The organism is Micrococcus sp. PSi08 (assembly GCF_054960655.1).
In genome coordinates this window covers 1-53,857 of the sequence record NZ_JBHNYP010000019.1, presented here as the reverse complement: position 1 = coordinate 53,857, position 53,857 = coordinate 1, and the positions used below count along the sequence as shown (strand labels likewise).

Here is a 53,857-nt window from a genome sequence, read left to right as displayed (position 1 = left end):
CGGCTGCATCGAGCTGCTGCCGGCAGCCGAGGATCGCGGCACGTCACCGCCCTTCCCTCGACACCACCACGGGCGCGCCGGCCCGCGCTCGCGGATGGTGTTGTGCGCGCGCCGGTGTATGTGTATGGTTGGACACGTCGCGGGGGGCATGAGGCCCCCGGCACCCCTTCCAAGGAGGCTCCCGTGAGCATCGTCAAGAACCCCACCACCACGATCCGATCCCTGCGCCAGGCCCTCCACGCGGCCCTGGCCCCGCTGGGCTGGGCCAGCGACCACGCCCGCGTGAACGGGCGCGTCTGGTTCGAGCTGACCGAGGCCGGCTACCGCCTCACCGTCTCTCGGCCCCGGGAGTGGGCGCGCGCCTACGCTCCCTGCGAGCCGGTCACCCACGGGCAGGGCATGGCTCCGGTGGCCCTGTCCTTCCCGGACGCCCTGAACCTGAGCGAGGAGCTGCACTCGAACCGCCTGCCCGGCACCTACCCGGTGCACCTGGACACGCGCGCCGGATGCCTGTTCATGGAGGTGCAGGCCCCGGACAGCACCGGCCCCTTCTACCGCTCCCCCCACACCCGCGTCTATCGCACCGCCAGCCCCGCCGGGGCCAGCGCCCCCGAGGGCCCGTTCCCCCTGCCGCAGGCGGACCAGCTGATCCCCTCTCCGGTCCCCACGCACGCGGGCACCCTCGCGTCCCTGCTGGGCGCGCGCGCCCGCCTGAACTCCAGCCCCCGCCTCTACACCGTCCCCGGCCGGCCGACCCTGACGGACTGGAGCATCGGCGACTGGGCCCACGGGCGGCTCTACACGCCCCCGCGCCACCGCACCCGCCCGCGCGACCTGGCCGACGAGCACGCCGGACTCGCCGCCCGACACGACGCCGCCGTCCTCTACCTGCCCTGATCCCCACCGCACCCCCGGCCCGGCCGTGCGCCCCGCGCTCGCGGTCGGGCCAGGGCGGGGCGGGGACGTGTCGCGGAGATGAGCTGCCGGCTGCATCGAGCTGCCGGCGGCTGCCGTGGACCGCGACACGTCCCCGCCCTGACCGCGTCCCGGGCCCCCTGCCCCCCACCGCCCGCGTCGGGAGGGAGGACCCGTTCTCCCCCGAGCGGATCGACTCCGCTCTGGCGAGCCTGCCCGACGTCGACGGCGTCCCGGCCCTGAGCGTGCTGTGGCACGCCGGCCAGCAGGGCACCGCCGAGGACGTCGCCCATGCTCTGCTGGAGCGGCGCGCGGCCCTAGAGACCGAGCGGGCCCAGCAGTCCGCGGCCGCCCGCGCGGCCCGCGAGCAGGGGCAGCAGACGGCTCGCGCGCAGGCTCTCCACGACGCCCGCGACGCCGCCACCCGCTCCCACTGACCGCACACGCGCCGCGCTCGCGGATAGTGTTGTGCGCCGGCCGTTATATGTGTATGGTTGGACACGTCGCAGGGGGCACGAGGCCCCCCGCACCCCGAGGCCAAGGAGGCCCCCTGATGTCCCAGCTGCTCTACCGCCCCGCCACCCTCGCCCGCGCGCTCTACGTCGGTTCCCAGGCCGCCCGCGCGGCCGCCACGGACACGGACCCCGACGCCGGCGGCGTGGGCCTGGTCCTCCAGCCTGACGGCTCCCTGCGGATCTACTCCGCGGCAGGGGAGAGCTTCTCCCGCGCCTACGCCGACCCGGCCCCGCGCACGGACACCGGCGACGAGGCCCTGCTCGCAGTGCTCTCGCTCCACGGCACCCAGACCCTGCTGGCCCGCCTGGCCGAACTCGACGACACCTACGAGACCGTGGAGCTGCGCACCGACGCCGTCGGCATCTACCTGGTGCGCGACCTCTGGGTGATCTTCGCTTCCGCCAGCAACAAGGCCGACACGCTCTCCCCGGTGGACACGCTCGCCGTTCGTCCGCGCGACATGGCCGGCCCGGTGCCCCCGAGCACCCCGGACGGCGCCGTCCCCGGCCCCTTGTGGGGGCTCCACGCCGGCCTGTGCCTGGACCTGCTCACGGGCGGGCCGGCCATGGGCCCCGAGGACAGCCTCGACGCCTGGGCCGTCCGCGAGCGCGACGATCTGCTGGCCTGGCACCTGGGCGACTGGGCGCTGGGCCGCACGCACGCCGCCCACGTGAGCCCGCGCGGCTGACCGGCACCCGTCCCCGCCGGCCTCGCGCCGGCGGGGACGGGGGGGACGTGTCGCGGAGACGAGCTGCCGGCTCCATGGAGCTGCCGCCGGCCGCCGGGGACCGCGACACGTCCCCGCCCGCTCCGCGTCACCACCAGGGGCGCGCCGATCCGCGCTCGCGGATGATGTTGTGCAGGCGCCGTTGCATGTGTATGGTTGGACACGTCGCAGGGGGCATGAGGCCCCCAGCACCCCTTCCAAGGAGGAGCCCCATGGGCATCATCACCACCGCCGACCACCTGTACCGAGCCCTGGACCTGGCCGCCTGGCCCACCCGCCTGCCCGCCACCCACACCCCCGGCACCCCGACGCCCGCGGTGATCCTGCGCGCCCGCCAGCAGTGCCTGGAGCTGACCGGCTCCGATGGCACCCACACCTCCCGCGCCGGCGCCCGCGCCCTCGACGTCAGCACCGGCCCCCTCGAGTCTGGGGCCATGCTGCGCGCCGACCAGGCCCACCACCTCATCAAGACCCTGCGCGCCCTGCCCGAGCGCACCCTGCACCCGGTGGCCGTGGAGGCCGACGACGATCTGGTCTACCTCCACCTGGCCGACTCGACCCTGCGCCTACCCAACATCGCCGCCACCGTCCGCCCGCCCGTGGTGGACCCCGCGCTGATCGACCCGGACGTGCTGATCACCTGCCGATGCCTGGACACCCACGTCCCCGCCGGAGTCCTCGCCGAGCTGACCCGCACCGCCCACCGTCACCGCCGCCTCGGTCCCCTGCGCCTGCTCGCCGGCGGCCGCCCCGGCTACCTCGGATGGGACCTCAGCGGCTGGGCCCACGGCATGATGCGCCAGGACCCCGCCGAGGCCGTCAGCACCCACCAGCCCCCCTTCCATCTGCCCGAGTCCATCCTGAACCCCGCCCGCTGACCCCTGCCCGCCCGCGAGCGCGGGGCCCACCCTGGCCCCGCGCTCGCGGCACGCCGGGGACGTGTCGCGGAGATGCGGGGCCGGCTGCATCCGTGGCACAGCCGGCGGCTGATGCGATGCAGGGTGTTGCACATCCGACCGCGTATGTGTATGGTTAGACACATCAGCAGGGATCACCCGGATCCCCGCACCCCATAGAAGGGACAGCCATCATGGCCAATGCAATCCTGATCACCCCCACCGGCGACGTCACCGAGGAGCAGGTCAACGGCCTGGAGGACTTCCAGCAGCACGTCGGCGGCTACGTGGAGGCCCTGTCCTCCGACGATGGCGACCACACCATCTGGCTCAACGAGGAGGGCAAGATCGCCGGCCTGCCGGTCAACTCCAAGGGTCACCGGATCGTCCACGAGCTGACCATCCTCGCCCCGGACGACGTCATCGTCGGCCCGGTGCTGATCACCGGCGACCTGGCCGACGACGGGGAGACCTACCTGCCCCCCACCAAGGCTCTGCGCGAGCGGCTCGGCCTCGACGACTGAGCCCCGCGGGCGGGCGGGCCCCGCGGCCCGCCCGCCCCGGCCGCGCCGGGGCCACCCACGAATCCCACGCCCCTGTTGCGCGATCCCTCTTACGCGTGTATGGTTATACACATCAGCAGGGGTTATCCGGACCCCCGCACCCCTGACGAAAGGGACTCCGATGACCAAGGCCACGATGATCCACCCCGACGGCACCACCGCCGACGTCGAGCTCCACACCATCCCCGCTGACATCGACCGCCTGCTGGGCGCCACCGCTGAGGTCTACAACCCCGGCGACTACGACGGCATGGACGGCGACTGGTCGCTCTGGGCCGACGCCCGCCACAGTTCCTCCCGCCCGTTCAACTCCACGGCCACCGAGATGATCCACGACGCCGGCTTCGACGCCCGCGAGATCATCACCGGCCCCGTCCTGGTGATCCGCTGAGCCTCCCCCGCCCTCCCGCCACACCGGCGGGAGGGCGGGCAGGATGACCATCACGACCTCCACGCCCCCAGGAGACCCCATGCCCCTGAACGCCCTCTCCCGCATCCTGATCACCCCCCACGGCTCCGAGGAGTCCTTCGAGGGCACCGTCGGCGGCCTGATCCGCCACGTCCGCCACGCCGACCCGTCCGCGATCACCGCGCTGGAGCAGTCCCTGCACCGCGCTTGCCGCCTCCCCGACACCGGCGACGTCCGCGAGGCGAGCCTGGAGCACAACCTCGCGGTCCTCACCGCGGCCGACCTCGAGCGCTTGGAGCCCGGGGCCACCATCACCATCCTGGACGCCTGATCCGCCCCGCACCGAAGGAGACCCCCCTGATGCGCACCCGCCCCCTGATCCTGCTCCCCCTGGCCCTGGCCGGCCTCGCCCTCCAGGGGTGCACCGCCACACCTGCTCCTGCCCCGTCGACGAGCGCGAGCGCGGCCCCCACGGCAGCCGCGAGCAGCACCACGGCACCCACTGCGGCCGCCAGCTCGGCCACCCCCACGACACGTCCCTCCAGCTCGGCCCCCGCCAAGCCCGTGGACGTGCAGATCCGCATCCAGTGGATCCCCCGCGACGGCACCACCACCACGGCAGCCCGCGGCGGCGTGAACCTCTTCGTGGGCGGCACCGGCGCGGACACCCACACCAAAGAGACCATCCCCGCCGAGCCCGCCGGCACCACCCCCCTGACCCTGCGCACCCAGGCCAAGCCCGGTGAAAAGATCCAGGTGATCGCCAACGTCCCGCAGCTGCCCGCCGCCGGCGACCTGCACTGCGAGATCATCGCCGACGGCACCACCGCCCCCCTGGACGCCCAGACCGGCGACCCCAAGGGCATGCCCATGGTCCAGTGCGAGGCCACCGTCCCCGAGCCCACCAGCTGAGCATCCCGCGGACACCGCGACACGTCCCCGCATCACCTCCACGACACCCGCAGCTGTCACGAGCACTGGATGGTGTCTAGGAAGGACCGGGACCAGCCCAGATCCCTACGACAGCTCAACCCAGGAGCCGTGAATGCCCCTGGGAGTCTGGCTCATCCCTGCGCGGGCGGAGCTTCCGACGGGCTCACCGACTTTGACGACGTGCCCGTGGGCTCATCCCTGCGTGCGCGGGGCTTCCACGATCGCGGAGCGTTTCGTGGAGAAGATGGGTGGCTCATCCCTGCGTGCGCGGGGCTTCCTCGGCAAGCAGCTCGTCCACAGCAGCAGCGTCGGGCTCATCCCTGCGTGCGCGGGGCTTCCTCTACCCTGCCGTCCTCGAACAGCGTCAGGACGGGCTCATCCCTGCGTGCGCGGGGCTTCCATGGCTCGCATGCTTGCTGACGGCAAGACCAAGGGCTCATCCCTGCGTGCGCGGGGCTTCCACCCTCAGTCAGTCAGTCAGTCCGTCAGTCAGGGGCTCATCCCTGCGTGCGCGGAGCTTCCACGGGCAAGCTGGCGATGGACTGGGAGTCCGCGGGCTCATCCCTGCGTGCGCGGGGCTTCCACTACCTGGCCAGGGCGGATGCTCCGCGCTCTGCGCTTTCCCCTTCGGTTGAGGGGGGTTGGGATGACCAGCCAGTTGCCCGGCTGGACATGCCCACACCCTGGGGTGCGGGCTTGACGCTTCCACGCCCCTGCCTCGCGGCCCCGCCAGATGGCGGGCCCGAGACAGCAGCTCCACGTCCGTTTCGACTCTCCCGACGGCCTCGGGCGAGCTCGACCCCTGCTCCACGCTCCTCCTGCACAGCCCACGCCCGGATGTTGATCGCGGCGTTCACGTCGCGGTCGATCACCAGGTGGCAGGCCTCGCACTCGAAGGTCCGCTCGGCCAGGGACAGCGTGGATTTGACTGTCCCGCAGCGCGAGCACGCCTTCGAGGAGGGCGCGAATCGGTCGATCATCTTCACCTGGGACCCTGCCCAGGAGGTCTTGTAGTCCAGCTGCCGGCGCAGCATCCCCAGCCCGGCATCCAGGATCGCCCGGTTCAACCCGGACTTGGCGGCCACGTTCCTACCCGGCGCCTCGAGCGTCCCGCGGGCCGAACGGGTCATCCCCGCCACGTTCAGGTCCTCCAGGGCGACCACCGCGAAGTCCGTCGCCAGTCTCGTGGACACCTGATGCAGCAGCCCCGCCCGACGTAGGGCGATCCCGTGCTGGAGTGCCGCGATCTGCCGGCGCACGCGCTCGCGGCGGTTCGAGCCGGGCTGGGTGCGGGCGTGGGCACGCTGGAGGCGGGTTAGGCGGGCGGCCTGGCGGGCACCGGGGCGGCCGTTGTCGATGACCTCGCCGGTGGAGAGGGCGGCCAGGTGCTTGACGCCCAGGTCCACGCCGACGGCGCCGTTGGCGCGCTGGCGACGGCTGGGCCCGGTCCGGATGGGGGTGGGGTCGGCAACGAGGATCGAGGCGTACCACCGTCCGCCGGCCTGGGAGATGGTCATGGACCGGATCTGGGCGCCGCGGCGGCAGGCGCGGACCAGGCGGCTGGTCTTGTCGTAGGTGCGGATGGTCCCCAGGGAGGCCAGGCGCAGGTGCCGGTGGTCGGTGATCACCCCGCGGCGGGGCTCGCCGCGCTTGTAGGGGGTGCCCGCGGCGCCGATGACCTCGGGGGCGGGGATGGTGAAGCTGTCCCGGGACCGGCCCTTCTTCTTGAACCGCGGCAGGCCGACGCGCGCGCCGGCGCGCGTGCCGGAGGCGGAGGCCATCCAGTTCTCGGTGGCCTTCGCGGCGTTCTGGAGGCCGGAGACCAGGACGCGGCGGGGCACGGTGTGCATCCAGGGCTCGGCGTATCGCTCGTCGGTCCATGCTTCGGCCGGGTCGGCGCCGGCGGCGATCGCGGCGGCGGCCTCACGGTGGCGGCGGATCAGCGGGGTCAGGTGGGCCGTGGAGTACGACTGGTAGCTGGCCACGCGGAGGGTGGGGTCGGCGGCGCGCTCGGCCTTCATGCGCGCGGCCAGCTCGGGGCCGGCCAGCCCGGTCTCGGCCAGCTCGGTGCGACGGGCGGCACCGGCGGCCAGGGCGGCCCGGTTGTGGGCGGTGAGCATGTTGTAGGCGACGCGCGCGGCGCCGGCGTACTGGGCCAGCAGGGTGGCCTGGGCGGGGTTGGGGTCCAGGCGGTGCTTGAACGCGCGCAGCCTCGGGGCCAGGTCGGTACCCGTGGTAGTCGTCATCGCTCACACCTCCTCCTGCGCCAGCATCGTCCATCCGTTCAGGGGCATGGTCACCCACCCCCCGGACACGTTACGGCCTCGCTCACCCAGCCGGGCAGGAGGCCAACACCCTGCGCATCGCCGCGCGCTCGCGCTCGGTGACGCTCAGCCCCCACTTGGCCTTCACCACCACCTGGTGCTCCACGAGCTCACATCGGCCCGCAACGGTGTCCGGCAGCCAGTCCGCCGCGGTCGCATCCGACTTCGAGTTGTTCGCCGGCCCATCCACGGCCAGCAGATTCGCCGGGTCGTTGGCGAACGCCGTGCGCTGGGACTCGTCCCACGCCCACGCCCCGGAGGCCCAGGCATCGGCAAGGGAGACCGTGTGGTCGATCTGCACGGCCTGGGAGTCCTGGGAGGAGAAGGGGATCGTAGCGCCGCTGTAGGGGTCCACGAGCTGGCCGGAGAGCACCTTGCACCCCTGCGTGCCGGGCTTGATCTGCACCTGTGTCAGGTCGCGCCGCAGCACGTCGTTGCGGGTGTCACAGCCGTTGCGGTCCACGTCCGCCCAGCGCTGGCCGAACGCGTCTCGCGTGTAGGCGCTGGCCGGTGCCGCGGAGGTCAGGGCCAGCTGCTCGAGCTGGCCCCCGACCGGGCCGGCCGCCGGCGTCGGGGACGTGTCGCCGAGTGAGGGCAGCTCCACTCCGCTGGGCAGCGCCACCTTGGGAAGCTTCACCTCTGGCACCTGGACCCCCTGCACATGTCCACCCCCGACGGCGCCAGCCACACCCAGAGCGGCCACCACGGCGACGACGCTCGAGACCCATCGACGCACGCTCACGAGCCCGCCCCCTCACGCTCCTGCGGAGTGGGCACAGCCTCGATCACGGCGTGCAGCCCATGGCTCACCCGCAGCCGGCGCGCGGCCTCGGCGGTGGCCGCCCGGTGCAGCTCCACGGGAATCACCGCGATGCCATCACCCATGTCCGGCTCCTCCATCTCCGGCAACCACCTGTAGAAGGAACCGCGGGAAGCGTAGGTCAACATCAGCGCGGCACCGGCCTGCTCATGCACGCGCAAGGTCTCGGCGATCAGCTCCTCCACGAGGCGCTCGCGGTAGTCCTCCAGGCGGGTCATGGCCGAGTCGATCCAGGACCAGTCCCGCGGCGGGTTCTTGCCGAACTCCCAGCGGGTGATGCTCTTCTCCGCGACACCCAGGGTGTCGGCGAGGGCGTCGCGGGACAGACCGAGGGCCTCTCGGCGGCACTTCAGCTCGATAGCGTTCATGGCTCAGCCCTCCGCCTTCTGGTCGGCCGGCTCGTCCTGGTCGGTCACGCCGTACTCCTGACGCAGGGCCTCCTCCTCGAGGCGCAGGCGGGTGATGGCCTTCATCAGGGGCTCGCGACGGGTGTGCAGCTCGTTGTTGGCGGCGTCCTCCCAACTGTCCAGGGTCCAGCCGGCGCCCTGGATCTTGCTGACCATGACGGCATCGGGGGCGCGCAGGTCGTTCTTGATGCGGGTCCAGGTGGAGGGCGAGGTGAAGCCGGCTTGCCGAGCCATCTCGTTGACGGAGTAGTAGAAGGTGGTCATGGGTGTGCTCTCTCAATCTGGAGGCGACAGAATCACCTCACGTAGGTCTAGCAATACACGTCAAACCATACGCGTCATTCCATACACCCGCAACCCCTATCCACAACCCTCCCCCCGTCACCACTGCCCCTGCTACGGTTTACACAGGTCGAACGTGAGCCCATCCCGTAGGGCCTGCGACTTAGAAGCCCTCCTGGCCATCCCCCCTCCGCGCCGGGAGGGCTTCGCTCTGCCTGGCGCCCAGAAGGGACATCACGGCCGCGCGACGGCCTTATCCACGGTGAAGGACACCCGCGGATCGGAGGAGCCATGAGCATCGAGGTCGAGCACCTGGAGGCCGCCCTGGCCGAGGCCAGCGAGGTGGTGACAGACAGCGAGCGCGCGCATGCGAGCACCGCAGCCTGTCATTGGTGGCACTGCTGCCAGGTGCTGCGGCGGTTCATCGACACCCCGGACGCCTTCCCGCCGGCGGCGCTGGTCGCCTAGACTGGACCCCAGAAGCGCCCCGCTTTCCCGTTGATCTGACAGTCGCAGGAACCTCGCGGGGCGCTTTCGCGCGTCCAGAGCTTATTGCCCTCCACTTGCCAGCCCACCTAGTATGTTGACGTCAGATCAACGTAAGGGTGGAGGTGTCCCTGATGATCCAGGTGTCCTGGCAAGGGCGGATGACCACGTCCCTGCCGAGCACAGATTCCGAGGTGGCCCGCTGGGTCGCCCACGACCGCCCCGAGATGGTGCGCGCCCAGACCGCCGACGGCACCGCCTACCGGCCCGACGCCGCTCAGGTCCTCGCGTTCATGCAAGCCCAGGCCCACCTGGCCCAGATGCTGCGCTTCCAGTACGCCGCCGCCCACGGGCTGGTGCCCGCGCACGCAGGCGCCGTGCTGACCGCGCCCTAGTCCCGCCACTTCTGCGGAATGGCATCCACCATCATCTCTCGAAAGGTCTCGGGAGCGTCTGCCTGGCCCCTCATGGTTGCCTTGTCCTGCACTACCACCGCGACGAGCAGAAACAACGGAGTGAGAGTACTGAGGATGTAGCCCGGAGCAGACCACATCTCCGCCGCAAGGCCCATCACCAGTAGCCACAGAGACCCGTAAAGGATCGTCGCCCATGCGGACCACGGAAACCGCTTCCATCCCGTAGGGCGAAGACTCGCCAGCACCCGCAAGCTGGTTGCCGCCAAGACCGCAAGGACAGCAGACTCCTTTACCCATGCAGGCTCGTCGGCGGTCGCGCCAGCCGCCGCCAGCAGAGCACCCCCCGCCGTTATCACGGAGGCCAACAACGTGATAACCGCCGCTCTGTATCTCCCCTTCCTCGCCCACTTCTCTTGCAGCTCCTTCGCACGAGCAGCCACCACATCATCGGGCAGTGGGTCAGCGGGCCGTGGTGCTCGATCTTGGGCAACCACAGCGCGGAAAGCAGCTACCACCCCGCACACCCCCAGCACCCAATCGACCACGTTCAGCGATCCACTCCTGCGCCCCGGTGCGCGCGACATCCTCAGCACCCCCTCTCGAGGACGCGGGCGTGTAGGGGCGTCTGCCCGGGATCCAGCACCGCGTGTTCAAGACCCGTGCTCTCGGTCATGGTCGTTCTCCGTTCAGGTAGTTCGGCGCCGTCTCAGTCGTCCTCGCCGTGCAGGTAAAAGCGCAACACGCCCACGATTCGCTTGTGGATCTCAGGGGTGGCCGTGACAGACATGGGTACGAACACAAGTCCTCGAGCCAGCCCCCGGGTGGACCAACGCCCACACCCGCAGCCGTCAACGGCCAGGGGATGGGCGCCATTGCGGCCGCGCAGCCTCAGTACCGGGTCACCTTCAGAGTGGTGTTCGCGCAGGAGGCGGCCTTCTTCACCAAGAACGCCTTCTCCGTGGCGTCAGCCTTCAACCCCCAGCGGATCTTCACCGCGGTCCAGTCCGCGATGTACTGGCACTGGTTCTTCGGCGGCAGCCACTGCTCCGGACCGCGGGCCTGCTTGGCAGAGTTCAACGCCGAGGTCTGCGCGCTCAGCGACCGGGCATCCCCCAAGTCGTTGTAGAACGCCACCCGCTTGGCCTTGGTCCAGTACCGAGCTCCCGAGCCCCACGCCTCATGCACGGGCACCATGTGATCGATCTGCACCGTCGAAGCAGACGTGTGCGTACGCAGATCCCAGCTGCTCACCCACTTGCCCGTGGCCACCGTGCACTTACGGGCCGTCGTGAACTTCGGGGTGGTCTTGGACTCTGCGATCAACACCTCCGCCCGCGTGTTCTGGCAGTCCCTGTTCGCATCCTTCCAGTCCCCGAACTGGGCAGCCCGGTCATAGCCGGCATTGTTCTCCGCCGCCACCGGCAACGACGCCACAGCCGTGCGCAACGGGGCCGAATACGTAGTGCCGGCCGCCGCCGGGCCCGCACCCCCCAGGACAGCGGTGGCGACGAAAACAGCAGCAGTGGCCAGAGAAGCCAGAGAGCGTCGTGACATGGGCGAGTTCCTTGCTCGAGTGGATGACGCGATGCGAAATCGCATCGCAGCTGATCCTAAGCTCGCGCGAAGCCCCTGCTCGGCACGAGATCCCCGGTCCCTAGGATGGGCAGGATCAGCGCGGACAGCGCCCCATGCCACTCGGCCCAAAGAAAGAACACCCGTGTCTCGACTGACTGACCTGCTCGCCCAGGCCCGCAAGACCGACCCACAGCTGGCCACAGACCTGGAAGCTGAGTTCCGCCAGCTCACCCGACACAACCAGTTTGGTCTCGTGTTTGAGCGCCACCAGCCCGAGGCCGTCGAGCTGCCCGGCCGACCCGTACGCCGCGGAGACACCGTCCGCGTGCTGCCCCCGCGGGGGACCCTCACCATCGGGGACACCCGTCACTGGGTCGTCACCGACCTCGAACGCACCCCAGATGGCAAGCAAGCCCACCTGACCGAAGCAGACGTCGACCCCGAGGTCCGCGAGCCGGCCACCTCAACAGCAGCAATCGAGGACCTGGTGGTCGTCGCCCGCTTCGAGGACCCGATCTACCCGGGCCTGGTCGAGACAGGCCGCGTCGAAAACGGTGGGGACAAGCCGTTCCACACGGTCATCAACGCCGAGAACTTCCACGCCCTCGCGATGCTCACATACACCCACCGCCACAAGGTGGACTGCGTCTACATTGACCCGCCCTACAACACCGGGGCGAAGGACTGGAAGTACAACAATGACTACGTCGCCTCCGATGACGACTACCGCCACTCGAAGTGGCTGTCCTTCATGGAACGCCGCCTCCAGGTTGCCCGTGAACTCCTCAATCCTGAGGACTCCGTCCTAATCGTCACCATCGACGAGAAGGAGTATCTCCGCCTGGGAATGCTCCTCGAGCAGACGTTCCCCGACGCTCGTATCCAGATGGTCTCAAGTGTCATCAACCCCAAGGGGGTTGCACGAGGAAAGGCGTTTCGTCGCACGGACGAATACATCTATTTCGTCATGCTGGGCGAGTCAGGGCCCGCACGTCTGCCCCTTGGTCCAGGGTGGCAGGCTGGCGCCATCGCCGCCTCGACCTCGAAACCCGAGGGGCCGGGATGGACTTCCCTCATGCGTCGCGGATCGCACTCGGCCAGGTCCGACCGGCCGGGTCTCTACTATCCGATTTTCGTCGACCCCGAAAAAATGCAAGTCGTCGCAGCGGGGGACCCGATTCCCTTGGGAGAACGAACTGTTGCCGCCAGACCGGGCCTAACAACCGTTCTTCCTATTCGGACCGATCAGTCCGAGGGAAACTGGCAGTGCAGTGGGCCGGAACTCATGCGCCGCCTAGACGAGGGACGTGTGCGAGTGGGACGTGAGACCCACTACGGGTACGTCATCAACTACCTCCCCGAAGGGGCTTGGAAAGAAGTCTGCTCTCCTGCTTTCGAGATCACCGGCCGCGCTCCAGACGGCTCAGTGGAGGCTGTGCGCATTGACGCAGACAGCGGTCTTCAACTTGCGCCAACCCAGTGGAAGATCGAGGGACACAACGCTTCCGAGCATGGTTCGTCCCTCCTGCGTCGCCTTATGCCGGGTCGCAAGTTTCCGTTCCCAAAGGCGCTCTATGCCGTCGAGGACACTCTTCGCTTCTTCGTGAAGGACAAGCCCAACGCCGTCATCCTCGACTTCTTCTCGGGCTCTGGCACGACGGCGCACGCGGTCATGCGCTTGAACAAGCAGGACGGCGGTCATCGTCAGTGCATCAGCGTGACGAACAACGAGGTGTCCGCTGAGGAGCAGAAGGGTCTACGCGCGAAGGGGCTTCGTCCCGGTGACGCGGAGTGGGAGCAGTGGGGCATCTGCGACTACGTCACCAAACCCCGCGTCACTGCGGCCATCACGGGGAAGACCCCTGACGGGGACCCGATCAAGGGCGAGTACAAGTTCACTGACGAGTTCCCCATGGCCGACGGCTTCGAGGAGAACGCGGCGTTCTTCACGCTGACCTATGAGGCGCCCCGGCAGGTCCGCCGCAACCGTGCCTTCGCCCGGATTGCGCCGATGCTCTGGCTCAAGGCTGGCTCTCGCGGTCGCATCATCTCCAGCCTTCCAGAACGGGGCTGGGATGTGGCTCAGACCTACGGGGTACTCGAGGACATGGACCACGCCCCCGAGTTCTTGGCCGCCCTGGAGGCTGACCCCCAGGTAGGGATGGCGTTCATCGTGACCGACTCCGAGGTGGCCTTCCAGTCCGTGGCCCGACAGCTGCCCGAACACACCACCGCGGTGCGCCTGTACGAGTCCTACCTGCACAACTTCCAGATCAACCGGAGGGCCTGACCCCCATGCGTTACACCCTCAAGGACTACCAGGCCCAGGCTGTCGAGCAGGTCCTGAACCGGCTGCATCGAGCCAGGAAGAACTACCAGGACGACGGCGTCCTGTCCCAGTTCTCCCTGGCCGCGGCCACCGGGGCCGGCAAGACGGTGATGGCCGCGGCCATCATCGAGGCCCTGTTCTTCGGTTCCGACCAGTACACCGAGGACATCGCCCCCGACCCCGGGGCCACCGTGCTCTGGTTCTCCGACGACCCGGACCTGAATGATCAGTCCCGCGCCCGGATCCATGCCGCATCCTCCGAGCTAGACGGTCGGCTGCGCACCGTGGAGAACTCCTTCGCCGAGACCACCTTCGCCCCCGGCCAGGTGTACTTCCTCAACGCCCAGAAGCTGCGCGAAGGAGCCCGCCTGGTGCGCGGGGCCCAGGACCCCACCAACGCCGCCACCCCGGTAATGGCCGCCCCCGACATGGCCCAGCGCACCATCTACGACGTCATCGCCAACACCGTGGCCACCCCCGGACGAACCCTGTACTTCATCCTGGACGAGGCACACCGGGGCATGAAGACCACCAAGAAGAACGACCAGGAGCGGGCCACCATCGTCCAGCGCCTGATCAACGGCACCGCCCTGGCCCCGGCCATGCCGATCGTGCTCGGGATCTCCGCCACCGTGGAACGCTTCACCCAGGCCATGGCCCATGCCACCGACCGGGACGCGCTCTCCCCCGTGCAGGTCGACCCCGCGCTCGTGCAGGCCTCCGGGCTACTCAAGGACGATGTGGTCCTCACCATCCCCGAGGAAGCCGGCGCCTTCGACACCACGCTGCTGCGCGAGGCCGTGGCCCGCACGAAGGCTTCCACCCGGGCCTGGGCCGCCTACGCCGCCGAGCAGGACGAACCGAACCCGGTGGTGCCGCTACTGGTCGTGCAGGTCGCCGACAAACCCAGCGACGAGCACCTCTCGCGAATCCTGGATGTCATCCACCAGGAGTGGCCCGAGCTACGGCCCCAGGACATAGCCCACGTCTTCGGCACCCACACCGACCGGCACCTGCCCGGCCAGATCGTCAACTACATCGCCCCCCAGCGAGTGCAGGAAACCACGCACATCCGGGTGCTGCTGGCCATGGAGGCGATCTCCACCGGCTGGGACTGCCCCAGGGCGGAGGTGCTGATGTCCTTCCGCACCTACAAGGACGCCACCTACGTCCACCAGCTGCTGGGCCGGATGGTCCGCACCCCCCTGGCCCGACGCATCCCGGGCAACGAGGTGCTCAACTCCATCGACTGCTTCCTGCCCCACTTCGACAAGACCACCTCCACCGCCATCGCCCAGACCTTGATGCGCGGACAGTCCGACATGGACGACACCACTTCCGACCCCGCCCGCGCATCCGCCCGGCGGGTGCTGTTCGACCCGGTCACCCTGACACCGAACCCGGCGGTGGGAGAAGACGTGTGGGCGGTGTTCGACGCCCTGCCCTCGATGACCATCCCCCGGGGAGCCACCAAACCGCTCAAGCGCCTGGACATCCTGGCCAACGCCCTCTCCCACGACGGGCTGCTGCCCGGGGCGATCAAGACCGCCGCGCACACAATGTGCAAGCTCCTGGACGGATGCAGGGTGCAGTACTCCGAGCAGATCGCCGCGGCCCGCCAGGATGTGCTCACCCTGTCGGCCCAGCGGCTGACCGGCCGGCTGGGAACCACAACCCTGAGCACCACCAGCCTGGAGCTGCTGGCCGATGACCGGGCCATCGAGGAGGCTGCGGCCGCGGCGGCCGGCACCCTCACCGGCTGGATCGCTGGGGCCTACATCGATCACATCGTCCCCGAGGACGAAGAGGATCTCGACCTGCGCGAAGGAGACACCATCATCGCCTCCCTGGCCCGCACCTCCGAGGTCGTCGCCGATCTGGAGGCCAAGGCCGACAAGCTCGTGCAGGACTGGCTGAGCCAGTACCGCGTGCAGATCAACGGCCTGACCGATGAGCGCCAGGCAGTGTATGACCGGGTGCGGGAGATGGCCCGTCGGCCTGAACGTGTGGACCTGACCCGCCCGAAGTTGGCCCAGGCCGACCAGCAGGAGCGCCTCCCTGATGGCAGCGAGCGTCCTCTGCCGACCCGCACTCTGCATTTGATGGCCGCCGAGGACGGCACCGTACCTGTGGATCTGAACGCCTGGGAGCGGCAGGTGCTGGACTCCGAGGCCGCCGAGCCCTCCTTCCGGGGCTGGTACCGCAACCCCTCCCGGGCCTCCAAGCAGTCTTTGGCGATCCCGTTCCAGGACGGCGCCGGCCAGTGGCAGGCCCTGCGCCCGGACTTCGTGTTCTTCCACGCCAACCAGGACGGCACGATCCGCGCGGACATCGTGGACCCCCACGGCACGCACCTGGCCGACGCCTTGCCCAAGCTGCGGGGCCTGGCCGAGTACGCCCAGGCCCACGGGGATGCCTTCGGCCGGATCGAGGCCGTCGCTGAGATCGACGGCCAGCTGCGGGTGCTGGACATGAAGAACGACGTCGTCCGGGCCAGCGTCCACGCAGCCCAAGACGCCGAATCCCTGTACAAGGCCGCGCCCGCTTACTGAAGCAGAAACCCAGGTGGTGTCGGCGGCCGAGGATGGGGTTCAGTCTGAGGCTTGCCGGCGCAACGAGGTGTACAGGGTCTGCCGGCTCACCCCGAACGTGCGCGCCACTTCGGCCTTCGGGATCCCCATCTGAATCATCACGCGCGCCTGCTCCACGTCCGCATCAGAGAGCTTCGGGGCCTGCACGTACTTGCCGCGGGCCTTGGCTAGGGCGATGCCCTCAGCCTGGCGCTCCTTGATCCGCCGGCGCTCGAACTCAGCGAACGCCGCCAGGATGCCCAGCATGAGCCCGTCCACCGGGGAGGTGCCGGACTTGTCCACGGTGATGCGCTCGGACACGAACTGCACCGCGCACCCCTTGTCGGTGAGCTCATCCACGATCGCGTACAGATCCCGGGTGTCCCGTCCCAGCCGGTCCATCGAGGCGACCTTCACCAGGTCCCCCTCCCGCACGTACTTCATCAGCTCGGCCAACCCGGTGCGCTTGGCGCGGGAGCTGCCGGAGATCTTGTCCTGAAAGATGCGGTCGCACTCCCCCACCGCCTCGAGCTGACGGTCCAGGTTCTGTTCCGCCGAGCTCACCCGCACGTACCCCACGGTCTGTCCAACCACGTCTTAGACCTCCCGACACTTCTGTCTAACGACCCGGTTTGAGACCGTCTTCGACGTGATGGTCTCGTGGGCGGACGGAGTGTGTAAAGGGGTATACCCGGCTTGACGCCGGGATGGGGCAATGAACACCCAGCTGGATTGTGAGGCATCCCTCTGTCGGAGCGTTGACGTTTACTTTACTAACCTGTTAGTATAGTTTCGTTGATGCGACTACAGGCAGAGGACAGGGGTACAACAGTGAACGACGTTGGATCATCGCCGCGGCGGTGGTGGCTGCTCATGACCGTGGGGGCCGGCCTGCTACTCATCACCCTCGACAATTCGATCCTCTACACCGCCTTGCCTACGTTGACCGCAGACCTCGGCGCGTCCGGATCCTCGACACTGTGGATCATCAACGCCTACCCCCTGGTCATGGCTGGCCTCCTCTTGGGAGCAGGCACACTGGGCGATCGCATCGGCCACCGCCGAATGTTCGTCGTCGGCCTGTGGATCTTCGGTGCCGCATCACTGGCAGCGGCATTCTCGCCCAACCCTGCCTTCCTGATCGGCGCCAGGGCACTCCTCGCTGTGGGGGCCGCAGCGATGATGCCCGCCACGCTTGCTCTGATCCGCCTCGCGTTCGACGATCCTCGTGAGCGCAACATCGCCATCGCCATCTGGGGGAGCCTGTCGATCGCGGGGGCAGCGCTCGGACCCATTCTCGGCGGCGCCCTTCTCGAACGGTTCTGGTGGGGATCTGTTTTCCTCATCAATGTCCCCGTTGTTGCCATCGCACTTGTGGCGACCGCAATCATCGCGCCGCACAACCATCCCGATCCGTCGAAGAAGTGGGATCTCGTCTCATCCCTCTATGCGATGGTCGGGCTGGTGGGCACCGTGCTCGTCATCAAGGAACTGGCCCATATTCCACAGAACTGGGTTCTGATCGCAGGGGCGCTGGCGTCAGCAGTCATCGGGTTCGTCCTCTTCGTGCGACGCCAGGGCCGATTGGAAGAACCACTCATCGAGTTCTCCATCTTCCGCAACCGCGCCTTCGCTGGCGGCTCTCTGGCAGCCTTCTTCGCGATGTTCACCATCGCTGGCGCCCAGCTCGCGACCACACAGCGCTTCCAGCTCGTCGAGGGCTTCACCCCCCTGCAAGCAGGCCTGCTAGTCGCAGCCAGCGCGCTTGGCGCCCTGCCCTCAGGTGTCCTAGGGGCCGCGATCCTGCACATCGTGGGCCTGCGGATCATTATCTCCGGCAGCCTCGCCATCGCCGCCCTAGGACTAGCTCTCGCCGTGCTGGCCTCTGCGAACGGATCACTACCCCTGCTGGTCGTCAGCTTCATCGTGACCGGCTTCGGCCTGGGCGGCACCTTCGCCGTCGCTTCCGCCGCCATTATGGGCAACGCGCCTCCGCGAAAGGCCGGCATGGCGGCCTCGATCGAAGAAGTCTCCTATGAGATGGGCTCCCTCTCGGCTGTAGCACTCCTCGGGAGCCTCCTGACCTTCGTCTACGCCACAGTCGTCCGACTCCCGGATGGCACTCCCGCCGCAGCGGGGGAGAGCATTGCCGATGCCCTCGGGATCGCCGACGGAGATCTCGACGTGATCGCAGCCGCCACCTCCGCCTACGACACGGCCTATTTGGTCACGATGATCGTCCTCGCTGTCATGCTGGCTAGTGGAGCCGCTCTGACCAATCGGCTGCTCCGCGCTTACGGGCGCGGCAGCGAGGCAATGGAGTACGCCGAAAACCACTGAACCAATCGGAGGGGCGCATGATGGTGCGTGAGAGCAAGAAGACCATGATCCTCGACGCCGCGATCCAAGTGATCGAGGAAGACGGGATCACAGCAGTCACGTTTGACTCTGTCGCGGCCGCTGCAGGGATCACCAGGGCCGGGATCATCTACCACTTCCCGTCACGAGACGACTTGATCGCTGCGATCCACCAGAGACTCGCTGATCGCTGGGAGCGGCAGTTAGAGATCGCCTGTGGAAAGCCGACCGCTGAGGCAACGCCGATGGAGCGCCTGACCGCCTACATACTCACTTGTTCGACAGCCGCCTCCCGCGCCGAGTTCCAGCTGATTCTCGACAGCCAGCACACCCAGCACAAGGCGATCTGGGAAGACCTCATCGACCGATGGACCGGACGTAGCGAACGAGACGAAGCTGAGCGCGACCAGATGACCTCGCTCGCCCTGCTCGCTGCTGACGGGCTCTGGGTCAACGACCTGATCGGAAGCAGGCCCATCTCACAGGACCACCGGAGTGAAACCGCAAAGCAGATCATCGCGCTACTCCAGAATGACGTCCATGAATCCGAGGCCAAGCCCAACGGGTAAGCGAGCCAGCGCGCGGTTGGAGAAGGCCGGATCGACGAATCCGTCGAGCGCGATGATGGGCAACCCTGTCAAGCAAGATCGCACCCTGGCACCTCTGTCCGGCAGCACCCAACTGGCTCTGACACATGCGCCTAGTGGGTATACCCGACTGGACGGTTTCTCAGACACACCCTAGCCGTGCGTGCGCCCGTAGGGGGCGCGCCAGGCCGATTCTTCTGCCCGAATGCGGGTGACCCACCCAGCGGGCACCCATGCCTGCAACCGTTCGGTGCTGGGCGCCTCCTCCCAGGCGATCAGCACATGGGTGCTCGACCAGCGGGCAGCCATCGCATCGACCCGTCCCCGGTCGGGGAGCATGACCCGCACGTAGGGGGCGTCCTGGTAGAGCGCGGAGTGGACCTCCTCGGGGCTGCGGAAGGCCGGCGGCTCGTAGACCGGGATCACGACGCCGCGCGCGGGCCGCGGGCGGCGTCGTGGCGGGCCTTGCGTGCCGCGCGCATGCTGGCCTTCTGGGCCGGCTGCTCGTAGAGGACGAAGGCGGCCTCCCAGAGCAGCTCGGCGACGTCGGCGATCTCCTCGGCGGCGTACTGCACGCCGACATGGATGCTGTCGTTGCCCACGAGGCGGGACTCGTGCAGGTCCTCCAGCAGCTCCGCGTCCAGCCGCGGGGTCAGGCTGTTGATCTTGGCCTTGAGGTCCCGGCCGGTGCCGCCCTGGTCCTCGACCATCTCCTCGGTGGCCGCGCGGTAGAGCACGCCAGCGGCGCGCAGAGCTCCCGCGCTCTCACACAGGCTGGCCTCCCGGTAGAGCGAGCGCATCTTCTCCGGCGCCTCCTCGGGCAGGTGGCGGACCGCGGCGAGCGGGTAGACCAGCGTGCGGGAGAGCCGGCGTGGCTCCGTGCCTTCATCCCACTGGTGCTCGGACCATGTGTCCATGACGGTGACAGGCTGCTCGCAGCGGTGGCACTGCATCACCACGATCTCTCGCGCCCCCGAGGTCGGCGGCGGAGAGTCGTTCGTCGGCGAGGGCCGGTACGGCTCCTCGTCGAGATGCGCGTACCTCGGGTAGATCTCAATGCGGGACTCAGGGTCCATGGCCGCGTAGGCCTGGCAGTGCGGGCAGACGCCGGCCATGTTCTCGAAGAGGTACTCCATGGCCGCAGTTTAGGAGCGGATCTGCGTGCCCTTCTCGCGCTGGGCCACACGGGCGCTGCGCAGGGCCCGGGGTCGCGGGGAGGTCTCGTGCTTGAAGGCCAAGTAGTCGACGACGTCGGCCTCGCACCAGAGCCGTCCGCGGGTGACCGGCTCGGGGAACTGGTGGTCGCGCTGGCGCAGGGAGCGGGCCGAGCGCTCGGCCACGCCCAGCAGCTCGTTGACCCGCGGCTCGGCGATCAGGCCGATCACGCGCGGGTCCAGGCCCGCCTCGTGCAGCTCGGTGGCCGCACTGGCCGCGCGGTTGCGCACGGCGGTGGTGGCCGTCTCGTAGGAATTGGCCCCAGCCGCGCGGGCGAGGATGTCCAGCAGTGCTGCGGGGGGCCGGTAGGGGCCCTGGTGGGCGTGGGGGTCCAGGGCCTCGCCCCACCGGCGTGCCGGCGGGGCCGGCTTCTCGTGCTGATTCATCCCCATCGGGTGCGTCCTCCTCGTCGTCCCCACCGGCGGGCGCCGGCCTCGTCCTGGGCCACGCGCTCCTCCTTGGAGCGCACGGCGTTGAAGCTGGTCACGGACAGCCCCACCAGCTGGCCCTGCGTGACGGCGTCGCGGGCGTAGCGGTCGCCCATCTGGGAGGCGATCCAGCCGCCCATGTCCCCGCCGTTGCGGTCGCGCACGTCGGAGACGACGTCGGCGGCCAGGTAGCCGCCCTTGGAGCCGACGTCGAAGGTGCGGGTGCGGCCGCCGCCGATGTCCACGGTGGCGCGGATGTGCACGCGCTTGTCCTGGTGGCGGGCGCCGCGGGCGACGTTGACGATGGACATGCGGGCCGCGTGCAGGCCGGCCCCGCGCTCGGGCGATCCGACGGTCTTGGGCAGCTGGATCCGCACGATGCGGTTGCCGTCGGGCAGGTGGGTGGTCGTGGTGGAGTGGCGGGTCAGGGAGGGCCCGCGCCGGGTGTCCTTGGGGACCACGGTGGGCTTCTTGGCACCTCGCTTGGCTCGCACGGGCACGATCTTGCCGGCGGCGTTGCGCCGACGTCGGGGTGCCTTGGAGACGGCGCCGGTCTCGTGTAGCTCGGTCAGCGCGTCCCGGTAGGACTCGCCCGAGGTCTCCCCGCGGGCGATCTTCTGCATCATGCGCGGGGAGCGGTTCATGGCCGCGCCGAGTTCGGCCCAGGTGAGTCCGTAGGCCGAGCGCACCCGGGTGACGAGCTCGGCGGGGCTCAGCTGTGCCGGGTCACTCACCGTCGGCCTCCTGCTCGTCGTCGCCGGGCAGGTAGTCCGTCCCGTCGACGGGGGCGGCCTGCATCTCGTATTCGGAGTAGGCGGCGTCCACGCCCAGGCGCGCGGCCTTGGCACGCAGCCTGTTGCGGGCGGTCTCGTCGGCGGGAATCTTCAGCGGTCCGGGGACGTAGCCCTGGAGGCGCATGCGTCCCACCCGGCCGTCATCGCCGCCGCCACGCTCCTCGGTCAGGGACCAAGCGGGGACCTCGGTGGTGTAGATCGCGTCGCCGCGCACGCCCAGCAGGGTGTGGGCCGGCACGTGCAGGGCCCCGCCCTGGAGGCCACCGGCCATGGGTCCGGAGAGCATGCGCGCCCGGGCCCGGCCCCAGACCTGCACGGCGAACTCGGGGTGGTAGTAGCGCTGAGCCTGGCCGTCGAAGCGCGGCTTGGTGGTCCAGATGAAGGCCTTGCCGTGCTGCTTGACGTCGGGGGCGTTGGCCGGGACCTCCTTGGGGTCGAAGGTGATGTGGGTCTGCACGCGCCCGCGGGCCGCGAAGTTGCCGATCGTGTTGATCAGGATCGAACGCAGTGCCGCGGAGACGGCGGTCTTGATGATCTCGTCCATCAGCGGGTCGCCGGCGACGGCGGCGCGAGCCTTGACCAGGTTGTCCTTCCAGGTGTCCAGCGGGCGTGCACGCACGCGCCGGTCGCGGTCGCGGGCGCCGGGGACATCGGTGGTGAACGCGACGGACTCGATGGGGTCCAGCTGCCAGCCGTGGCGGGCGGCGACGAAGAACTCGGCGGCGTCGATCCAGGCGCTCCCGGTGGCGCCGGGGCGGTTGGGCCAGTACCAGCCCTCGGAAGCCTTCTCGTGCTGGACGCCGATCAGGCCGATGTGGTCCCAGGTGTCGGGGACCTTGAACTGCACGTGCACGCGAGCGCGGGCGTAGGGGTTCTCCCGGAGCATGTCCGCGGTGTCGTCGCGGCGCAGCCGGTACCCGGGGCCGATGCCCAGCTCACTGCACATGGCTCCGTACATGAAGCGGCCGTCGACGTAGGCGAAGCCGTCGATCTTGGGGGTCTTCGCCGGGTCGTGCAGGGGGATGCAGTCCGGGTGAGTGTCCGAGGAGGATCCGGCCACGAGGTGCTCGACGTGGTGCTGGCCGGAGGTGCGGTGCAGCTCCTCGGCGATGTCCTCGGTCAGCGGGTACGGCTCGAGGTTCTTCGGCAGGGTCAGGGCCCAGAGGTTGGCGCCGGTGGCGGTGGGGCTGTCCATGAGCTTGGCTCCGCGGAAGTGCGCACCGATGATGCCTTCGGTGGCCTGCCAGGCCAGGCGGGCCTGATCCGGGCTCAGCGGGGCGTCGCCGAACCACCCGGAGACGAACTGCACCAGCATGCGCTTGCCGGTCTGGCGGTGCTCGAAACGGCCGGTGGCCGGGGAGCCGAGGTTGTGTCCTCCGTCGATCCAGCCGGGAGTCTGCACCAGCAGCCAGTGGCGCTTGCCCGGCGTGGCCACCGGGGTCTTGCCCGTGAAGAAGATCCGGTCCACACCGACGGCGGCCGCAGTGTCGAGCATGTCGGTGAGGTTCGGGTTCTTCCGACGGGGGCCGATCTTCGGCGGCACCGCCTGCCCGTTGTCCAACACGCCCCGGCCCGTGGTGTAGTCCGCCCACAGGTTCTTGCGGGCGGCGAGGTTGCGGTAGGCCACGGGGCGGAACGTGGTGGGGGTGTTGTCGCGCAGGCCAGCGCGCCCTCCGGGACGCTCGCGGTTGGAGTAGGCCATGGGGACCTCCGGTCGATCTGACAGTTAGGGCAACCCTACATTGCGCTAAGCCTCCTCGGTAGGGAGCAGGTCCAGCGCGTCGAGCTGGCCGGGCAGCACCGCAGGCGGGGACGTGTCGTGGAGATCGTCGGTGTCGCCGTCCGGGGTCGGTTGGCCGGCGTGGGCCAGCAGGGCGAGCTCGGCGGCCAGGGTGTGGGCGCCGCAGTGGCGGCTGCGGTGGCGGGCCAGGCGGCGACGGTCACCTGGCATGGGCCATCTCCGTCTCCAGGGAGCTGCGCCAGAGCGAGGTGTGCACCACGGTGGAGCCGGCGGCCATGGTCTGGCCCAGGTGGTGGGCGATGCCGCGGCAGGAGACGGACAGGTGGATGCCGACGGAGCGGCCCAGGCGGTGGATGCCCAGCAGGAGGTTCTCGGCGACGTCGGCCTCGTGTTCCCCGGCCGGGGCGAGGTCGGCCCAGCGCTGGCGCAGATGGGCGTAGTCGTCCAGGACGAGCACGATGGGCTGGAAGGGCTCGGGGTGCTCCTTGGCGAGGGAGGCGACCTCCACCAGGTGGTAGCGCTCGCGCATCAGCTCGCTGGCGGCACGGATGCGCTCGAGCTGGTCGCTGACGTCGGCGGTGACCACCTGCGCGTACCGATGGTCCTCGACCTTGTCCAGCTCCCCGGGCAGGCCCAGGCCCCAGGCCTGCCAGCCCACGGAGACCGCGGTCTCCATGATCCCGCGCTGGATCACGCTCTTGCCGCTGTCGCGGTCGCCGATGATCAGCAGGTGACCCTGGTGGGGGTCCCAGAGCACGTGCTCTCCGGCCTCGACGGGGCCCAGGTCGATCGTGGCCTGCATGTCGGCGGCCGGCGCGGCCTCTGGGGCCGGGGAGGCGTAGCGGTCGGGGAGGTAGCCGTGCCAGTGCTCCCCGGTGGCCTCGTCCACGGTGACCGGCGCGCTGGAGTAGCCCATCTTGCGCAGCTTCTCGACGGCCGCGGGGTCCTGGGAGACGTCGACGAGGGTGTGCGGGATCTTGTGGGCGCGCAGGTGGGCCTTCACGGTCATGCAGGGGCCGCAGCCGGGGCTGGTGTAGATCGTGTACATGGGTGCTCCTCGGTCAGGGAGATGGTCGGGGCCGTGGCCGGCCCTCACTTCCCATAAGGCCGGCATCCGGCGCTGATGTCCCTCCCCGTTCCGGGGTCAGCTTTCATGCGCCGGGTGCAGCAGCAACGCGTCGGCGGGGATCGTCGAGGTGTGCTCGAGGTGCCCGACCTCGAGGCCGGCGGCCAGCAGGGCCTGGACCGCGGGGTGGTCCTCGGCTAGGTCCTGGAGGAGGACCAGGGGGACGTGTCGCGGAGATGCGGGCGGCGCCGCTTCCTCGGCCGGCGCGGCCGGCAGCGGCGACTCCGTCGCACCATCCGCGGCGAGGGTGCCTTCTGGCTCGGCTTCTGGCGTGGGTTGTGGCGTGGAGTCCAGGCCGGCCTTCCGTTGCAGGCGGGCGAGGTCGGCGTGGCGGGCCGGGGGCAGCTTGGCGGTCTCGAGCAGCTCGAGGGCGCTGGTGAGTCCGGTGTGGTCGCCGCTGGCGAGCCAGGTGGCCACGATCAGGCCCACGCGACCGGCCTTGCCGGAGTCGTGGCCGGGGTCGCCGGGAACAGGGTGGGCCGCGGTGAGGTCGTCGAGCTGGGCGTGCTTGAGCCCGGCGGTGAGCAGGCCGGTCAGCGCACGGCGGTCGCGGGCGGAGAAGGTGCGGGGCACCTGGTCAGGATGCCAGGTAGCCCAGGACGGCGAGCAAGGCGAGCACGTGCCCGGCGACGAGGTACGGGGCCATGGGCACGCGGGTCTTGCGCTGGCCGCGCAGCAGGGCCGGGACCGCGCCGAACAGGGCGGCGAGCACGTAGCTGGCCAGGATGGCCAGCACCCAGGCACCGGGGCCGTGGACACCGGTGGCCAGGGCGGCCACGGTGACGAGCTTGACGTCGCCCATGCCGGTGCCGCCGATCAGGTGCATCACCATCAGCACGACGGCGGCGATCACGGTGACCACCAGCCCCTGGAGGGCCCAGGCGCCGTATCCGGTGACCAGCAGCCCCACCGCGGCGCCGAGGTTGATGGCGCCCAGGGCGGCCACGGCCCAGTTCGGGATGAGCCGGTGGGCCCGGTCCACGCGCGCCATGTAGATGCCCAGGCAGGCCAGGGCGATCAGGGCGAGCGCGGCGTGGACCATGAGCACGGGCAGCCCGGCGACCGCGGCGCCGGCGATGCCCAGCAGGGCAGCCAGGGCCCCGCCGGGGCCGATCAGGGTGCGCACCGTCCGCGGCGGCACCGTGTAGGGCGCCGGCGCGGGGTCGGTGGCCGCGGGGGACGTGTCGTGGAGATCAGGCGACACGGTAGCCATGGGCCCGCAGCTCCTCGATCAGGGCGGTGGTCTCCACCTCGGGCTCGAGGTCCTCCTCGAAGGACTCCAGGTAGGAGTAGAGCTTCTCGATCAGGCGGGTGACCTCGGTGTGGTTGCCGGCGGCGGCCTCGGTGACCAGAGCGTCGCGCCAGGCGGCCTCGTTGGCGGGGTCGATCGCGCGGCCGACGCGGGCGGCCAGCTGGGCGTGCTCGCGGTGGCCGGCGGCCAGGGAGCGGGCCACGAGCTCGTGGGCGGCGTCGCAGATGGTCTGGACCATCTCCTGGGCCAGGGTCTCGGTCCAGGCGACGTTGGAGGCTTTGGCGTGCTCGAAGGGCACTCCCCTCACCAGACGCATGGCGGCGACCAGGGCGGGGGTGGAGGCCTTCACGGGGTCATCGCCGATCAGGGACTGCACGACCTGCCAGTCGGTGAGCACGTCCTCGTGGACGCGGTAGCCCTCGCTGCCCACGGCGGGCAGGTAGGGGGTGCCGTCCGCGGCCTGGCCGAGCAGGCGGCGGGTCTGGCCGGTGAGCTTGTTGCGGTTGCTGGAGGCGGACTTGCCGTCGGAGCGCTGGGTGGGCCAGAACGCGGCGTGGACGGCCTCGGCGCTCGCGCCGGGGTGCAGGGCCAGGTAGGCGGCCAGGGCGACGCAGCGGGCGGTCTGGGTCGTCGAGACCTCGCCGGTGGCCGCGGTGACGGGGGCCTGGCCCTGGGCGCCGACGAGCTTGAGCTCGCCGAGCATCAGGATCATCGGGGCCTGGGTGGTGGCCTGCTCCAGCAGGTGTGCGGCGTCCAGGTCGATCTGCTTCTGCGGGTCGGTCGAGGCCAGCTGCTCGGGGGCGGCGTCCTTCTCGTCCTCGTCCTCCGCGGGGGACGTGTCGTGGAGATCGGTGGCCGCCTCCTGCTGCGCCGGCTCGGCGGTCGCGGCCGGCTCGGGCTCGGGCTCGGGCTCGGGCTCGGGCTCGGGCTCGGGCTCGGGCTCGGGCTCGGGCTCGGGGGCAGTCTCGGCGGGTCCTGCGGTCTCGGTGACTGCGACGACGGCCGGGGTCTGGTCCTGGGCCTCGGGGGTGATGTCCTCGGGCTCGGTCGGCACGGCGGCCGCCGCGGCCTGGTCCTGGCTCTCCTCGTCCTCGTCCTCGTCCATGGTGTCGTGCGGGGCGGGCGCAGGGGTCGGGGTGTGGCGGGCGGCCTGGGCGGCGAGCACGTCCTCCTCGTTCTCCTCGGCCGGATCGGTCTCGTCCTCGGCGGTCTCAGCGGCGGGGACCGCAGGCTCGGGGGTCAGGGGCAGGTCCTGGGTGTTCTCCTCCTCGTGGAGCATCTCCTCGAGATCGGCCACCGCGCTGAGGTGGGGGCGCTCGTCCAGGACGGTGTTGATGTCGATCGTGGCGGTCGTCCCACGGCCGGTGGAGCGGGGGTCCTCCAGGGCGGTGGCCAGCAGCTCCTTGATCCGCTCGCCCTCCTCGGGGGTGATCTTCTGCGGGCGCAGGTGCTGATTGACCGGGAGCAGGTCGGCGTGGTCCTCGTCCTCGAGGTTCAGGATCCAGTCGGAGGCCAGGGGGTTGGCGGTGGTGACCGCGGCGATGCCCAGCCGCGGGATGGCGCCGGCCAGGTCGGTGAGGCGACGAGCCTGGGCGGGGGTGGGCTCCAGGCCCAGCAGGACGATCTCGGGGCCGAAGGCCTCTTCCTGGTTGGCGGCGCGGGCCTGGTCGAGGGTGGCGGCGTCCTGCTCGTCGAGGGCGCGGCGGATGTCCTTGGCCTTGCCGTCGAGCTGGCCGATCAGCTGGTCCAGGTCGTCGATCTGGCGGACGCGGCCGTCGCTGACGACCTTGGCCAGGCCGTCGGCGACTCCGACGAGCGTGATGGTGACGTTCTCGGACCAGCTGGAGGTGGCCAGCTCCACGGCCATGGCATCGAGGACCTGGGTGGTCAGCTGGGGGTCGCCGTCGATGCCGAGGGTGCCCAGACGCTCGAGGTCGAGCAGGACCTGGGAGCGAGTGTCGTCCTGGCCGACGGTGACCAGCGAGGGGTAGGGGGCAGCGGGCAGGTCGGGGTCGATGTCGATGGAGCCGGAGGCCAGCGTCCAGACGACGCCGTCGTCGGTCTCGGCCACGAAGGGCTCGGGCAGCTGCGCGGGGGCCATGAGGTAGAGGGCGATCTGCTCGGGCGAGACGCGCACGAGGAACAGCTCAGGCAGGTCCTGGCCGTTCTCGTGGGCCCAACGGGCCAGCCAGCGCTGGACGACGTCGAGCTCCTCAGCCTGCTCGGGCTCGGCGACCACGCGCAGCTGGGTCTCCAGCTGCGCGGTCTGCTCCTCGGGCATGGGGACGGACTGGCCGGGCTGGCGGCGGCGGCGCTGGAGCTGGCGGCGCAGGCCGACGATGCCCAGCAGTCCGGCCGCGGCGAAGGCGCCGATGCCGCCGATAGTGGCCCATGCGGGGACCTCCTCCGGGGCAGCCTGCTCCTGGTGGGAGGACAGATCGGCGGGGGCCGGCGCGGTCTGCGTGAACGCGCCGCCGGGGACGGCGGAGGGGCCCTCCTGCTCGGCGGGGGCCGTGGAGGGTGCCGCAGACACGGCCTCGCCGGGCAGCGGGTGCTGCGCGTCCTGGGCCGGCGTGGAGTCCGAGGCGGCGCTCGGGGCGGCGGCCGCCTCGGGGGCCGGCGTGGCCGAGTCGTCGGCAGGGGCGGAGGGTTCGGCCGACGCCGATGCGGAGGGGGCCGCAGGAGCGGGGGCGGGCTGTTCGGCGGGCTGGCTCGGCGCCGCCGGTGCGGGGGCCGGCTGGGCGTCCGTGCCGGTCTGCGCCGGGGCGGGTGCCTGCTGGGAGGGGGACGGTGTCGCGGAGGTGGAGCCGGCGCCGGTGGGGCCGTCGGGCAGCTCCACGGTCCAGCCGGTCATGATGAGGTCGGGATCGGTGAGGGTCTGGCCGTCGGCCTGGGGCGTGGAGCGCATCTGCTCGGCGAGCTCGCCCCACCGGCTGCCCTGGCCCAGCTCGTCCCGGGCGATGCCCCAGAGCGTGTCTCCCTCCTGCACGGTGTAGGTCCGCTCCCCCGCGGCGGCCGGGGTGTCCTGGGTGGTCTGGCCCTCCTGGGCCATGGCGACGGCGGCGGGAGCGGAGGCGGTGTCCTGTGGGGTCAGGGCGAGGGCGGGGCTGCCACCGCCGAGAGCGAGCACGGCGGCGATCAGCGCGCCGGCCAGGGCCTGCTGCGGGCGCAGCGCTCCGCCCAGGTTGGGGGTCTCGACGCGGCGGATGAGGCTGATCACCTCGACCACGAGCGAGTAGACGAAGGAGGCCCAGAAGCCCCACGCGATCAGGGGCAGCACGGTGCCCATCAGGAACGTGCCGCCGAAGTCGATGCCGGTCAGGGCCTGCTGGAGCTCGGCAGTGCTGGGGATGGGGTTGCCGACCAGCAGGATCAGGGCGGCGGGGATGCCGACCACCAGGGCGGTCAGGGCCAGCAGGGCCGCAAGGCCTTTAAGGGTGCGCATGGGGCGTGTCTCCGCTCGCGTGGGTAGAGGTCTTCACGGGGTAGAAGGCTGGGGCGGTCCCCCGATGTCCCTTCTAAGTTGATCTGAGGTCAGTTTAGGCGGTGAGGTGGGCCGCCTCAAGGCTGTCACGCTCCGCGCCACCTTGCCGGAACAGCATCCGCATGGCCGCCAGGGCCGCGATTCGAGCCGGAGACTCCACTCCCGCGGCCGCCGCGCGCGCTCGCGCATCCGCCTGGCGATCCCGGTGCATCGCCTCGCGCGCCGCCTCCGCCCGCTCACGAGCTCGGGCAGAGGCTGAGGCGAGCACGAGCCCGCCGGGGTCCTTCCAGTGCTCCAGGCGCCACCGCAGGTAGCCGCGAGCTCGAGCGGTGTCCTGGCCGGCGTCCAGGCTGTGGAGCCGGTGCGCGCCCTGGGGGGTGTGGTCCAGGGCGTGGAGAAGGTCGGCCGGGGTCCAGCCGGCCTCGAGGAAGGGACGGATCAGCGAGCGGACGTCCCGGGCCGAGAGCACGCGCAGACCCAGAGCGCGATCCTGGACGGTGCGGGCGGCGGCCAGCTGCTGACGACGGGTGGCCACTGCGCGGTTGCAGGGCCAGAGCTCGACGAGTCCGCGGTCGCGCGCGTGCGTGGTTCCTCTACGAGTTCTAGTAAGTGAATCCTCTAGCGAGGAAGGGTGCCAGTTTTTCTCCACAGCCCCACGGATCCGACGCTGACCTGCACGCTCCCGTGCTTCGGCCGCGGCGTCGGCACGGTGCCTGGCGAGGATCTTCTCCACGTCCAGGTGGGCGGTGCAGCACAGCACGTAGACCGCCGCCTCGTTGATCCGCTTGCCACGCTCGTCCGGGGTCGCGTAGGCGGCAGAGCGTCCGGCGGCGACGCGTCCGATCACCCCGTGTCGCATCAGCCAGGCGATGGCCGCGGTCACCGTCGAGGCGCTCCGGCCGATCATCTTCGCCAGGCGCTTGTGCCCGGGACGGGAGATCATCTTCGACCAGTCCGCGCAGGCCGCCAGCGCACCCACCAGAGATTCCATCAGCCGCCGACGGATCCGGGAGAGGTCCTGCCAGGCAGGTAGTGCCCGCAGGGCGGGAACGGCGTCGCCCAGGTGCTCCAGACGCCGGGAGCCGGCGGGCACCGCGGCCAAGATCACGTCGATGTCGCCCTCCCGGGCACGCGAGGGCCGGCGCCAGTTCTGACGACACGGATTCGTGATCCGACCCCGCACGGGCCGGGCTGGTTTCTGGCGATGGCGCAGCAGTCGGGCGAGGGTGGACTCCCCCAGGCACGGCGCCGAGGACACGGCCGACGGGAGGGGGGACGTGTCGCGGAGAGGGATTTTGGGTAGACTTGGGCACGACAAGAGCGACGTACCTCCTTCCAGGGAGGGACAGAGCCGGATCCCTTGGCGGGGATCCACCCGAGATCGAGAGCTTCACTGGCGAGTGAGAAGCAGCTCTCGAACAACTGAAATCTTCAGACAGGCACCCTTGGCGGGGTGCTAGTCGCAAGAAGGCGGTTCCGTTGGCGCGGGGCCGCCTTCTTGCATGCTCAGGCGATCTTCACGTCGAAGGCCTCCTGTCCGTTCGACTCGGGGACCTCGTTGGCGTCGAGGTCGGCCAGGATCAGGGATGCGACATAGTCGGTGACGGTCTCGCCCCGGTAGTCCACGCGGGCGTGCAGTTTCTGCTCGTAGGACCGGGGGAGCTTGGTGGTCACGCTGAAGCGGTCTCCCTTGGACGGGCGACCGCCAGTGCGCCTGGTGGGGCGAGGGTTCGACGAGGGCGTGCGCATGGTCACAGAGTATCCCAATCCGATTCGTCCGAGTCCGTGTCTGGAAACAACACGCCGGGGCAGACCAAAGGTCTGCCCCGGCGATTGCTCACGGCCGGACGTTCAGGGCGTGGAACTCCCCGATTCGCACGTCCTGCGACGAGCGCGTCACGGTCTCGATTACCCCGGACTGGTCCTGGGCCGTCCACTCCACAGACCACGCCGTGATCGCCGTGACCGTGTAGGTCGGGTTCGACATCTTCATGTACGTGTGCCCGCAGTCCGGGGACTCCTCCTTGCCGAAGCGGTCCTCATACGGCGTGCCCGGCCCGTCGCAGATCACCTGCGTACCGTCGCCCATATCCCAGGTAACGCGCACCGGCCGCGCCGTGGCCTGCACCGCAACCCCGTTCATGTCCTTGCTGACCGTGTACGGCCCCCACGCCCGCGGATTTTCCGTGTTCTCCACCCACATCCACGCGGGCAGGCCGACCGCTCCGGTGCCGTCCTCCTGCACGGAGTACGGCACCATGCCGATCTCGATCCCCTCGAGCTGCATCTGCGTCACGAGCTCACGTGCCGCCTGTTCCGCATCCGCCGCTCCTGCCGCGGACGGCCGCTCCCACCAGCGCTGGGGGTAGTTCCTGAAGACGTCGGTTGCGCTTTGCCACTCGGGCACGCATTCCTCCCACGCGCCGCGAGACGGGTCCTTGCCGTCAGGAGGCGGCGGCTGGTTCTCCATGAGGCGCCACATGCAGTTCTTGGCCGGGTCGATGTTCTGGTCGCAATCCCCACGTTCGTGCGTCCAGCCCGCCTGGCAGTAGTTCGACGTTGGTTCGCTCTCCCCGGGCCCCACGGCGGGTTGCGTCAGATCGCCGCCACCAGGGCTTCCCGGCTTCTCCCCCCGCACCGTGCAAGCGCCGAATCGGCACTCGGCGTCGCCGGCGGCACTGGCTACGGGAGGGGCAACGACCGCCGCCATCATCATGGCCACCGCCGCCAGCAGAGCACTGCCCAGACAGGTGACTGGTCGCATCTGCATCAGCATGACTTCGGATTCCCCTTCTCGTCTCGCATCACGTCTCGAGTAGCAACCTTCCAGGAGCTGTCGTCGTCCTGCCAGGTCACGATGTACGTGGTCTGATAGCGCAGCGCCGATCCAGAAGAGACAGGCTTGCCATTCTTGTCCTTCACGGAAACGGAGGTGTTGTCCTCACACACCAGCAGCTGGGCGTTGGAGTGAGGGACCTGCTTGCCCTCCACGTTGCTAGTCCCCCCGATGATCGCTTCCAGCAGTTCGACTCGAGACTTTCCCGTGTAAGTCTCACCGGATGACTCGATGGCCTTCAGCTGCTCGAGGTCCTGACTGAGGTAGGGGTCCCGAGCCGCGAGACCCAGCAGCTCCCCATCCACAGAGTTCTGCTTCAAGAAGTGGTCGTTGATGGCGTAGTACAACTGCAAAGCCTTGAAGCCGTGCTCCTTCGCCATCTCATCATTCGTCGGCCGGTCGGACGTCACCGCAGCGAACGTCGAAGCCTTGCTGCTAGAGCTTGCACTCCCAGCTGACGAAGATGCCTCGCTTGCGGACGACGGCACGTCCTGGATCGGCTCCAGCGAGGACTGCGAGGCGCTCGCGGACGTGGAATCGCCGCTCGGCTGGCCGCCGCCGTTGCAGCCGGTGAGCGTGAGCGCCAGAGCCAGGACGGCTCCGGTGCATGCGGTGGTCTTGGTGACGCGGCTCATGGTGTCTCCTTGCGGTCAGCGGGTGTTCGAGTGGATCTGGGCGGTGCCCTGGCCGTGGCCGGTCAGGACGCCGGTGGGGATGAAGCGTGGGGTGTAGGGGACGTCGACGTCCACAGTGACCTTGGTGGGGGTGACGTTGACGGTGCCGGTGGCTCCGGCTTCGGCGATCATCCCCTGGGCGGCGCGCGCGGCGGCCGCTCTGTCCAGGGTGATGTCCTCGCCGCGGGCGGCTCCGGCCGTGGTGCCAGCGTTGGCGCCGGCGCGGGCGGCCTGGTGGGCGATGGTGACGGCCTCCTCGGAGGCGCGCACCTTGCCGTTCCAGTCGATGCCGATGCCGAAGCCGACGAGCACGATGATGGGGACGAGCATCAGGACCAGCAGGGAGGACTCTCCGTGCTCGCGGCCGAGCCAGGCGCGGAAGCGGGCGATCATGCTCAGCCCCTCTCTCGATAGGTGTCCACGGGGGACGTGGCGTCGGCGGTGATGGTCCAGGACCCGGGAGTGCCGGGGATGGCTAGGTCGGAGAGCGGCACCGTGCAGGTGATGGTGGCGGAGACGGACCCGGGGATGCCGGGGGCGTTGCGCAGGGCGGAGGTGTCCAGCGTGATGTTCTGGGAGCCGCATGTGAAGTCGGTCTGGTCCAGGGTCATGCGGGCGGACTGGCGCGCATTGGACTCGGCCTGGCCGGGGTTGCGGGCCAGGGTGGCCTCGCGGGCGGCGACGCCGGCCGCCGACTCGATGGAGGTCTGTGCTGCTCCGATGCGGCCGCCCATGACGGCGATGGCGATGAGCAGCCCGATGGCCGGAGCCACGATGAGCAGCCCGACGCCGGACTCGCCGCGCTCATCACGCAGCCAGGCCAGGGACGTGTCGCGGAGGTTCACTTGACCACCCTCTCGACGGGCCCGGTCACGGACCGGGAGACGGACGGGCTGATCCACTGCCCGGTGTAGGCCGGCGCGGTGCCGGTGACGGTGACGGTCATCCGCTCCCCGGTGGTGCTGATGTTCACGGAGGCGCCCTGGAGGGTGCCGGAGTGCTGGGAGATGACCTGCTGGGCGGCCGCCTGGCCCTCGGCGCTCGAGCCGCCCATGACTCGGGAAGTTGCGTAGGCCGCGTTGGCCGCGGACTGGGCCACGGTCGAGGCCTGGTAGTAGGCGCCGGCCTGGGGGACGAGGAACACGAGCAGGAGGGCCACCGGCACGATCAGCAGCGAGGCGATGTTCGAGGAACCCGTCTCGTTGCGTGCATGGGCCTCGAGGTGCGCTCGAAGCGGTGCCGTGATGTTCATGGTGCCCCCCCCTGCTCGTGGTGTTCCGTCCCTGGCTGGTCTAGTCAGCCCAGCTCGCCGACCTTGTTGGTGGCGAAGGTGTTGATGCCGGCCCAGACCAGGGCGGCCAGCACGACGGCGGCGAGCACGCCGAGGATGATCTCGATGGTCTCGGCGCCGGTCTCGTCCTTGTGCTTGTCCTGGATCCAGGCGCGGAGGATCAGGTACTGCTGCATCAGCTTGTTCATGGTGAGTCCCCTCGTGTGGTGGAGATGGCCTCGGGACGGTCCCGATGCGGGTGGGTGGGTGGATGGGAGATCACGATCTCTGGGAGGAGCTCGCGCGTCTCACGCGCTCATCAGCGTCAGCATCAGAGGGGTGAGGACGATTAGCGTGAACATCAACGCGATGAACATGATGATGTTCTTCATGCGGCCGGAAGCCTCATTCTCACGGGCTGCCTCGGCGTTGAGCATCCGCACGCGCATGTTGCGACCCAGCGCGCGCAAAGGCTCGTAGACGCTGGCCCCATTGTCTCCGCTCAGGCGCATGATGCGGGCGGCATCGGTGAGCTCGGGGACGTGGAGCTGCGTGGCCAGGGTCTCCAGGGCGGTCCAGGGCTGGACCTTGGTGAAGCGAGCCCGGACCAGTTCCTGACGGATCCGCTGGAAAGCCCAGGTGTCGCCGATGGCGGCTGCGTTTTCCAGAGCCACCGTGGGCTGGGCGTTGCGGCCGCGCTCAGAGGCCAGCAGCTCGACGAATACCGCGACCGCGCGTGCGAAGTCAGTGCGTGCCTTGGTCGCTCGCTTGCGGGCGGCCGAGTCAGGTGCCAGCCAGGCGACGGCGGCGACGAGCAGGCTGATCAGCAGGGACAGCCACAGCGGCAGGGAGTAGAGCACCTGTGCGGCCACGCTCAGGGCGAGGCAGACCACGAACACGAGTGTGGCGCCGTAGATCTTGGCCCAGGTGTGGCGGCTGCGGGTGGTGCCCAGGATGTCCAGGTCGGCGTCGGTGAGGCCGTTGACCAGGGCCGGCGGCAGCGTGCGCATCGTCCACTGCGAGGCCCGCTCCTGCCAAGAGAGCGCGCCGCCTCCGGAGGTGCTGGTCACGGTGCCGTCGAAGGCCGCCGCGCGCAGGCGCGGACGCTGGGGCAGCAGGGGCCAGATCAGCGCGGTCGCGGCCAGGCCGAACAGCATGCCGGCGATGATGATCATCATCATGACGAGCTCCTAGCGGTCAGCAGGCGGACCTGCGGCGGCGGGGCTACCACGCGGGTCATCCAGATGATGAGCCCTGCGGTGACCAGAGCCAAGACGAGGTAGAGCGCCTGGCCCAGCGGGGTCTGGTAGGCGGCCATGGGCCCGCCCATTCCGGGGACCAGGCACAGGGAAATCACCACGATGGTGATCACGATGCGGGCCTCACGGCGGGCGCCGGCGCGGTCGGCGTAGATGGCCCGGCGCTTGGAGACCTCTTCCTCCACGGAGGTGGAGAGGTCGTCCAGGGAGTTCGCCAGGCCCTGGCCGCGCTGATTGGCGGCCAGGATCAGCTGCATGACGACCAGGTCGCCGGTCTGGTCTCCCCATTCCAGGCCCAGGCGCTTGAGGGCGTCTGCGGTAGGCCAGCCGGCCTTGATGCGGGCATTCATCGTGGCGATCTCGTCCCGGATCAGGTCGCCGGCGTTGGGCATGGAAGCGGCCAGTGCGGTCTCCAGGGAGGTTCCTGCGACGATCAGGCCGGAGAGCGAGCGCGTCCACATCTCCATCTGCGCCAGCTTCTCGATCTGGGCCGATCCCCCGCCGGAGCCGAAGGCCAAGCGCAGGAGGATGACGGCGCCGGGCAGGGCGACGAGGTAGACGAGCAGGCCGGTGAACAGCGCAATGAAGAAGCCCGCGGCGGCGGCGATGCCCACCATGATCCACGTGTTGCGGTCCATGCGGCGGCCGAGTTCCTTGAGGGCGGTGAGCCAGCGCGGATCGGGTGCAGGGGCCTTGGGAGGGGCGGGCCAGAGCCAGTTCACGGCAGCCATGCCCAGGCCGAGGATGCCCAGGGCAAAGCTCAGAGGGAGCAGGAGCGAGCTCATCGGGCACCTCCGGCCAGGCGCAGCAGGTCGAAGCCGGTGCGCTCGAGATCGTTGCGCAGGCGGTTGTCCACGGGAGGGGCCACGGGCACGGCGTTCTCGTCGCCGGGACCCATGCGGAACAGGTCGGCCACCGAAATGCCCTTGTCGGTGTCGCCGGGCAGCACCTCGGAGATCGAGATGATCTTGCGCTTCACCGAACCATCGGGCTGAGGCACCTTGCGCATCTGCACGACGACGTCGATGTGGTAGCCCAGCTGGCGAGCCATGTAGGTCTCGGAGAACTCGTTCATGCCCAGGCCGACCAGACGGCGCACGGCCTCCTCGCCGGAGTAGGCGTGGACGGTGCAGTAAGTTCCCGCGCCGGTCTGCATCGCGGAGATCATCGCGCCGATCTCCGAACCGCGGACCTCGCCGACCAGGATGCGTGCGGAGTTCAGACGCAGGGCCTTCTCCATGGCCATGGTCAACGTGTACTCGCCGATGGTGCTGCCGTCGGCGGCGCGCTCGCCCGATCCGGGGCGAGCCTGAAGCTCGATCGGCGGGACCAGGCGAGAGTCGAGCCGGCCCAGGTGCAGCTCGCGCTCCTTCTCGATGGTCACGATCTGCTCCAGCGGGCCGATCTTCTCCGCCAGGGCGCGCATCAGGGTCGTCTTGCCGTCGCCGCCGAAGCCGCTGATGACGATCGTCTTGCCGGCCTGCACGAGCGCCGTGAGGAACTCGGCGGCCAGGGGGCTCAGGGTGCCGTTGTCGACCAGCTGCTCCAGGGTGATGTTCACCAGCCGATGGATGCGGAATACGGCGGTGGGCCGCGTGGAGACCGGGCGGGCGGTGGCGGCCAGACGGACCGAGCCCATCAGGTCCATGTCCAGGTCGGGGTGGGCCGCAGAGAAGGGGCGGGACTCCTCCCCCGCGTTCGCGGCGAGGAACTGGAGCTCGGCCATCATCTGCTCATCGGTCTCGAAGACGGGCGGGCGGCGCTCCATGCTGCCGCCGGTCTTCTCCACCCAGACGTGGTCGGAACCGATCATGTGGATGTTCTCCACCCCGGGCTCGTCCACGAGTGCCTGGAATCGGCCCAGACGGAACATCGCATCGAAGGTGGCCTGGCGCAGTGCCGCCTGCTCTTCGGCAGTCCATGCGGCGTCGCGGCCGCCGGTCTGCACGTTCTCACGCATCTGCTCGATGATCGCGCGGTCGATGTGCCGCCAGCCCATGGCGTGCAGCTCGCTCTCGGGCAGGTCGATGCGGTCGGCGGTCTCCTCGGCGTGCCAGTCCACGGCCTTGGCGCGCAGCACGTCGACGATCGACCAGAAGCCCGTCAGCTCCGTGGTGTTGCTCGGCCGGGTCGGGGCGCTCTGCTCGGCCTGCGGTGCCGGCTCGGGCACAGCAGTCAGCGGCCGGGACAGACCGGGCAGCTCAGCGGAATCGGTGGGAGACGGGGTAGTGCCCAGCGGGCGAGCCAGGTGAGCGCCGGCGGAGGCGGGGATCAGGGACGGCCGGGCCGGCTTGGCCGGGGTGCTCTCGGTCAGGAACGGGAGGTTGAGCAGGTCCAGGGACATGTCGGGGGTCTGATCCTTCATCGCTGCTCTCCTCCGGTCTCGGTGGGCATGTCCGCCTCGATGAGCTGGCGGCGGGCCATCAGCGCGTCCGCGAGGGAGGCGTTGGCGGCACCGATGGCCCGCGTGTAGGAACGCAGCCTCCAGGACGTCGCCTGGGCGCCCCCGCCGAAGTGAGCGCCGGCTTCCGGGCTCTGGGGAAGGCGTCCACGCACCGGCAGGCCCAGCACCTTGGAGATGTCCTTGGAGGGGAACTCCTGGGCTCGATCTTCGACCACGAGCAGGGAGGACGTGTCCACTGCCCCCGCGGTGGCGCGGGCCTCCAGCACGGCCGGCAGATAGGCACGCGCCGCGGCCACGGAGACCAGGTCGCTGCGCACCACGACGCTCAGGTGGTCGCTGTCGCGCCAGAGCGCCTCCCGGCCGTGGGCGTTCTCGGAGCGGCCAGCGTCGACGATCACGTCGATGTCCTGGCCGGAGACGGCGCGCAGAGCCATCATCAACTCCGGCCAGAGGCCCCGCATGGATCGCGCGGCCAGCGGCTCGGACATGGCGGGCAGGAGCCAGCGGGAAGGCTGGCCAGCGTCCTGGCCCGTTCCCAGGTCGACGGCGTAGTCCCAGATGTCCTGCTCCGTCAGGGCCTGTCGCATGGAGTTGTGGGCGATGCCCATCAGGCCGCTGTCGGCCGGCATGCTGCCCTGCAACCACCCGGCGAGCACGGATGAGGGCTTGCTGACGTCGGCCTCCACGAGCAGCACAGGGCGCGGCCACTGCAACGTCATGGCCACGGCCGTGGTGCTCACCCCCGGGCTGACGCCGAAGGCCGCAAGGGTCAGGATGCTCACTTCTGCGCTCCCTGCATGATCACGCTGGCGGTGCCGGCGGCACCCCAGGTGGCGACCTTCTGGGCGTCGGCCTGCTTCACGCGCAGATCCACGGTGGTCTTCCCGCTGTTCTGGTCATGGTGGCTGGCCTCGATCACGGCCGCGACGGGGTCGTGATTCTGGTTCTCGTCACCGGCCTTGGTGTTCTGGTTGCCCGGGGTGAAGAGGACCTGGACGTGATCTCCTGCGGCCATCTCCCGGGCAGGCAGGCGCCCGACCTCCAGAGCCAGGCCCACCAGCGATTCGCCGTCCTCCACACCCAAGGACGTTGCCGTGGACGTGCGCGTGATGGTGCTGCCCGGCTGGAGGTCGGTCGTGGCCACCTGCCCCTGGATCTGCTGGGCCTCGGTCGCGGGGACCAGCACGCTGGGGTCGCCAGCCACGCGCACGGACGAGAGCATGGAGGACTCGATCTTCTGCCCTCGCTCCACGGGAGCGTTCACCACCAGGTAGGGCTTGGCCTCGTTGGCCTGGGTCCCCACGAACGCGCCGAGGCCGCCCAGGGCAGCCAGGGCGACGGCGACAGCCACACCGCCCACGCGGCGCTTGGCCACCGGCGTCGGCGCAGGACGGCCCACGGGAGCCGCCGCGCTGGAGCCGGCCTCGCTGACGCGCGGGTTCTCGGTGGGGGTCACCTTGGGCGACCGCTTTCTCAGAGCCACCTTGGCCTGCCTTTCTCGCTACTGAGGGGACTGCACGGGGAGCGTATCAAACCTGCCAGCCGTAATGGCAGGTTGCTTGGTCCTTCACCAGACATAAAGCCCGGACCGCCCCCTCATGTCCCTCTGTACGGTAGACATTTCTGCATGAGCGCCCCCGCATCCCCCCTCGACACGGCCGTCGTCGCGTTCAACTCCACGCTGCGCATGCGCATCCTCGTGTTGATCGCCCGCTCCCCCGGCCTCGGCGCCCACGACCTCGCCACGTCCCTGGACATCCCCCGCGCAACCCTCTCCCTGAACCTGCGCACCCTCGAGGAGGCCGGCCTGCTGACCTCCAGCGACACCTCCGAAGCGCGCCGGGGCCGACGCCTGACCTACCGCCTCAACCGGGAGGCCTACAGCGCGATGATCGAGGCCCTGGGCGCGATCGTCGAGCGGTGACCTCATGCCATACCGGCACCACATTAGGAGTGCCGTTCATGCCATAACACCGCCGTATGCGGGCCAGTCCCCAACCGTCCGCTACACCAGTTGCATGCCATAACACTTCGGGAAATCTCTCGGTATTTCCCGAGAGATGCAGTAGGCTGAAGGAGTCAGATCACAGGGAACCTAGGAGGTCCTCATGTCCACCCCTGCGCGCTCATACGCCATCCCAGGCGTCCTGGCGGTCGCCAACGGCAAGGGCGGTACCGGCAAGACGTCGCTGGTCGCCAACCTCTCCGGTCTGGCCGCGGCCGCCGGCATCCGCACCCTCACCATCGACCTGGATCCCCAGGGCAACCTCTCCCCCGACCTCGGTCTAGAGAAGTCGGACGGAATCGAGCTGCGTCGAGCCCTCGAAGATGGGGCGCCGCTGCCGATCTCCACGGATCCCATGCGCCCAGGCCTGGGCGTCGTTCGCGGCGGCCCTCGTTTGGCCGACATCATCAGCCTGCTGGTGGCACGCGGCTACGACGCCCCGCCCCTCGGGGCTCTTCTGCACCGGAGCCTGAGCCAGGTCATGGAGGAGTGGGACCTGGTCGTCATCGACACGCCCCCGGGAGACCGCGCCCTGGTCGAGGCCGCCTTCAGTGTCGCCGAGGGCGTGGTCATCGTCTCCAAGACGGATCTGCGCTCCCTCGACGGCGTCGCTGTGACGGCCGAGCGCTTCCAGGCCGTTCACGAGACCACGAACCCCGACGTGCAGCTGTTGGGCCTGGCGCTGTTCGACGTGGAGGCGCGCGCCGTGAAGATCGAGCGAGAGGCCCGCCAGGCGCTCGAGCAGATGCTCCAGGGGCTGGCCTTCGACGAGGCCGTCTTCACCGCCCGTATTCGGCACGCCGCCGGCGCCGCCCAGGACCTGCGCAAGAGCGGACGTCTGGTGCACGAGCTCGAGAGCGATGTGGCCCGCGCTCACCGAGAGCGCTTCGCGCGCATCAAGGCCGGTGAAGCCTCGACCTTCCATGCGTCGACCATGGATGGCCTGGCAGGGGACTACGCCGCACTGGCCCAGGAGATTCTGGGACGCCTGAGCGCCCTGGGCCAGGACGAGGAGGAGGATGCCTGAGATGGAGACCCCCAATCGAGCAGACGGACTCGGCGCTGTGTTCAACGCGCGTGGCCGGGGCAAGAAGAAGCCGACGGAGAAGGTCGACTCTGTGCCATACGCCATGCCAGAAACCACACCAGATGTCACACCGGAATCCACGCAGGACACCACACCGGAAACGGTGCCTGTCGCCACGCGGGAGACCGCACCGGAACTGATGCCAGACGTGAGGCGCTCGGTCCCGCAGGAAGGCGCGCAGGTGGTCGAGCTGGACCGTGTGGACGTCCCCGAAGAGGAAGAGCTGGTCGTGCGCAACACGGCCGTCTACCTCCCCGTCCCGGTCCTGGATCGGTTGCGGACCGCGGCCGCCAAGCGGCATCGGACCTACACGGACCTGCTGATCGACGCGTTCGACGAGCTCAGCGACGATCAGCTCTTGGCGGCCTGCGGGCACAAGCCGCGTGCGGACGGGGGGATGCCGCGTGGGCGCCGAGGTGCCGCGCGCGGCCAGGGGGGCGTGCAGGTGCAGCTGCGCCTGGATCAGGAGCAGCGGGGTTGGCTGGATGAGCAGGTGGCCCGTCTAGGCGCCCCCTCCCGGAGCGCCATGGTCGCCTCGGTGTACGACGCCTGGCTGCCGAAGAGCTGAGCCCCCCTGCGTGGTGTATCAGCCCACGCGCAGGTGCCGGGGGCGCTGGTGGGCTGCCTGCGGGACGTGGGTGGCGGAGGGGTGCAGGCGCAGGCCGGAGTCCACCACGGCCACCTTCGCCTGGGGGTAGATCAGCTTCACGGGCTCGAGGTTCTTCAAGAAGGCGGCCTTGAACTGGCGCGGCTGAGCGTACTGGGCGCCGAACTGGGTCTCCAGCTGGCGCCAGGAGACGGTGGTGGTGCGCTGGAGCGTGGACATCCTGTAGGAGAGCCAGACGTAGAGGTCCATGCGCATGGGGGAGCCGCCCAGGGCTGCCAGGGCGGAGGAGAGGACCGGGACGGGGGAGCGCATGACCTCCTCGAAGTAGGGCTCGCTGAGCTCGATGCGCGCGTGGTCGGCCCCACGCTGGTACGTGAGCTCGTAGCGGTGGGCCACGTGCATGTTCTGGCCGCTGAGGGTGCGCCGGCCGGGCGTCTCGCGGCTGGTCTCGATGATGATCGAGGTCGTGCTGAGCCGGTGGAGCTGGTCCATCACACGGCGCTGATTCGCCCCGGAGGGGTAGGTGCCGACGCTGGAGAGGAACGCGCGCAGGGAGGGGCCGGGGTCCAGGTGGCGGGAGCGGGTGCGCACGGCCTCGGTGGACATCCAGGTGAGCAGGGAGCGGGCCAGGACGCCGAAGGGGAAGCCAGCCGGGCCGGGGGAGAGCGTCAGGGTGGTGTCTCCGTTGCGTCGGCTCCAGTGGGGGACCGTGGCTCCGGGGTCGCGGTAGGGCAGGCTCAGCTGGGCCCAGATGCGGGTGGAGAAGGCGACCTCGCCGGGGTTCTGCTCGATCTCCTCGCTGAGCTCGAGCAGCCGCAGGCGCCTGGGCGAGAGGGCCGGGCGCGTGGCCGCGTCGATGGAGGTGATGTCCGGCGTGTGGTTCATGGCTGAGGTGACCTTTCGGACCCGATGACGGGTGGGCGTGGAGGGGACGGAGCGGGTGTGGAGAACTGCGGTCGCCGGGGAGTTATCCACGTGCATCTTGTGACGGGGGCTCATAGTCGGCGGAGTGAACGCAGATTGGGGGCGAAATCGGCGGGATCAAGCCGATCGCGTGTGTGCATCTTGTGACGGTGCGCCGGTCGGGCCGGAGGTTATCCACGTGCATCTTGTGACGGCCAGTGTGTGCATCTTGTGACAGCCACCCCGTCAGAATCGGCATGATTGCAACGATTTTGGAGGGTCCCCATGTAGTAAAACCACATGTATTCCTCCTGTAGTGGGGGGCGGTTTCGCTGTGCATCCGTGGATAGCCGTTCGGTGAGGTGGTCGCGGTCTGGGGTTCAGGCGGCCGGGGCCTGCTCCATGAGGGCCGCGTAGTCGGGAGCCAGCCCGCTGCGCTCCATGGCGTAGTCCTTCACGGCCTGGGTCAGGCGAGTGCGCAGGACGTTGATGCGCTTGCACAGGCCGCGGCCGCTGTAGCCGTACTCGTCGCTCAGGGCTGCGCGCTCGGCCTCGTCGGCCAGCTGGTAGCGCAGGAAGACCGCGGCGTCGCGGCTGGAGAAGACGGCGTTGTCTCGAGCCCAGGCGATCAGGGCGCACAGGTCCCGGGTGGCACGGCCGTTGTCGGCGGCCTCATCGTCGGCCGGCTCCTCGGCCAGCTGCGGCAGCCAGGAGGGCAGGGCCTCGACGTCGGACTGGCCGTCGTAGAGCTTGCGCTCGAGCAGGGAGTCCTTGAGCACGTCCATGGCGAGGTTGCCGATGCACGAGCCAGCCCGGTGCAGGGAGGGCCGGCGGATCCACTTCCACGCTGCGGCGATGACGGCGGCGGAGACCTCCTCGCGGGCGGAGTGGTCTCCGTGCATGGTGGCCATGCGCATGCGGGTGTGACGGCCGGCGATCAGGGTGAAGCGAGGCAGCATCAGCTGGAGGACGGCGCGGGCGCAGTCCTCGTCGCCGACCGCGGCCTGCTCGAGCAGGCCGCGCATGATCTGCTCGCGGACCTCCACGGTGCTGCGGGCCACCGTCTGGACGAGCTCGATGCCGGTCTGAGCGCCGTGAGGCCAGGGGTGGGAGGTCTCGGCGTAGCGCACGGCCCACTCGGCGTTCAGGCGGTCGATCACGGTCGGGGCGTAGGTGGTGGTGCTCATCGGACTCGGTCCCTCCATCAGTGGTGTCCGGGCGTCCCGGACGGGTCACTGACCAGCCAAACGAGCAGGTCGGGAAACGAATCTGGATCTGGATCTGGATCTGCCGATCGTCTGGATTTCCAGAACCTGGACCGCAGGAGATCGGCGTAATCATGCGGATGTGGGGGAGGGGCGGAGAAAAAGTTCCCGCACGGGAGGGACATCGGTTCCCGCGGGCGGCCTTTAGTCCGGTGAGAGATCGCCCGTCCAAGGAGCCCCCGTGATGTCCGAGCAGACCCCCGAGATCGTGACCGATGAGCAGCTGGCCAGCTTCGTGCGTGAGGGCCAGACCATGCGGGAGGCCGAGGCCGTCCTGGAGGCGGGTCTGGCGGACCTGTGTGCGCGGCCGTTCGACCAGGCCAGCCAGGAGGAGATGCGTCGCCTCCTGGACTCCGACCAGCTGCGCGAGGCCACCCTCATCGCCCGGCGGATGGGAGGGCAGGATCGGTGAAACTGCTCTCTCGCAAGAAGAAGACCGAGCCCGCCGCGGAGGCGCCGGAGCAGAACAGCCCGACGCCGGCCAAGTCCAAGGTGAACAGCCTGGCCTCCCGGGTCCTGCTCTACGGGTTCTACGGGGCGATGGTGCTGTGCCTGGGCCTGTCCGGCCTGGCCGTGGTGCTGGCCGCTTCGACGGCCTCCCAGCCGGCGCCGACGGTGGAGGTGCCCGACACGTCCACAGCCGAGGGCGTGGCGACCTCCTACGTTTCGGCGTGGCTGCGTGCCACCCGCGACGACCAGAGCCTGCTGGAGCCCTACATCGGTGGCACGAAGATCCCCCAGCTGCCCGTGGAGCCGCTGGGCGTGCGCGACGTCGCCGTGGCCGGCGTCCAGCGCGGCCAGGACCCGAGCATCACCTCCGTGACCGTCGCCGCCCACGTGGAGCAGCGCTCCGGGGCGCCGAGCGCTCCGCAGGGAGCGGAGGCGACCAAGAGCCTGTCCCTGCTGGAGCAGGCGACCGCCTCGCCGACGTCCTCTGCCTCGCCGTCGCCGTCCCCGTCCGCGGCCAGTCCGTCTCCGGCGGCCGCGGCCACCACCAAGCCGGTCTCCTACACGCTGCGGTACTACCAAGTGGCCGTCCACGAGCAGGCCCCCGGCCAGTTGCAGGTCATCGGCTACCCCACCCCGGTGCCGGGGCCGGCTCATGGAGACCCCGTCACCCTGAACTACTCCCATCGGGTCGGCCCGGATACCGACCTGGGAAAGATGCTCGACGGCTTCCTCCAGGCCTACGGCGCCGGCCGCTCGGATGTCTCCCGCTTCCTGGCCCCCGGCTACAAGCTCGCCGCCATCGACCCCGCCCCCTACACCCGCCTGTTCATCCAGGAGATCCGCACCGATCAGGCCCTGGACTCCGTCCAGCCTGGCACCCCGGTGCGCGCCCTGATCCAGGCGGAGGCAGAGCTGCCCGATGAGCGCAACTCCCGCATGGGCGTGACGGTGCCGGTCACCGTGACCTTCCGCGACGGCCGATGGGAGGTGACCTCCCTCGACCCGGCCCCCCTGATCGACGACTCAACCCCGCAGAACACCCCGACCCCCTGAACCTCAGCTCCTACCTGAAAGCGAGACCGACGTGAGCTCCCTGATCCAGGACATGTCTACTTCCATCATCGTGCGCGCCTCGGACACCACCGTCCTCGGGGCAGACCTCTTCACCTCCATCAACAACCTGATCGCCAAGGCTCAGGGCACCTTCAACCTCCTGGTCGTCCTCATCGGCGCCGTGATCTTCCTGATCGGCTCGGCCCGCAGCAAGTGGACGTTGCCGGCCGTGCTCCTCAGCCTGCTGGCGGCCGGCCTGTTCGTCTGGGGCGGGCTCCAGGGCGTGCAGTGGGCCGCAGACTCGGCTGGCGCGACCATCAAGTGATCGGCCAGGAGTAAGCCATGACCGAGACCGGACGGTTCTACAGCAGCATCCGCCGCATCCCCACCACGCTCTACCGGCTGCCCGACGGCACCCGCGTGCCCGGGGGCCCCTACACGCTCGTGCAGGGCGTGGGCGGGGCGATCACGGTGGCGCTGCTGTGGGCCGTCCGGGGGTCCTGGACCACCGGCTTCGACCTGTTCGACTTCGCCGGCGCCCTGGCCGCTGGCTTGGCGGTCACCTGGCTGCTGCGCTTCGCCCCGGACAACCTCCACGAGCTGGGCCTGGTCATCACCGGAGCCTTCCTGGCCTGGTCCAAGCCCCCGCACGGGCACTACCGCGGCGAGACGTTCGCCCCCAAGAAGGCTCCCGCAGGGATGCCCGAGAAGCCCTCCAGTCCCACCGCTCTCACCCGCGCGATGGCCACCGACGAACCGCAGGGCGAGCCCGCGCCGACGTACCGGCCGATGGGCACCTCCTCCGTGGCACGCCTCCTCCAGCAGAGCACGACCGAGAACAAGGACACCCAGCGATGAAGAACTCCCTCCTGTACCTGCGCGAGAACCTCATGTGGACCTCCACGGGCACGGTGTGGGCGATGTGGCGCGTGCACGGGCTGCCCTACGGCTTCGGCAAGGGCGAGCACAAGGAGCGGGCCATGCTCGCCCACCAGGCCCTCTTCCAGGGCCTGCGCGGGGAGGCCATGCTCATGGGCCTGTGCGCCGAGCTCGACCCCGCCGCCGTCGTCGAGCGCATGCTCGACGGTGTCGACCTGGAGCAGTGCCCCAACTACCTCGAGGAGGTCGAGCTCTCTTTGGACGAGCTCGAGACGATCCCCGTGGGCGAGCGAGCCTACTGGCTGGCCGTGCCGCTGCCGTCCAAGTCGATCACCGACCGCCTCCAGACCCTGATCCGTTCCGTCGACGGCAAGCTGCGCGAGCAGCTGGCCCTGCCCACCTGGCGACCCACGGAGGCGGAGATCCAGGCTCTGGGGCGCACGGCCGAGCACATCGGCCGGGCCATCCCCGCCGCCTTCAAGGCCATCCCCTCCTCTCCGGCCGAGGTCGCCTGGATCTACGCGCACTCCCAGAGCCGGGGCCTGGGATCGGATCCCACCGCGCCCGCTGGCGGAGAGGACGTGCAGGCGTTCACCTCCGGGGCGAGCATTCCCGAGCCGCTCGTGGACGAGGGCGGCCAGTCCGACGTCAGCGCCAAGGAACGGCTGAACCCCTTCGGCCGCCGGTACGTGAAGATCGCCTCCGAGACCACCGCAGGACAGGCCTCGTACCAGGTGGTGATGGCCCTGACCGCCGGCCCCCGCGAGGGCTTCACCTTCCCCGACGACGAGTACGTCTCCTACATCGACTCCCTCAGCGTCAACGCGGACTGGATCATGCGCATGAACGTGCTGCCGGCCAAGCGCGCCGCCGCACGGAACAAGCGTGCCGAGGAGAAGCTCAACGAGGAGTACAACCAGCAGGAGGGCGACTCCCACGCGATCACCGGCGGATCAACCCGCCTGGACGCGATCGCCGAGGACCTCAAGGCCTACCACGCCGCACTGAACTCCTCGGAGGCCGAGGTCTCCGTCGACGTCGCGGTGATGTTCATCGTCGGCGCCGAGACCCCCGAACAGGCCCAGGACCAGGCCCAGATGATCCAGGCGGCCTACTCGGCCCGCGACTTCAAGGTGATCACGCCCCTGGGCTACCAGGAGTCGCTGTGGTGGGCGTGCCTGCCAGGCACGCCGGCCTCCTCCGTGGTGAAGAAGCTCGAGCTGCTGGTCACCGGCCGGCACCTGGCCTTCGGCGTGCCCATGGTGACCGACGCGCTGGGCACCCGCACCGGATTCCGGCTGGGCACGAACATCTCCTCCTCGCGCCGCAGCCCGGTGTTCATGAACATCGGCGGCCTCATGGAGGCCGACATGTCCGGCTCGTTCGCCGTCACCGGCGAGAACGGCTCCGGCAAGTCCACCCTGTTGAAGATCGTGGCCGGCAACGTCTTCGACCGCGGAGGCCAGATCGTGGCCATCGACCGCTCCGACAACACCGAGTGGGCGGCCCTGGGTCGACTGCTCACCGAGAGCGAAGGCTCCCAGCCCACCGTCGTCGAGCTCGGCGACACCCGCTGGTCGATCGACCCCCTGCGCCTGTTCCCGGGCAAGGTCGCCGCGCGCGTGACCCGCTCCCTGGTCTCCGTGCTGCTGGGCTTCGGCTCGAACTCCGCCGAGGGCCGGCTGCTCGGCCAGCTGCTGCACCCCGACTACGCGGAGGAGCATCAGATCACCTCCATGGGGTCCCTGGTAGCCCACCTGCTCTCCGGCCAGGGCTTGGCGGGGGAGGAGCCGGAACAGACCCGCGCGATCGCGTTCGGCCTCCAGAACGTGCAGTCCACCGAGTTCGGGCCCCTGCTCTTCGACGAGTCCCTGCCGACCCTGGACCTGTCCTCGCGCTTCCTCACCTTCTGCACCCGCGGCGTGGAGCTGCCCCGACGCCACGAGCTGGAGTCCGCCGCGCTGAAGGCGGAGCTGCCGGTGGAGAAGGTCATCGGCCGCGCCCTCTATGCCCTGATCGTGGCCATCAGCCGCGTCGTGCTCTACGCCGACGACTCCATCGAGTCGCTGATGATCGTCGACGAGGCCCACCACGCCACCGGCTCCCCGGAGACCGAGCTGGAGCTGTCCAACGTGGTCCGCTACGGCCGCAAGCACAAGGCCGCCGTGGCGTTGGGCTCGCATGACGCGTCAACGGACTTCGGATCCCAGCAGCTCCAGGCGCTGATCCCCGTGCGCATCGTCTGCCGTTCCCGCGACTCCAAGATGGCCCAGCGCAACCTCGACTGGATGGCCGACATGGGGCAGGACGAGTGGGTCGAGCTGGTCACCTCCGGGCTCTCCCCCCTGGACGACAACGAGGAGGTGGCCCCCGAGCGCCGCGGTGAGGCGCTGATGCGTGACGCCTACGGAAACGTCGCCAAGATCAAGGTGCTTCCTCCGCTCTCGCCGGCCCGCTTCAAGGCCGTGATGAGCTCCCCGCCCAAGCGCGGAGCCTCCACCGAGACCGCCAAGGAGCTGGTGCACGCATGAGCGCACACGGATGGATGCGACGAGCTGGCGTCAGCGCTGCCGTGTTGCTGACCATGCTCTGGGCCGCCCCGGCCGCCTCTGCGGCCCCGGCAGCCCCGGCGCAGTCGGGGGTGATGGGCCTGGAGGAGTGGTCCCAGCAGGTCACCGACTCCTCCGGTGTGCCCATCTCCAAGTACGAGGCACTGCCCCTGGACCACGGCGCCGGAGGCATTGACATCAACCCCGCCCGCGACGCGCTGGTCTCCGTGCTCGACTTCTTCTGGGGCCTGCACTACATGTGCGTGACCACGTGCATGTGGCTGCTGCACACCCTGCTCGGCTTCCAGTGGGTCTCCTGGTTCTCCGGCCCGATGGAGGTCCTCGGCCAGAACTTCGGGCAGCTGGTCGCGCAGATCCACTGGATCCCGCTGGCGGCGATGATCTCCGGCACGACCATCGGCCTGCTGTTCTTCATGCGCAAGCGCGGCGCGGCCTGGGGGGAGATGTTCGTCTCCGTGATGATGGTCGTGGTCGCCACGAACATCGCGCTGAACCCGGTCGCCTACATCACCGGCCCGGACGGCGTCCTCCAGACCTCCCAGCAGACTGCGGCGCAGATCGCCGTGGAGGCCACCGGAGGCAAGGGCGCGATGGACGGCGGCGCGGACGCCTCCTCGGCCCTGGGCCAGTCCGTGATGGCCGACCTGACGGACGCGATGCTGCGCGGGCCCTCCCAGGCCGTCGCCTTCGGCCAGTTGCTCGAGGGCAGCTGCGCCAGCACCTTCACCGAGACGATGAAGGCCGCGGACCCCATGGACGTGGAGTCCAAGTCGGTGATGGACCCGGTCAAGGGGTGCAGTGATTCGGCCAAGAGCTGGTCCGAGTCGACCTCCTTCACCAAGGTCGCCCCCATGCTCATGACCAACCTGGGCTCGGCAGCCTTCGCCGTGCTCGTGGCCACCATGGCGGTGGTGCTGTTCCTGGCCGTGCTCATCGCCCTGTTCTACGGGGTCTACCAGGCGCTGGCCGTGATGATCTCGATCCTGCCGGGCACCTCCCGCAAAGAGTTCTTCGGCGCGTTCGTCGGCGTGATCGCCTGCGGTGTGGTCATCGTGGCCGCGATCGTGCTCGTGGCCGTGTCCCTACGCCTGGTGGCCAGCATGTTGCTGACCACCGCAGCCCTCGGCGTGACCCTCCAGATGCTGTTGCTGGTGCTCATGCTGATCGCGCTGATCTGGCTGGTGCTGCGCGTGCGTCACGGGATCATGAAGAAGGGCGACCAGACCGCCCGCTGGCTTTCGCGCTTGGGCGCTGGCCAGGAGAAGAAGTCCAGCGTGCCGATGAAGTCGCTGGTGGGCATGGCCGGCACGGCCCTGGGCGGCTACAAGTTCGGCCGCCTCGGTCTGGCCAAGGGCGGCGGCGGCGCCGGCCCCTCGGGCGGCTCCGATACGCCCAGCGGAGGACCGCGCCAGCCGGATCCCCGCGGCCCCCAGGTCTTCGGCCGTGCCGCGCGCGCCGACGGCGGCAGCGGGCCCGCGCGCCGGCGCCGTCCGGGCGGGCAGCTGCCCCCGGCTCCGCTGGTGCGTGCCGTCGGCGTCGGGGCGGCTGCCATCGGTGGTCCGATCGGTGGGGCGGTCAACGTCGTTGCCCAGGGCGCGGCCTGGTCCATCGAGCGCCAGAACCGCCAGGAGCTCACCGGCCCCGGCAAGCCCCAGCGGGTGCCCCGCCAGTCCCGGATCAAGGTGGGCAGCGACGGCAAGGCCACCGTGACCCCCCGCCGGCCCGAGGTCGTGGAGGGCACCGTCGTGGATTCGAGACAGGGCCCCCAGCAGCCCCCGCGGCGGCCGCGGTCGGACAGCACGGAGGCCACCCAACGGATGCGCGAGCGCCTCCGGGCCGCCCAGGGCCCGCGGGGGCAGCACGCATGAAGCGCCGCGCCGTCTTCATCGGGGCCGGCGCCGTGGTGGCCGTCGTCGCCTTCGTGGTGGTGCTGATCCTGCTGATCATCCTGATGATCGGCGGCGCCCAGCAGAAGCTGAAGATGCAGCAGTCCTCTCTCTCCTGTGTCGTGGGGGGCCTGACTGCCGCGGACGGGTCCCTGGCCATCCCGCTGATGGGCCGGGTCACCTCCGACTACGGGCCGCGCCCGAACCCCTTCGGGCCCGGGTACATCCCCCCGGGCTACACGAGCGAGGCGCCCTTGCTTTTCCACGGTGGCGTGGACATCGGCGGCATCCCCGAGGGAACCCCCATCAACGCCGTCATGGGCGGCACGGTCATCGGCACCAACATGGAGGGTGAAGAGGGCGGCAACATCCTCAAGATCGACTCGGGCAACGGGATCGAGTGGCGCTATGTCCACATCGCCAACGGCACCACCGTGGTCAAGCCCGGCCAGCAGGTGAAGGCCGGGGACCACCTGGCCGGAGCCGGCGAGACCGGCGTGGCCACGGGCGTTCACCTGCACCTGATGCTCTACGTCAACGGCGAGCGGTCCAACCCGCAGACCTGGCTGGCCGAGCGCGGCCTGATCCTGGAGAAGGGCCAGATGCCCCGGCTGACCTCTCCGGCCGGCGGCGATGCCGCGGGGGCGGCGTCCTCGAGCTCGGCGGCAGCCTCCTCAAGTTCGGCTCCCTCAGCCAAGCTGGCCAGCGGATCCTCGCCCACGGGCGCCGCCGCCTCGGACGGGCAGCCCCCCAAGGTCAACGGGCCGGTGCGGATCACCTTGCCCGAGGGCAGCGAGTGGACGCTCTCCCCGGAGCAGGTGGAGAACGCGGCCCTGATCATCGGGGTGGCGCGCGAGCTCAACATCTCGGACAAGGGGATCCAGGTGGCGCTGATGACCGGGCTCCAGGAGACCATGCTCCAGAACATGGCGAACCCGACCCTGCCGGAGTCCATGAACTTCCCGCACCAGAAGACCGGCACCAACAAGGACTCGGTCAACGTCTTCCAGCAGCGCACCGTGGCCGGCTGGGGAAGCGTGCCGGAGCTGATGAACCCCGAGTACGCCGCACGAGCGTTCTTCGGCGGCCCAACCGGCCCGAACAAGGGCATGCCCCCGGGCCTGCTGGACATCCCCGGTTGGGAGGGCATGGCCCCCGGGTCGGCTGCCCAGGCCGTACAGAACTCGCGCCACCCCGACGAGTACAACAAGTGGGAGAACGCGGCGAACCAGATCCTGGGCCAGGTCACCGGCACCACCCCCATGATGTGCCAGGGCGCCGGCGGGGCTGCGGCCGCAGCCAGCGCCACCTCCAGCACCGCCCCCGAGGGCAACCACGCCCTGGACGAGGACACCAAGCGCCTGGAAATCCCGGCCGACTTCTCGCGCTCGAAGATCGTCTCCCGCGCCGAAGCCGGCATCGGCGGCACCTACACCTACGGCGCCGCGGACTTCCGATCCTGGGATGCCACGGGGCTGGTCTCACGCGTCTACCAGGACAACGGGATCGACATGCCCCGCCAGGCCCCGTGGACCGTGGGCAAGCGCACCGAGACCCCGCAGCCCGGCGACATCGTCGCCCAGAAGTGGGACCCCACCCGCGGGCGGTGGGAGCACGTGGGCATCTACGTCGGCGACGGCATGATGATCTCCGCGATCAACGAGTCCGCCGGCACCCGCAAGCACCCGGTCACCCAGACCGGCACCGACACCGTCTACTTCGACGTGATCCAGGAGAAGAAGTGAGCCGCACGGACACCACCCGCCACCCCCAGGACCCCCAGCTCCGCACGGGGCGGGCCTGGCCCTTCCTGGTCGGCGCTCTCGCCGCGGCAGGCGCCGGCGCGTGGCTGCTCACCGGCACCCCCGGCGAGCAGACGCCGGAGGCGCCGGCCCCCACCCCCACGGCGGCCGCGAACTCCACGGCCGGGGCCTGGCCTCAGCCGTCGGCCAGCACCGCCCCGGCCAGCGCTGCGAGTCAGGAAACGAATCGGGAAACGACCACCTCCACGGGGCCGTCGAAATCTGGAAACGCCCAGGTCAGCCCGTCATCGGTCAGTGCGGCACGCAGCTCCCAGATCGGGGTGGAGAAGGCCGCCCAGGAGCGAGCCGTCCAGGGTCTGGACCCCGACGCCCGCAAGCGTGCCGAGGACGTGGCCAGCCGGTTTGCGCAGGCCATGAACGCGCGCACGTGGCAGACCAGCCGGCAGCAGTGGCGGGAGGCGCTGGCGCCCACGGTGAGCCCTGAGCTGCTGAAGACGCTCGACGTCGATCGGGACTGGGAATCCGACGCCCAGCACCGCTTCGTACAGGCCAAGGCCAGCACGTCGGTGCAGGTGCTCGAGTCGCGCGCGCAGACCGTCCAGGGCGAGCGCGTCGACGTCGCGCTCATCGTGGCCACCGAGACCACCGGCGAGGACCCCTGGGTCACCGCGCCGCGGACCGAGCGCCCCATGACCGTCGTCGTGGACACCACCCAGAACCGGGTTGTTGAACAGATCGACATGACCCCGCACGGCGGTCTCTGAGACGCCCCCCGGCCGGGCCCTACGACACGTAGACCAGCGGCTGCGACATCTTCACGCGAGCTCCCCAGCGGGAAGCCGTGCCATACGAGCACCAGCGACCGGCGAGCATCCAAGGAGCACCGAAGGTAGACGGGAGCCAGAGCGCAGCCGTGCGCGGGCGTACAGGCCGGGAGCAGAAAGCCAGGGGCCCGGCGGAAACCAAGCCGCACGAGGGCCAGAGGGAGGGGAGTCTGCCGCCACTGCCCAGCCACAGATCCACGCCCCAGAGACCCCCTCTGGGCCTGGATCAGGGGCGGCTCCGTTCGGGGGATGAGCAGCAGTGGCGAGGCGATGTGCATGGGCCACACGGGGGTGGGAAGTGCGCCGGAGACGGCACCGCAGGAGTGCCGTTCAGGTGCCATAACGCGAGCGGGAAGCCCGCGGGAAGAGCGGGAGTCGAGCGCCTCCACCCATCGGGAAATCCGGAAGGACGGGGAAGAAAGAAAAGAGAGATATTGCCCTCTGGAATGGGCTGATTCGCTCGGGTTAGCCTCCTCCTCTCGACTCCGTCTCGCTGAGGAGGCTACCCGACGAGTCAAGTCCATGGAAGGGGGTACCGGGGTGATCTGCCTTCCACATGATTGCGATTTTACGGCAGGGGGTACCGGGAGGCGATCAGAGGGTGGGGTGCTGTCGAGATGCAGCGAAGATTTCACAAACGCGTGAATATGCTGCATACCGCGACACGCCGTGGAAATCTTGACATCTGAGATCAGAGACCACTGAAGTCGAGATGGCCGGAAGGGCGCCAGTCGTGCAGCCTGGGATCCGGTGCGAGGCGCGATGTAACGGCGCCTGACCCACTCGTGGCCTAGGGCGTGTCTGAGAATAGATGCACGAGTCAGCTGAGACCCTGGGGACATGTCCCGGTTCCAGATGCTCTCTGACACCCAATGGGAGTTGATCGCCCCGATGCTCCCGACCCGGGCCGGCCGGGCCGGCAGGCCGTTCGCCGACGCCCGCGCCATGGTGGAGGCGATCATCTACCGG

The 53,857-nt window shown here is 69.8% G+C and carries 58 protein-coding genes and 1 CRISPR repeat array; of the genes, 26 read left to right on the top strand and 32 right to left on the bottom strand.

The window, feature by feature from the left end; genetic code table 11:
* Positions 1-183 precede the first annotated feature (183 nt).
* The 8 genes from ACFI33_RS08095 to ACFI33_RS08060 all read left to right on the top strand — a co-directional run bounded on the left by ACFI33_RS08095 (position 184) and on the right by ACFI33_RS08060 (position 4,938).
* Positions 184-897, top strand: a complete 714-nt coding sequence (locus tag ACFI33_RS08095) for a hypothetical protein (protein ID WP_069941835.1) — start codon at positions 184-186, stop codon at positions 895-897.
* Between the two features lie 263 nt (positions 898-1,160).
* On the top strand, positions 1,161-1,352 hold the full coding sequence (locus tag ACFI33_RS08090) for a hypothetical protein (RefSeq protein WP_049161172.1): 192 nt from the start codon (positions 1,161-1,163) through the stop codon (positions 1,350-1,352).
* Positions 1,353-1,468: 116 nt separating this feature from the next.
* Positions 1,469-2,119: a hypothetical protein gene (locus ACFI33_RS08085; RefSeq protein WP_069941834.1), complete on the top strand. Its 651-nt coding sequence runs from the start codon at positions 1,469-1,471 to the stop codon at positions 2,117-2,119.
* 251 nt (positions 2,120-2,370) lie between these two features.
* Complete coding sequence (locus ACFI33_RS08080) at positions 2,371-3,036, top strand: hypothetical protein (protein WP_069941833.1); 666 nt, start codon at positions 2,371-2,373, stop codon at positions 3,034-3,036.
* A 212-nt stretch (positions 3,037-3,248) separates the two neighbouring features.
* Positions 3,249-3,578 carry a DUF3846 domain-containing protein gene (locus tag ACFI33_RS08075; protein ID WP_031943816.1) on the top strand — a complete coding sequence of 110 codons (330 nt, stop codon included), beginning with the start codon at positions 3,249-3,251 and terminating at the stop codon, positions 3,576-3,578.
* 160 nt (positions 3,579-3,738) lie between these two features.
* A complete protein-coding gene (locus ACFI33_RS08070; RefSeq protein WP_069941832.1) occupies positions 3,739-4,008 on the top strand; it encodes a hypothetical protein in 270 nt (89 codons plus the stop codon).
* 79 nt (positions 4,009-4,087) lie between these two features.
* Complete coding sequence (locus ACFI33_RS08065) at positions 4,088-4,357, top strand: hypothetical protein (protein ID WP_069941831.1); 270 nt, start codon at positions 4,088-4,090, stop codon at positions 4,355-4,357.
* A 29-nt stretch (positions 4,358-4,386) separates the two neighbouring features.
* Positions 4,387-4,938 carry a hypothetical protein gene (locus ACFI33_RS08060; protein WP_069941830.1) on the top strand — a complete coding sequence of 184 codons (552 nt, stop codon included), beginning with the start codon at positions 4,387-4,389 and terminating at the stop codon, positions 4,936-4,938.
* A 149-nt stretch (positions 4,939-5,087) separates the two neighbouring features.
* Positions 5,088-5,542: a CRISPR direct-repeat array (repeat unit 28 nt; unit sequence GGCTCATCCCTGCGTGCGCGGGGCTTCC).
* 1 nt (position 5,543) lies between these two features.
* On the opposite strand, the gene ACFI33_RS08055 is transcribed toward ACFI33_RS08060, so the two are convergent.
* The 4 genes from ACFI33_RS08055 to ACFI33_RS08040 form a co-directional block, all read right to left on the bottom strand.
* Entirely contained in the window at positions 5,544-7,205 is a 1,662-nt protein-coding gene (locus ACFI33_RS08055) for an RNA-guided endonuclease InsQ/TnpB family protein (protein WP_069941829.1), read from the bottom strand.
* Between the two features lie 82 nt (positions 7,206-7,287).
* Positions 7,288-7,920: an HNH endonuclease family protein gene (locus tag ACFI33_RS08050; RefSeq protein ID WP_240335751.1), complete on the bottom strand. Its 633-nt coding sequence runs from the start codon at positions 7,918-7,920 to the stop codon at positions 7,288-7,290.
* 101 nt (positions 7,921-8,021) lie between these two features.
* On the bottom strand, positions 8,022-8,471 hold the full coding sequence (locus ACFI33_RS08045) for a helix-turn-helix domain-containing protein (RefSeq protein ID WP_069941827.1): 450 nt from the start codon (positions 8,469-8,471) through the stop codon (positions 8,022-8,024).
* 3 nt (positions 8,472-8,474) lie between these two features.
* The gene (locus ACFI33_RS08040) at positions 8,475-8,774 is read right to left on the bottom strand and encodes a hypothetical protein (protein ID WP_031943823.1); all 300 of its coding nucleotides are present in this window, start codon (positions 8,772-8,774) and stop codon (positions 8,475-8,477) included.
* Between the two features lie 309 nt (positions 8,775-9,083).
* Between ACFI33_RS08040 and ACFI33_RS08035 the strand changes: the two genes are divergently transcribed.
* Together ACFI33_RS08035 and ACFI33_RS08030 are read left to right on the top strand one after the other, a co-directional pair.
* Positions 9,084-9,260: a hypothetical protein gene (locus ACFI33_RS08035; RefSeq protein ID WP_160312128.1), complete on the top strand. Its 177-nt coding sequence runs from the start codon at positions 9,084-9,086 to the stop codon at positions 9,258-9,260.
* A 152-nt stretch (positions 9,261-9,412) separates the two neighbouring features.
* Positions 9,413-9,673 carry a hypothetical protein gene (locus ACFI33_RS08030; RefSeq protein ID WP_127435104.1) on the top strand — a complete coding sequence of 87 codons (261 nt, stop codon included), beginning with the start codon at positions 9,413-9,415 and terminating at the stop codon, positions 9,671-9,673.
* On the opposite strand, the gene ACFI33_RS08025 is transcribed toward ACFI33_RS08030, so the two are convergent.
* Both ACFI33_RS08025 and ACFI33_RS08020 read right to left on the bottom strand, forming a co-directional pair.
* Entirely contained in the window at positions 9,670-10,134 is a 465-nt protein-coding gene (locus ACFI33_RS08025; protein ID WP_069941825.1) for a hypothetical protein, read from the bottom strand. The genes ACFI33_RS08030 and ACFI33_RS08025 overlap by 4 nt on opposite strands.
* Before the next feature lie 448 nt (positions 10,135-10,582).
* On the bottom strand, positions 10,583-11,020 hold the full coding sequence (locus ACFI33_RS08020) for an HNH endonuclease family protein (RefSeq protein WP_241247976.1): 438 nt from the start codon (positions 11,018-11,020) through the stop codon (positions 10,583-10,585).
* A gap of 391 nt (positions 11,021-11,411) precedes the next feature.
* Here ACFI33_RS08020 and ACFI33_RS08015 point away from each other — a divergent pair, with 391 nt between their 5' ends.
* Together ACFI33_RS08015 and ACFI33_RS08010 are read left to right on the top strand one after the other, a co-directional pair.
* A complete protein-coding gene (locus tag ACFI33_RS08015) occupies positions 11,412-13,559 on the top strand; it encodes a site-specific DNA-methyltransferase (RefSeq protein ID WP_069941823.1) in 2,148 nt (715 codons plus the stop codon).
* A gap of 5 nt (positions 13,560-13,564) precedes the next feature.
* Positions 13,565-16,150 (top strand): DEAD/DEAH box helicase, encoded by a 2,586-nt coding sequence (locus ACFI33_RS08010; protein ID WP_069941822.1) that lies wholly within the window; start codon positions 13,565-13,567, stop codon positions 16,148-16,150.
* Between the two features lie 39 nt (positions 16,151-16,189).
* On the opposite strand, the gene ACFI33_RS08005 is transcribed toward ACFI33_RS08010, so the two are convergent.
* The gene (locus ACFI33_RS08005; protein ID WP_101966148.1) at positions 16,190-16,762 is read right to left on the bottom strand and encodes a recombinase family protein; all 573 of its coding nucleotides are present in this window, start codon (positions 16,760-16,762) and stop codon (positions 16,190-16,192) included.
* Positions 16,763-17,041: 279 nt separating this feature from the next.
* Between ACFI33_RS08005 and ACFI33_RS08000 the strand changes: the two genes are divergently transcribed.
* Positions 17,042-18,508 (top strand): MFS transporter, encoded by a 1,467-nt coding sequence (locus tag ACFI33_RS08000; protein WP_104318915.1) that lies wholly within the window; start codon positions 17,042-17,044, stop codon positions 18,506-18,508.
* 17 nt (positions 18,509-18,525) lie between these two features.
* On the top strand, positions 18,526-19,095 hold the full coding sequence (locus ACFI33_RS07995) for a TetR/AcrR family transcriptional regulator (RefSeq protein ID WP_081339297.1): 570 nt from the start codon (positions 18,526-18,528) through the stop codon (positions 19,093-19,095).
* Positions 19,096-19,266: 171 nt separating this feature from the next.
* Here the strand turns inward: ACFI33_RS07995 and ACFI33_RS07990 are convergent, their stop codons facing one another.
* The 23 genes from ACFI33_RS07990 to ACFI33_RS07880 all read right to left on the bottom strand — a co-directional run bounded on the left by ACFI33_RS07990 (position 19,267) and on the right by ACFI33_RS07880 (position 39,052).
* Positions 19,267-19,539 carry a hypothetical protein gene (locus tag ACFI33_RS07990; RefSeq protein ID WP_069941611.1) on the bottom strand — a complete coding sequence of 91 codons (273 nt, stop codon included), beginning with the start codon at positions 19,537-19,539 and terminating at the stop codon, positions 19,267-19,269.
* Positions 19,536-20,249 carry a DUF4145 domain-containing protein gene (locus tag ACFI33_RS07985; RefSeq protein WP_069941612.1) on the bottom strand — a complete coding sequence of 238 codons (714 nt, stop codon included), beginning with the start codon at positions 20,247-20,249 and terminating at the stop codon, positions 19,536-19,538. The genes ACFI33_RS07990 and ACFI33_RS07985 overlap by 4 nt, the downstream gene beginning before the upstream one ends.
* A 9-nt stretch (positions 20,250-20,258) precedes the next feature.
* Complete coding sequence (locus ACFI33_RS07980; RefSeq protein WP_069941613.1) at positions 20,259-20,720, bottom strand: hypothetical protein; 462 nt, start codon at positions 20,718-20,720, stop codon at positions 20,259-20,261.
* Positions 20,711-21,490 carry a hypothetical protein gene (locus tag ACFI33_RS07975; protein ID WP_031943847.1) on the bottom strand — a complete coding sequence of 260 codons (780 nt, stop codon included), beginning with the start codon at positions 21,488-21,490 and terminating at the stop codon, positions 20,711-20,713. The genes ACFI33_RS07980 and ACFI33_RS07975 overlap by 10 nt, the downstream gene beginning before the upstream one ends.
* Positions 21,483-23,252: a hypothetical protein gene (locus tag ACFI33_RS07970; RefSeq protein WP_069941614.1), complete on the bottom strand. Its 1,770-nt coding sequence runs from the start codon at positions 23,250-23,252 to the stop codon at positions 21,483-21,485. Before ACFI33_RS07970 ends, ACFI33_RS07975 begins: the two co-directional genes overlap by 8 nt.
* A 45-nt stretch (positions 23,253-23,297) precedes the next feature.
* Positions 23,298-23,501 carry a hypothetical protein gene (locus ACFI33_RS07965; RefSeq protein WP_061867632.1) on the bottom strand — a complete coding sequence of 68 codons (204 nt, stop codon included), beginning with the start codon at positions 23,499-23,501 and terminating at the stop codon, positions 23,298-23,300.
* Positions 23,491-24,339 carry a glutaredoxin domain-containing protein gene (locus ACFI33_RS07960; RefSeq protein ID WP_462623922.1) on the bottom strand — a complete coding sequence of 283 codons (849 nt, stop codon included), beginning with the start codon at positions 24,337-24,339 and terminating at the stop codon, positions 23,491-23,493. Before ACFI33_RS07960 ends, ACFI33_RS07965 begins: the two co-directional genes overlap by 11 nt.
* Before the next feature lie 96 nt (positions 24,340-24,435).
* Entirely contained in the window at positions 24,436-24,990 is a 555-nt protein-coding gene (locus ACFI33_RS07955) for a hypothetical protein (RefSeq protein WP_069941616.1), read from the bottom strand.
* Positions 24,991-24,994: 4 nt separating this feature from the next.
* Positions 24,995-25,630: a prepilin peptidase gene (locus ACFI33_RS07950; protein WP_127434971.1), complete on the bottom strand. Its 636-nt coding sequence runs from the start codon at positions 25,628-25,630 to the stop codon at positions 24,995-24,997.
* Positions 25,611-29,114 (bottom strand): hypothetical protein, encoded by a 3,504-nt coding sequence (locus ACFI33_RS07945; RefSeq protein ID WP_462623921.1) that lies wholly within the window; start codon positions 29,112-29,114, stop codon positions 25,611-25,613. The genes ACFI33_RS07950 and ACFI33_RS07945 overlap by 20 nt, the downstream gene beginning before the upstream one ends.
* 94 nt (positions 29,115-29,208) lie before the next feature.
* On the bottom strand, positions 29,209-30,261 hold the full coding sequence (locus ACFI33_RS07940; RefSeq protein WP_069941619.1) for a hypothetical protein: 1,053 nt from the start codon (positions 30,259-30,261) through the stop codon (positions 29,209-29,211).
* A 398-nt stretch (positions 30,262-30,659) separates the two neighbouring features.
* A complete protein-coding gene (locus tag ACFI33_RS07935) occupies positions 30,660-30,827 on the bottom strand; it encodes a hypothetical protein (protein ID WP_031943856.1) in 168 nt (55 codons plus the stop codon).
* 163 nt (positions 30,828-30,990) lie between these two features.
* Positions 30,991-31,929, bottom strand: coding sequence for a hypothetical protein (locus ACFI33_RS07930; RefSeq protein ID WP_119218010.1), 939 nt, complete (start codon positions 31,927-31,929; stop codon positions 30,991-30,993).
* Positions 31,923-32,624, bottom strand: a complete 702-nt coding sequence (locus ACFI33_RS07925; protein ID WP_119218009.1) for a hypothetical protein — start codon at positions 32,622-32,624, stop codon at positions 31,923-31,925. Before ACFI33_RS07925 ends, ACFI33_RS07930 begins: the two co-directional genes overlap by 7 nt.
* A gap of 15 nt (positions 32,625-32,639) precedes the next feature.
* Positions 32,640-33,056: a pilus assembly protein TadG-related protein gene (locus tag ACFI33_RS07920; protein ID WP_049159529.1), complete on the bottom strand. Its 417-nt coding sequence runs from the start codon at positions 33,054-33,056 to the stop codon at positions 32,640-32,642.
* A gap of 2 nt (positions 33,057-33,058) precedes the next feature.
* Positions 33,059-33,508: a TadE/TadG family type IV pilus assembly protein gene (locus tag ACFI33_RS07915; protein WP_031943860.1), complete on the bottom strand. Its 450-nt coding sequence runs from the start codon at positions 33,506-33,508 to the stop codon at positions 33,059-33,061.
* On the bottom strand, positions 33,505-33,915 hold the full coding sequence (locus ACFI33_RS07910; RefSeq protein WP_031943861.1) for a hypothetical protein: 411 nt from the start codon (positions 33,913-33,915) through the stop codon (positions 33,505-33,507). The genes ACFI33_RS07915 and ACFI33_RS07910 overlap by 4 nt, the downstream gene beginning before the upstream one ends.
* Before the next feature lie 44 nt (positions 33,916-33,959).
* Complete coding sequence (locus tag ACFI33_RS07905) at positions 33,960-34,142, bottom strand: hypothetical protein (RefSeq protein ID WP_069941622.1); 183 nt, start codon at positions 34,140-34,142, stop codon at positions 33,960-33,962.
* A gap of 99 nt (positions 34,143-34,241) precedes the next feature.
* The gene (locus ACFI33_RS07900; protein WP_031943863.1) at positions 34,242-35,114 is read right to left on the bottom strand and encodes a hypothetical protein; all 873 of its coding nucleotides are present in this window, start codon (positions 35,112-35,114) and stop codon (positions 34,242-34,244) included.
* On the bottom strand, positions 35,111-35,977 hold the full coding sequence (locus ACFI33_RS07895) for a type II secretion system F family protein (RefSeq protein WP_069941623.1): 867 nt from the start codon (positions 35,975-35,977) through the stop codon (positions 35,111-35,113). Before ACFI33_RS07895 ends, ACFI33_RS07900 begins: the two co-directional genes overlap by 4 nt.
* Positions 35,974-37,557 carry a CpaF family protein gene (locus ACFI33_RS07890; RefSeq protein ID WP_119218007.1) on the bottom strand — a complete coding sequence of 528 codons (1,584 nt, stop codon included), beginning with the start codon at positions 37,555-37,557 and terminating at the stop codon, positions 35,974-35,976. Before ACFI33_RS07890 ends, ACFI33_RS07895 begins: the two co-directional genes overlap by 4 nt.
* Positions 37,554-38,378: a P-loop NTPase family protein gene (locus ACFI33_RS07885; RefSeq protein WP_031943866.1), complete on the bottom strand. Its 825-nt coding sequence runs from the start codon at positions 38,376-38,378 to the stop codon at positions 37,554-37,556. Before ACFI33_RS07885 ends, ACFI33_RS07890 begins: the two co-directional genes overlap by 4 nt.
* Complete coding sequence (locus ACFI33_RS07880) at positions 38,375-39,052, bottom strand: SAF domain-containing protein (protein ID WP_069941625.1); 678 nt, start codon at positions 39,050-39,052, stop codon at positions 38,375-38,377. The genes ACFI33_RS07885 and ACFI33_RS07880 overlap by 4 nt, the downstream gene beginning before the upstream one ends.
* Positions 39,053-39,223: 171 nt before the next feature.
* On the opposite strand from ACFI33_RS07880, the gene ACFI33_RS07875 reads away from it, so the two are divergent.
* From ACFI33_RS07875 to ACFI33_RS07865, 3 genes are all read left to right on the top strand, one after another.
* The gene (locus ACFI33_RS07875) at positions 39,224-39,520 is read left to right on the top strand and encodes an ArsR/SmtB family transcription factor (RefSeq protein ID WP_069941626.1); all 297 of its coding nucleotides are present in this window, start codon (positions 39,224-39,226) and stop codon (positions 39,518-39,520) included.
* 184 nt (positions 39,521-39,704) lie between these two features.
* The gene (locus tag ACFI33_RS07870) at positions 39,705-40,628 is read left to right on the top strand and encodes a ParA family protein (RefSeq protein WP_061873039.1); all 924 of its coding nucleotides are present in this window, start codon (positions 39,705-39,707) and stop codon (positions 40,626-40,628) included.
* Between the two features lies 1 nt (position 40,629).
* Entirely contained in the window at positions 40,630-41,256 is a 627-nt protein-coding gene (locus ACFI33_RS07865) for a hypothetical protein (protein WP_069941627.1), read from the top strand.
* Between the two features lie 18 nt (positions 41,257-41,274).
* Here ACFI33_RS07865 and ACFI33_RS07860 read toward each other — a convergent pair whose 3' ends face one another.
* The gene (locus ACFI33_RS07860; RefSeq protein WP_101966132.1) at positions 41,275-42,180 is read right to left on the bottom strand and encodes a replication protein RepA; all 906 of its coding nucleotides are present in this window, start codon (positions 42,178-42,180) and stop codon (positions 41,275-41,277) included.
* A gap of 398 nt (positions 42,181-42,578) precedes the next feature.
* Positions 42,579-43,385, bottom strand: coding sequence for a hypothetical protein (locus ACFI33_RS07855; protein WP_031943871.1), 807 nt, complete (start codon positions 43,383-43,385; stop codon positions 42,579-42,581).
* 262 nt (positions 43,386-43,647) lie between these two features.
* Between ACFI33_RS07855 and ACFI33_RS07850 the strand changes: the two genes are divergently transcribed.
* The 9 genes from ACFI33_RS07850 to ACFI33_RS07810 all read left to right on the top strand — a co-directional run.
* Positions 43,648-43,875, top strand: coding sequence for a hypothetical protein (locus ACFI33_RS07850; protein WP_031943872.1), 228 nt, complete (start codon positions 43,648-43,650; stop codon positions 43,873-43,875).
* A complete protein-coding gene (locus ACFI33_RS07845; protein WP_119218002.1) occupies positions 43,872-44,966 on the top strand; it encodes a conjugal transfer protein in 1,095 nt (364 codons plus the stop codon). Before ACFI33_RS07850 ends, ACFI33_RS07845 begins: the two co-directional genes overlap by 4 nt.
* A gap of 31 nt (positions 44,967-44,997) precedes the next feature.
* A complete protein-coding gene (locus ACFI33_RS07840) occupies positions 44,998-45,291 on the top strand; it encodes a hypothetical protein (protein ID WP_336638712.1) in 294 nt (97 codons plus the stop codon).
* A 17-nt stretch (positions 45,292-45,308) separates the two neighbouring features.
* The gene (locus tag ACFI33_RS07835; RefSeq protein ID WP_119218001.1) at positions 45,309-45,824 is read left to right on the top strand and encodes a hypothetical protein; all 516 of its coding nucleotides are present in this window, start codon (positions 45,309-45,311) and stop codon (positions 45,822-45,824) included.
* Positions 45,821-48,376: an ATP-binding protein gene (locus ACFI33_RS07830; RefSeq protein ID WP_462623920.1), complete on the top strand. Its 2,556-nt coding sequence runs from the start codon at positions 45,821-45,823 to the stop codon at positions 48,374-48,376. The genes ACFI33_RS07835 and ACFI33_RS07830 overlap by 4 nt, the downstream gene beginning before the upstream one ends.
* The gene (locus ACFI33_RS07825; protein ID WP_336265345.1) at positions 48,373-50,283 is read left to right on the top strand and encodes a hypothetical protein; all 1,911 of its coding nucleotides are present in this window, start codon (positions 48,373-48,375) and stop codon (positions 50,281-50,283) included. Before ACFI33_RS07830 ends, ACFI33_RS07825 begins: the two co-directional genes overlap by 4 nt.
* On the top strand, positions 50,280-52,046 hold the full coding sequence (locus tag ACFI33_RS07820; protein ID WP_336265346.1) for a peptidoglycan DD-metalloendopeptidase family protein: 1,767 nt from the start codon (positions 50,280-50,282) through the stop codon (positions 52,044-52,046). Before ACFI33_RS07825 ends, ACFI33_RS07820 begins: the two co-directional genes overlap by 4 nt.
* A complete protein-coding gene (locus ACFI33_RS07815; RefSeq protein ID WP_336265347.1) occupies positions 52,043-52,828 on the top strand; it encodes a hypothetical protein in 786 nt (261 codons plus the stop codon). The genes ACFI33_RS07820 and ACFI33_RS07815 overlap by 4 nt, the downstream gene beginning before the upstream one ends.
* Positions 52,829-53,728: 900 nt before the next feature.
* The coding region (locus ACFI33_RS07810; protein WP_462623923.1) for a transposase at positions 53,729-53,857 on the top strand (129 nt) is incomplete at its 3' end.

What these genes read in the sequence shown, in the direction of transcription:
- ACFI33_RS08085 (WP_069941834.1), top strand. Translation starts at nt 1,469, where the DNA reads ATGTCCCAGCTGCTCTACCGCCCCGCCACCCTCGCCCGCGCGCTCTAC.
- ACFI33_RS08080 (WP_069941833.1), top strand. Translation starts at nt 2,371, where the DNA reads ATGGGCATCATCACCACCGCCGACCACCTGTACCGAGCCCTGGACCTG.
- ACFI33_RS08075 (WP_031943816.1), top strand. Translation starts at nt 3,249, where the DNA reads ATGGCCAATGCAATCCTGATCACCCCCACCGGCGACGTCACCGAGGAG.
- ACFI33_RS08070 (WP_069941832.1), top strand. Translation starts at nt 3,739, where the DNA reads ATGACCAAGGCCACGATGATCCACCCCGACGGCACCACCGCCGACGTC.
- ACFI33_RS08065 (WP_069941831.1), top strand. Translation starts at nt 4,088, where the DNA reads ATGCCCCTGAACGCCCTCTCCCGCATCCTGATCACCCCCCACGGCTCC.
- ACFI33_RS08060 (WP_069941830.1), top strand. Translation starts at nt 4,387, where the DNA reads ATGCGCACCCGCCCCCTGATCCTGCTCCCCCTGGCCCTGGCCGGCCTC.
- ACFI33_RS08055 (WP_069941829.1), bottom strand. Translation starts at nt 7,205, where the DNA reads ATGACGACTACCACGGGTACCGACCTGGCCCCGAGGCTGCGCGCGTTC.
- ACFI33_RS08045 (WP_069941827.1), bottom strand. Translation starts at nt 8,471, where the DNA reads ATGAACGCTATCGAGCTGAAGTGCCGCCGAGAGGCCCTCGGTCTGTCC.
- ACFI33_RS08040 (WP_031943823.1), bottom strand. Translation starts at nt 8,774, where the DNA reads ATGACCACCTTCTACTACTCCGTCAACGAGATGGCTCGGCAAGCCGGC.
- ACFI33_RS08035 (WP_160312128.1), top strand. Translation starts at nt 9,084, where the DNA reads ATGAGCATCGAGGTCGAGCACCTGGAGGCCGCCCTGGCCGAGGCCAGC.
- ACFI33_RS08030 (WP_127435104.1), top strand. Translation starts at nt 9,413, where the DNA reads ATGATCCAGGTGTCCTGGCAAGGGCGGATGACCACGTCCCTGCCGAGC.
- ACFI33_RS08010 (WP_069941822.1), top strand. Translation starts at nt 13,565, where the DNA reads ATGCGTTACACCCTCAAGGACTACCAGGCCCAGGCTGTCGAGCAGGTC.
- ACFI33_RS08000 (WP_104318915.1), top strand. Translation starts at nt 17,042, where the DNA reads ATGACCGTGGGGGCCGGCCTGCTACTCATCACCCTCGACAATTCGATC.
- ACFI33_RS07995 (WP_081339297.1), top strand. Translation starts at nt 18,526, where the DNA reads ATGATGGTGCGTGAGAGCAAGAAGACCATGATCCTCGACGCCGCGATC.
- ACFI33_RS07985 (WP_069941612.1), bottom strand. Translation starts at nt 20,249, where the DNA reads ATGGAGTACCTCTTCGAGAACATGGCCGGCGTCTGCCCGCACTGCCAG.
- ACFI33_RS07980 (WP_069941613.1), bottom strand. Translation starts at nt 20,720, where the DNA reads ATGGGGATGAATCAGCACGAGAAGCCGGCCCCGCCGGCACGCCGGTGG.
- ACFI33_RS07970 (WP_069941614.1), bottom strand. Translation starts at nt 23,252, where the DNA reads ATGGCCTACTCCAACCGCGAGCGTCCCGGAGGGCGCGCTGGCCTGCGC.
- ACFI33_RS07965 (WP_061867632.1), bottom strand. Translation starts at nt 23,501, where the DNA reads ATGCCAGGTGACCGTCGCCGCCTGGCCCGCCACCGCAGCCGCCACTGC.
- ACFI33_RS07960 (WP_462623922.1), bottom strand. Translation starts at nt 24,339, where the DNA reads ATGTACACGATCTACACCAGCCCCGGCTGCGGCCCCTGCATGACCGTG.
- ACFI33_RS07950 (WP_127434971.1), bottom strand. Translation starts at nt 25,630, where the DNA reads ATGGCTACCGTGTCGCCTGATCTCCACGACACGTCCCCCGCGGCCACC.
- ACFI33_RS07945 (WP_462623921.1), bottom strand. Translation starts at nt 29,114, where the DNA reads ATGCGCACCCTTAAAGGCCTTGCGGCCCTGCTGGCCCTGACCGCCCTG.
- ACFI33_RS07930 (WP_119218010.1), bottom strand. Translation starts at nt 31,929, where the DNA reads ATGCTGATGCAGATGCGACCAGTCACCTGTCTGGGCAGTGCTCTGCTG.
- ACFI33_RS07925 (WP_119218009.1), bottom strand. Translation starts at nt 32,624, where the DNA reads ATGAGCCGCGTCACCAAGACCACCGCATGCACCGGAGCCGTCCTGGCT.
- ACFI33_RS07920 (WP_049159529.1), bottom strand. Translation starts at nt 33,056, where the DNA reads ATGATCGCCCGCTTCCGCGCCTGGCTCGGCCGCGAGCACGGAGAGTCC.
- ACFI33_RS07910 (WP_031943861.1), bottom strand. Translation starts at nt 33,915, where the DNA reads ATGAACATCACGGCACCGCTTCGAGCGCACCTCGAGGCCCATGCACGC.
- ACFI33_RS07905 (WP_069941622.1), bottom strand. Translation starts at nt 34,142, where the DNA reads ATGAACAAGCTGATGCAGCAGTACCTGATCCTCCGCGCCTGGATCCAG.
- ACFI33_RS07900 (WP_031943863.1), bottom strand. Translation starts at nt 35,114, where the DNA reads ATGATGATGATCATCATCGCCGGCATGCTGTTCGGCCTGGCCGCGACC.
- ACFI33_RS07895 (WP_069941623.1), bottom strand. Translation starts at nt 35,977, where the DNA reads ATGAGCTCGCTCCTGCTCCCTCTGAGCTTTGCCCTGGGCATCCTCGGC.
- ACFI33_RS07890 (WP_119218007.1), bottom strand. Translation starts at nt 37,557, where the DNA reads ATGAAGGATCAGACCCCCGACATGTCCCTGGACCTGCTCAACCTCCCG.
- ACFI33_RS07875 (WP_069941626.1), top strand. Translation starts at nt 39,224, where the DNA reads ATGAGCGCCCCCGCATCCCCCCTCGACACGGCCGTCGTCGCGTTCAAC.
- ACFI33_RS07870 (WP_061873039.1), top strand. Translation starts at nt 39,705, where the DNA reads ATGTCCACCCCTGCGCGCTCATACGCCATCCCAGGCGTCCTGGCGGTC.
- ACFI33_RS07865 (WP_069941627.1), top strand. Translation starts at nt 40,630, where the DNA reads ATGGAGACCCCCAATCGAGCAGACGGACTCGGCGCTGTGTTCAACGCG.
- ACFI33_RS07860 (WP_101966132.1), bottom strand. Translation starts at nt 42,180, where the DNA reads ATGAACCACACGCCGGACATCACCTCCATCGACGCGGCCACGCGCCCG.
- ACFI33_RS07855 (WP_031943871.1), bottom strand. Translation starts at nt 43,385, where the DNA reads ATGAGCACCACCACCTACGCCCCGACCGTGATCGACCGCCTGAACGCC.
- ACFI33_RS07850 (WP_031943872.1), top strand. Translation starts at nt 43,648, where the DNA reads ATGTCCGAGCAGACCCCCGAGATCGTGACCGATGAGCAGCTGGCCAGC.
- ACFI33_RS07835 (WP_119218001.1), top strand. Translation starts at nt 45,309, where the DNA reads ATGACCGAGACCGGACGGTTCTACAGCAGCATCCGCCGCATCCCCACC.
- ACFI33_RS07830 (WP_462623920.1), top strand. Translation starts at nt 45,821, where the DNA reads ATGAAGAACTCCCTCCTGTACCTGCGCGAGAACCTCATGTGGACCTCC.
- ACFI33_RS07825 (WP_336265345.1), top strand. Translation starts at nt 48,373, where the DNA reads ATGAGCGCACACGGATGGATGCGACGAGCTGGCGTCAGCGCTGCCGTG.
- ACFI33_RS07820 (WP_336265346.1), top strand. Translation starts at nt 50,280, where the DNA reads ATGAAGCGCCGCGCCGTCTTCATCGGGGCCGGCGCCGTGGTGGCCGTC.